This is a genomic window from Sorangium aterium, from assembly GCF_028368935.1.
Classification (GTDB): domain Bacteria; phylum Myxococcota_A; class Polyangia; order Polyangiales; family Polyangiaceae; genus Sorangium; species Sorangium atrum.
In genome coordinates this window covers 230,687-288,357 of the sequence record NZ_JAQNDK010000004.1, presented here as the reverse complement: position 1 = coordinate 288,357, position 57,671 = coordinate 230,687, and the positions used below count along the sequence as shown (strand labels likewise).

Here is a 57,671-nt window from a genome sequence, read left to right as displayed (position 1 = left end):
CGGAGGACACTTTCTGGTGCTGCAACGGAACCGGCATGGAGAACTACACCAAGCTCAATGACAGCTTGTACTTCCATGACGACACGGATCTGTACGTCAACATGTTCCTCAGCTCGACGTTGTCCTGGTCCGCGCGGGGTCTGTCGTTGAAACAGACCTCGAATTTCCCGCTCTCCGACAAGGCGGTTTTCGAGATTACCGCTGCCCCGGCCGATGCGGTCACGATCAACTTCAGAAAGCCCTCCTGGGTTGCTCGGTGCCAGCCCGTGACGATCACGGTCAACGGTCAGGCATGCGACGCGACGGAGGCGAACGGCTACCTCACGGTAGGTCGCACCTGGAAGCCCGGAGACAAGGTGGAGCTCACGCTGCCAATGGAGGTGAAGGTGTCGAGGCTCCCCGACAACCCCAACGCGGTGGCGTTCGTCTACGGACCGGTCGTCTTGAGCGCCGGCCTCGGGACGGAGAGGATGCTGTCGGAGCCCCAGTGGGCATCCGAGAAGGCTACCATTCCGGCTGGTGTCGTCATCAAAGACACCATCGGCATCAACAACGGCATCACGATCAACGAGTGGATCGCCGACATCGAGAACAACTTGGTTCAAACCCCGGGCAAGGCGGAATTCACGCTGCGGAACACAGATTCCAATAGCACGTTGACGTTCACTCCGCACTATCAGCGGTACGCAGACAGGTACGGCATCTACTTCCGTCTCACGGGGACGGCGGGCCAAAACATCCCGGACACCGGCGAATGCTCGCCCCCTCCTGGAGCTGGCACGCTGTGCGATAGCGTCTCGTCTTCGGATAGCGTCGGATCGGCTGGCAGCGGTTCGACCGCCAGCAGCTCGACCGCCAGCAGCTCGACCGGCAGCAGCTCGACCGGCAGCGGCTCGACCGGCAGCGGCTCGACCGGCAGCGGTGCGACTGGCGGCCCGTCCGAGGGCAGCTCCGGTGGATCGGGGGGCGCGGATGGTGGCACCACGGACCAGGGCAGTTCGGGTTGTTCCTGCAGTGTCGGTCGTGATTCGTCGGAACGCTGGGACTTCGCCGCGCTGCTCGGCCTTGGCCTGGTCGCGTGGCGCCGGGGGAGACGTCGTGAGGCGCCGCAGGGGTCGCGGAGCTCTGGTGCGCGATAAGCCTCCACATCTGGCCGCGCCGCGGCGAGAGCCGCATGTGGGGCCTGGGGCGCCTGAGGGGCAGTCCCGTCGTCCGTGTCCCTCGTGGGCGCCTAGGTAAAAGAAGCCGGAGCGCAGCGCGAAGAAGTGTCGCGCAGCAAACCGAACGGGTGGGACCGCGAGCGTCGTGATGGCTCGGTCCTGGGTCGAAAGAGCGTGGTCCGGGCGGCGCCGAGCGCGCTACGGGGCGCATCGGCGTGCCGTGCGCACACGTGTCCGTCCGGGCGTTGGTCTGGCCCGGGAGGCGGTGAGGGCGCGTTTTCGCCGCGAATTTCGACAACCCGCCGGGCTATCGCCCATGGCGGAGCGGCGGGCCGGGGGGCGGCGGGCCGCGGCGCTCGCTGCCGCGGCGGCGGAGGCGCTCGCCGAGCACCCGGCTCGCGCTCGATATGTCGGCGCGCGAGAACGCAGAGCCGCGCAGCGTTGCAGGAGGAGATCATCCGGGTGGAGCAGACGGCTAGCGGAGCTGTCCACACCGATGATCCCGATCACCGAGCAGGTGATGGTCAAGCCTCTCATCGGGACCATGGATGAGCTCGGCACGCGACCGCAGCGCGCGGGCGATCCCAGGAGAGCCTGCGGGCACTGGCGAGCGGCAAGGCTCCGGCAGCGAGTCGACGCGAGCGGCGGGCTCGACGTTCGGCCCAAGCTTGCTCACCCCTCCGGCGCCACCGGCAGCCCGAGCAGCCGGCCGATCGCTTCGTGAACGATCCGGGCAGCCACCTCATCCCCGAGGGCGACGGCGTGGCTCAGGGTGCTGGCGAGCGAGGCGATCACGGCCGCCCGAAGCGACGGCTCGGTCACGGCGAGCTCCCCAAGCCCAGAGCTTGCGCAGGCCCGCGTGCCCGGCCCGCTGGACGAGCTTTGGAGGCGCCGACGCGGCGCCTGCGCGCTCTCGTCCGTGTGGCCGCGGATCGAGCCGGTGATCATCGCCGGGTAGCGGTCGAGGTCGCCACGCGCCGAGGCGGGAGCCATGAACGCGGCGGGCAGAGGATTTCAGATCTGCCGCACCTGGCGCCGCGCCCAACGGGGTGGGCTTCTGGTAGCCTCCGCCGCGCCGCCGACCGACCGGCGGAAACGAACGGAGAAAGAGACACCACCATGGCCATCGTTCTTTACCACCACCCGTTTTCGCGCGCCGCCAACACTGTGTGGATGCTCGAGGAAGTCGGCGTCGAGTACGAGCTCAAGTTCGTCGACATCATGGCCGGCGACCAGAAGAAGGAGGACGTCACGAAGCTCAATCCGATGGGCAAGCTGCCCTTGCTCGTCGACGGCGGCACCGTCGTCACCGAATCCGCGGCGATCGGCCTCTATCTCGCGGATCGCTATGCCCCGGGCCGCCTCGCGCCGAAGCTCGACGACGCGGCGCGCGGCGCTTATTTTCGCTGGTCGCTCTTCGCCCCCTCGGTCATCGAGCCCGGCTCGATGGCCAAGGCCGGCAACTGGGAGTTCCGCGCCGGCTCCGCCGGTTGGGGCAACTACGACGACATGCTCGCGACGATGGAATCGGCCATCGCTGGCCGTGACTTCGTCCTCGGCAAGGAGTTCTCGATGGCCGACGTCATCTTCGGCGGCACCATCGCGTACATGCTCGACTTCAAGATGCTCGAGCCGCGCCCGAGCTTCACCGGATACGCCGAGCGGGTCAAAGCCCGCCCGGCGTACGCGAAGAGCGAGGCGCGCAACAAAGCCGTGATGGACGAGCGCGGCCTCAAGATGCCTGGGGCTTAGAGCGCCCTGAAGGATTGAAGCGGAGCGCCTCGGCGAGCGCCGTAGGAGCGCCGCGTCCTCTTCCTGCGCTGTGCGCTACGGCGACGTGGCAAGAGAGCCTATCCGCTGCGGCATTACCCACTTCGTCATCGATCGCGGTATAGGCATCGTAGAGCTGGCGCGCGCCCTGGAGGCGCGCGGCTTCGACTCGCTCTACCTCCCCGAGCACGCCCACATCCCGGTGAGCCGACGCACGCCTCACCGCCGGTGGCGAGCTCCCCGACGACTACAGGCGCACGCTCGATCCCTTCGTCGCGCTCTCGGCGGCGGCCGCCGTGACCTCGCGCATCCGCCTCGGCACCGGCATCTGCCTCGTCGCCCGGCGCGACCCGATCGTCACGGCGAAGGAGGTCGCCACGCTCGATCTCGTCTCGGGCGGTCGCTTCGGCTTCGGCATCGGCGTCGGCTGGAACGAGGACGAGGCGATTAACCACGGCGTCGACTTCCGCCGCCGCCGGGCGCTGTGGAGCGACGAGTTCGCCTCCTTCGAGGGCGAGCTCGTCCACCTCCCGACGCGGCGCTCGAGCTTCCCCCCTTCGTCGCGAAGGGGGAGAGGGAACCGGCGCTGCGCCGACGATCACGCTGGCGTTGATCGGGCGCTTGCGCTACGGACGGTCATGTTTCCGGCGAGCCCCTGGCCTTGCACAGGTCTGGAGAGTGATGCAGACGCAAAGCGTCGATTTGAGCCTTGCGCTATATGAAGGTGATATATGCGTTTTCGGCGACATGGAACAGATGTTACGGCTGTGACGATTCACATATCGAGCACCGAAGGGAACTCTTCGGCCAGCCTCGGGATCGCCGATGTTCCACGCCCGGATGGTGTTCCCAGAATAACGAGCAGTGATCCTGATGTAATTAGCGTCGACGGCACACCTCGCATACGCGCCGTTGGCAATTTTTCGTTTTACCTCAAAGCCCTTGCTACAACATCAGGTAGCGGCCCTGTAACGGTGACTGCGGAGACACGGTCCGGAATCCAGGCGACACTAAGGGTTGTGGTCGACGTTGCGATAGAATTGCCGGATCCTGCCACTGAAGCTGGAGCTGTCGCCAGACTGTTGATGTCGGAGGCCCGCGGTCCTTCCCACGCAGACTACCTGGCAGCAGACACATTGGACAGTATGGGGTGGATGCAACGGGTTCTGGAGAATCGATTGGCGAGCGATCCTTCTCAGTTCGGGGCGCCCGGGGCGAGAAATTTGATCGACATCATTCGCGCCGCCAATCAGTTTGATGGGTTCTCCGATTATCCGAACCACGATCAGGGGGTTCGTCGTCGGCTGCAGCAGATGGTCAATATCGCGAACAACGACAACGATCGAATGCAGTCGGATTTTCGAAATTTTATACAGAATGCAATTGATGTGGCTCGGTTGCGGGTCGCCATCCGGGACCCAAGTTCAACAGGCTTGTTCGGGTGGAGAGCCGCAGGGACTGGAAGTCCAGGGCCCAGATTCGCGAGATTTCGCACGTTGGCTGGGAACACGTTCTTTACGTTGCGGCCATGATTGAAGCCTTATGAACTGAGATTCTTGCCTGCATGCATGGGCGCACTCCGGCGGTGGCCAGTAGCGAGCCGCGCCAGGAAGCAGGGGCATGGTGCAGTTGCATGTAGCGCTGTCGAGGCATCGATGTGCCGTCTCGCATCGGATGGTGGGGCAACGGCGGCGCCGGCAACCGTGGCAGCGGCGGCGGCAACGACGTCGGCGGCCCGCGCGCGCCCCCGCGAGCGTGTACGTGGCGCCCGACGACCACGGCGACGCGTGCTCGTGCTCCGCGAGCGGTCGGCGTCGACGTGGTCGGCCGCGAGACCGCTGAGCACCACCACCCGATCGTGCGCCTCGTCGTAGGCCCCGCCCTGCATGAACAGGCAGCTGTTGGCGTCGGCCACGTGGCTCCAATCGCGGCGGGTCGAGGGCCAAGGTGAGCGAAGCGACGTCGTCTCGTAGGGTTTGCGGCCGCGTGGAGCAGCCGATGACCGCGAGGACGGCGAACGCAGCAGAAGCACGCAGTCACGCAGGAAATATTCAGTACCGATGCAACCCTGAGCGGAACCGATACCGGGAGATTCGAGCGTCTCTCACCCTGTAAGACTGGAGCTTTCCTGCAAGGTCGCCGCACCATCGGGCGCCTCGGAGCGCAAGGGCGGGCTGATCCGTGGTAGGGCGAGCCCCGGGAGGCGCGTCGCGAGACGCTATACGGCGTCACCGAGCGCCTTGCGGCGCACAACGGTGCTTTTCCAGTACGGTGGTCGCCGCGTGGACGCTGGGGGAGCGTGCTGGAACATCGGTCGGCTCGCCGAGCGCGCAGAGGAAGCGGACGATGTTCCGGGGCTCAGTGACCATGGCGGCACGGTTTCCGCATCGGCCGCGGCAACATGACACGCTGGCAGTACGATTGTGGTCGGGCAGTCCGGCGCCCACCCCTCTTAACGCGGCGCTCCGAAGGAGCCCTGCCAGCCATGTCCTGCCACGGGCCCGAAGATCCCCGAGGGCCGGTCGATTGGAATTGACACCGGCAATGTGAGCGTTCACATTCCAGTCGAGGGTCATCCTTTTGTTTCGGTCTGCTCGGGTCCTCCTGAGTACCGAGCTCTTCGTCAATCTGATCCATTTGATCGATTTTTACACCGATCCTGTTCGCTGGGTCGTCGCGGAAGCGATTGCTGATCGATGGTGATCGACGTTTTGCCAAGAGCGATCCAATCCAGGGAGGCGGATCCCGTAAGGAACGCTCTGTCACCTGAGGTGAGTGTGGCGAGTCGCCCTTGGTACGCTCGAAACGTTTTGTTTCCCTTTCACCTGATTCCGGCACGTAGGAGACCTGTGATGCAAGTTCAAACGTTCAGCCGACTCGCCTTTTGTGTCACCCTTGCGAGTTGGGTCGCGATTTCGTGCGCCCCCGCCGAGTCCGACTCGAACAACGACGGAGGGGGCGGAGCGACGGCGACCGGTTCCGTCAGTAGCACGAGCGGCAGCGGCGTTGCGACCTCTAGCGGCAGCACGAGCAGCAGCACGAGCGGCAGCGGCGTTGCGACCTCCAGCGGCACCACCGCGGCCGGGACTGGCGGTGACAACAGCGGCGGGAGTGGCGGGGCTGAGCCGACCGGCAGCGGCGGTACCGGCACGGGCGGCTGGCCCGAAGGAGCCATTCCCCTGGGGAACGCGCCTGTGCGGAGCGCGGGGTGCGGCAAGGCAACCACGCTGACGAGCAAGGAGTATACGATCTCGAGTTCGGGCCAAAATCGCGTGTACTACGTCGATATGCCCCGCAACTACGACATGAACAAGCCCTACCGGCTGTTCTACACCTCGCATTGGATCGGCAGCCGCTACCAAGACGTCAAGGGGCAAGACTTCTACTTTCTCAAACCGCAGCTGGAGGCCGACGGCGAGCAAGCCATCTTCGTGGCCCCCTCCTCGGACGGTGCAACGTGGCAAGAGAAGGACCACGCGCTGTTCGACGACATCATGGCGCTCATGAATGAAAGTGTCTGCTACGACACGACGCGCGTGTTCGCGACCGGCTTCAGCTTCGGAGGGATGATCACCTATTCGCTGTCGACGAACCATCAAGCGGAGATCCGTGCGGCCGTGGGCATCGCCCCGGCCAACTACAACATCTGGTTGCCTGAAAAGACACATAAGCCCATTGCTTGGATGCACACGACGGGCATGAGCGACGGGACTTGCCCCTGGGTGAACAACGAAGGTCAAAAGAAAGGGTCCAAGTTCATCGCCCTCGAAAAAGCCGAAGACAACGGCTGCACGATCCCGAACAACATCCCGACTTCAAACGGCGCGTACAGCTGCTTCGATTTCCAGGATTGCGATCCGGAACATCCGACGCGGGTGTGCACCTTCGGCGGCGGGCACACGAACATCGACGGCAATCCCAACTGGATTCCCATCGAGTCGTGGAAGTTCTTCAAGCAGTTCTGACCGACGTCCTCGGCGCGGACGGGACCCTCGCCCGCGCGTAGCGCCGCGCTCGCGGCGCCGACATGGCGCCCTTCCCCCTTGGGTTTCAGGGATTGAACGTCGCGACGAAGATGTCGGAGCCGCCGGCGTGGTGGATGGGGCCGGTCCCGAAGTCGACCGCCGCGCTCGCAGCCCCTGTGAGGGCGATCACGCCGCTCGGCGAGATCGTGATGCCATGTGCGCTGGCGCCGAAGCCGAGGGTCCAGAGCTCGGCGCCGCTCGGGTCGAGCTTGGCGAGCCCGTCTCCGGCGACGACGATGTTACCAGCGGAGTCGAGCGCGAGCGCGTCGCCGAAGGGGATCGAGTCGCTGAACACGTGGGCACCCGCGGCGTCCAGCTTGAGGAGCACGGGGCCGGCGGGCAGCACGCCGCCGCCGAGATCGACGGTCCCGTCCGTGGTGCCGGCCACGAAGACCTCGTCAGCCGCATTGACGGCCACCGACCAGTCCGCCTTCCACGCGCCGCCAGGGGGGATCGACGGATCCGGCGCGAACGGGCGGCTCCAGAGCACGGCGCCGGTCGGGTCGAACTTGCTGACCGTGAGATACCCTGCGTCGGCCTGCGGTGCGGTCACGGTCAGCGCGTTGCCCGCGCTGTCGATCGCGAGATCGGCGTGGTATTCCAGGGTAGTGAAATAGTGCTCCTCGTCGGGAGGGGGCGTGATCCTGTGTTTCCAGAGGACATCGCCGCCAGGGCTCAGCTTTAACAGATAGGCACCGTTCGCCCAAAGGTCGGCGTAGACCAGGTAGGTGTTGCCGAGCGCATCGACGGCGATACGCTCGGGAACGCTGTAGCTGTCGAGCGCGTCCGACGTGTAGATGGGCGCTTGACTCCAGATGGCCTTGCCATCGCGGTCGAGCTTGGCCACGAAGCCTACGGTATTGTAGTCCGGCTCGAAGGGGGGGAGGCACTGGTTCAACACCCTAGCGACGCCACCCGAGTATGTGCCGGCGAGCAGGAGGTCGCCGTCGCCATCGACGGCCATGACGAGCGGGTGGCCGCTGGGCAGGCGTTCACTCCAGAGCGGCGCGCCCGATGGATCGAGCTTGAGCAGGAAGTGGCTTCCGGGCGGGGAGGTCAGAGGGCCCGCGCCGAAGTCGACGGTTCCTGTGAAGGTGCCGGCGACATAGTAGTTGCCTGCGGCATCGCTCGCGATGTTCAGGCCCTGGTCGGCGCCGGTGCTGCCGAACCCGCGCGCCCACGACAGCATGGGACAATGGGGGTCGCCGTCGCAGTTCTCGTCCTCCGGCGTGGAGCAGAGCTCCTCGGCGGGCGTCACCTCGCCCACGCAGGCGCCGAAGCCAAGGCCGTTGGGCCGGCAGGTCTGCGTCCCCGCAGCGCAGGGTCCGACGCCCCTGGTCCCGGCAGGGCCGGAGTAGCACGCGATGACCGAGCCCGGCGCGCACGTCTCGGACGGGTCTCCGCCGCCGCCGTCGCTGCCTCCTCCCTCGCCGCTGTCGCCGCTCGCCGGCGGATTGAATGTGGCAACATAGATATCCCAGCCTTCTGTATACTCGATCGGGCCGGTCCCGAAGTCCACAGGGCCACTCACAACGCCGGTGACGGCGACCGCGCCGTTCGGGGAGATGGCTATGTTCGCTACAGAGGCCGCGAAATCGCGCGTCCAGAGCTCGGTGCCGCTCGGGTCGAGCATCGTGAGCCCACCCCCGCCGAGGAAGATGTTGTCCGCGGGGTCGATCGCGATGTTGCCGGTGTGGCGGACGGGCTGGGTGAACACCTCCTCGCCGTCCTGATCCAGCTTGATGAGAACCCCCTCGGCCAACACGAGGATCTCGCCCGCCGAGTTGACCGCCACCTTGCCACGGAAGTCGTAGTCGTCCAATCTCCGGGACCAGAGCAAATCTCCGTCCGGAGAGAGCTTTGAGACGTACGTGTAAAGGACAAGGTAGTTGCCATCGATACCTGCGTCATTCACTGTCACCACGTTGCCGGCGCTGTCGAGCGCGAGGTTCATGTGGAAGCTCGGGCTGCCCGGAGTGCTACGCCTCCAGAGGACATTGCCCATCGCGTCCAGCTTCACCACCGCTGTCGCGTCCTCCAACCCGATGGCGAGGTACGCGTCGCCGAGAGCATCGATGGCCACCTTCGTCGCCCAGGTAGGATGCGAAGGCCAGAAGCTGAATCCATCGCTCCAGATGTGATTGCCGTCGGGGTCGAGCTTGGCCACGAATTGCGCGGAACGATCGGGCGGAGCCGGCAGGGCGCACCCGCCGAAGCCGAGGTCCATGCCAATGCCAGAGAAGTCGTCCTCGTAGTTGCCGGCGAGCAGGACGTTGCCGTTTCCGTCGATGGCCAGGGCATCTCCTGTCTCGCGCAAGGGGGTGCCGAAGCGCTTGCTCCAGAGCGGCGCGCCCGAGGGGTCGAGCTTGAGGAGGAAGATGTCGCTGCCACCGGCGCTGGTCAGAGGGCCGGCGCCGAAGTCGACCGTTCCTTCGAAGGCGCCGAGGATGTAGTAATTCCCCATGGCGTCGACGGCGATTGTCGATGTGGGATCGGTGGGCTCGATGCCGAACCCGCGCGCCCAGGCGGCCGGTTGCGGGCAATGGGCGTCGCCGTCGCAGCTCTCGTCCTGGGGCGTGGCGCAGACCTCCGCAGCAGGGGTGATCTCACCCGTGCAGGGCCCGTAGCCGAAGCCGTCAGGACGACAGGTCTGCGTCCCGGCCGTACAGCGTCCGACGCCGTTGGTCCCCTCGGGGCCGGAGTAGCACGCGACGATGGATCCCGGCACGCATGTTGCCGGCGAGCCGCCGCTCCCGGTCGAGGTGCTCTCGTCGCCGCCGCCGTGGCCTGCGGAGCCGCCGCTGCCCGTGGCAGCGGAGCCGCCGCCGCCGTGGCCTGCGGAGCCGCCGCTGCCCGTGGCAGCGGAGCCGCCGTGGCCTGCGGAGCCGCCGCTGCCCGTGGCAGCGGAGCCGCCGCCGCCGTGGCTTGCGGAGCCGCCGCCGCCTCCTGTGCTTGCGGAGCTGTACCCGCCGGCGCCCGCGGCGCCGCCGCTGCTGCTGCTGCTGCCGGGCGCGCTCGGACCGCATTCATTCGTGGGGCCGAAGGCGGCGAGGAGCAGGGCGGCGGAGGCACGCCGGTGAAGCCCGGAAGTCGAACCGATGGACTCGAACGGTCTTGCCATGCCGCCTCTGATGCTCGAGGCAGACGCCGCATTCATGCCGCGAGCGAGCGACGACGCGCGTCCGGGGGGCCGAGGGATAAGGAGACGCAGCCACAGCGCCGTCTCCCGCGCGTGATTCGTGGCCACGCCACGCCTCGAACGACGCGATCATTGTTCTAGAAATGGTCGAGGACCCGATCACAAAGCAACCCCAAGTTGCTCTTTGTCCGCGCCCCGCGCCCGACCGAGCCGGCTCGTCCGGCGGACACCGATTCGGTCAATCGAAGTTCACGATGTAGTTCTCCCAGTTCTCACCGACCGAGAACAACTTGAAGGTCACCTGCCGTCTCGGGGGCTCTTTGCATTCCGGCCACCTTTCGTAATCGACGATCACGAACCGGCCTGCCTGCACGCACAGGCCGCGCATGTTGACCTGGAAGTCCCCGCCGGTGGCAGGCCAGTGCTTCGTCCCATCCGCGCGCTCGGCGAAGTAACCGTAGTCCGTGGAAGCGTAGAGCTGTTCGCTGGATACGACCTTGCACTGCCCGGGCGCGATGGACCACCACCCGCGCGTCACCCACGGATTGGGGGCGGAGCTCAGGTTGATCCGCATGGCGAACGCCGCATTGACGGGCCGGTCGGAGCGGTTGCAGAACTTGATGTTGGCGAACGCCGGCGACGCGTACGCCGTCGAGAGGCCGATGAGCGCCGCAGTGATGAAGAGCCTTTTCATGATCATCGAGTCCTTCCTCGTGGGTCGATGTCCCGAATGGGCACGAAGCCGCCCCGTTCAGGGGTGGAAGGCCACGGCGCAGAGCTCGGCGACCACACGGCATTCCGCGGCGTGCCCCGCGGCGTAGCGGCGGCACTGCTCCCGCGCGCGGCTTCGACCAACCCCGAGCGCCGCGGAGACACCGGCGCCGCCGGGCTCGCTCTGGCTCTTCCACCAGGCGCCCCAGGTGCCATGGTCGTCGATGGCCAGCGCGCCGCAGGCGTTCTGAAAGGCCGCTGCGATGAAGCAGTCCTTCGCGGGCGACCCGCGGTTGCAATCGGCGAGGGCCAGCCGGCCGGCCTCATCGCTCGACCTCCAGGACTGGGCGGTGGCGGCGCGGTTGCTGGTCGTGGAGTAGGCGATGGCGCCGAAGGAGTCGTTTGCCGCGGCCGCGGGCCAGACAGCGAGGATCACCGCGGTGGTGCAGAGAAAGTGAACACTGGGTTGAATGACGCGCACGATGGATCGGTCTCAGGCACCGTACATGCCAGCGTGGCGCAGACAATACTACACAGCCCGGTGAACTCGTTGGATCTGCTGGTCTTTGTAGGCGGATCGGTGGATCCGTACTTTTGTGGTTTGTGTCGATTGCTGGTCGTTGGCGGGGAACTCTTGACAGAAGCTCCGGTCGATGACGAGCGACGACCAGGAAAAGTAGCGATTTCGAGCGGGCGGCGGCGCCGCCGAGCGGGACACGCGCTCCGCCTGAAGGTGCTTGATTCGACTCCGAGGGCGAACCTCTCGACCCGCGATCTTCAACCGCCTGGACCTCGAGCGCGGGGAGCCCCGGCTCGAGATGCTCGGGCAACGGGCGTCGACCCCTCGCCGGTCTTGCGGGGCCGCGCATGTGCGCGGATGCGCGACCACCGCGGCGCCTGGAATGCCCGCCTCCCAGGCGGTGATCCCGGCATGATGAGGCAGTCGCCGCCTTCCCGGGCGGTCGGGGGCGCCCAAAGGGGCGCGGCGGACGCACAGCCGGAGGTGTCGCGCCGCGTCTTGCCTGGGTGACACGGCGCGGCTGCCTCATGGGGACACCGCCGGACATCCCCGGATCAAGCCGCACCCCTTCGGACCAGCGCCCGCAGGCGCGGCGAGAGGGCGCGGCCCGAGAAGAAGAGGTCGCGGAACCAGCGCTGCGCCGGGTCGTCGTCGTGGCGCTGCGACCACACGGCGACGACCTGGGCGGCGGGCAGCTCGAAGGGGGGCGCGAACACCCGAAGCCCGAAGAGCTCGCGGGCGCGCTGGGCGACGCTGCTCGCGATCGTGCAGAGGAGGTCGGAGCTGCGCACGGCGAGGGGCGCGGACATGAAGTGAGGCAGGCGCAGGGCCACCCGCCTGGTCTTGCCGAGGCGGGCCAGGGCGCGGTCGACGGCGCCGTCGCGGTGGCCCTCGACGCTGACGAGGACGTGGCCGAGGGCGACATAGGTGTCGAGATCGAGGCGGCGCTTGATCGCCGGGTGGCCTTTGCGGGCCATGACGGCGAAGGGTTCCTGGTAGAGCGGGGCGCGGCGGAGGCCGGCGGCCGGCACCGGCTGCGAGGCGCCGAACAGGGCCAGATCGATGTCGCCGCGGACCAGCGCGGGGGTGACGTCAGGGGAGAAGCGCTCGATCTCCAGGCGGACGAAGGGGGCGTGTTCGCCCAGGTGGTCGAGCACGTCGGGCAGCGTCGTGAGCTCGAAGTAGTCGACGGTGGCGACGCGGAAGGTGCGCGCCGAGGTGCGCGGATCGAAGGGCTCGGGGGAAGCGAGGGCGCGGCGGAGGTGCTCGAAGGCGGCGGGCAGGGCCGCGCGGAGCTGGAGCGCGCGCGGCGTGGGGGTGAGACCGCGGCCGAGGGGGACGAGGAGGGGATCGCCGAAGAGCTCGCGCAGGCGCGCGAGGGAATGGCTCATCGCCGACTGGCTGACGTGGGCGCGGCGCGCCGCGGCGCTGACGCTGCCCTCGACGAGCAGCGCATCGAGGGCGGGGAGGAGGTTCAGGTTGATGCTCCGTATATCGATCTCGCTCATGCCTGGCATGAGATACATCCCATTTTCCTCATGGGTCCAGCGACGCATGCTGGGCGGCCTATGAGAGCATGCGACGCCGAGGTCATGGTGACGGGGGGTACGGGATTCATCGGGCGCTGGCTGCTGGCCGAGCTGACCCGGACGAAGGCCGTGGCAGCGCCGGTGCGCCGGGCGCGGCAGCGGGCCGCCGAGCTTTCCGCGTTCGTCGACGCGCACGGCGGCGATTCGCGGCGGCTCCTGGTGGTCGAGGGCGACGTCGAGGCGGCGTCGCTCGGTCTGTCGGAGCGCTTCGAGCAGGTGCGCGACGTCTATCACCTGGCGGCGCGCTTCGCCTTCGGGCTCGGCGTGCAGGAGGCGCGACGCTGCAATGTCGAGGGCTCGCTGCGCGCGGCCGAGTGGGCGCTCGGGCGGCCCCACCTGCGGCGCTTCGTCTACCTCGGCGGCTACCGCATGATGCACGCGAGCGCCCGGCCTGGCGCGGAGAGCGTGCTGACGCAGCGAGCGTGGGACCGGCTCTACCGCCAGCACGGCGCGTACGAGGGGTCGAAGCACGAGTCGTTCCTCGCCGTGCGCCGCTTCGCGGCCGAGCGCGGGCTGCGCTGGACGGCCGTGCATCCGAGCAGCGTCATCGGCGACTCGCGCACCGGCGAGACCACGCAGCTCACGGGCGTCGGCGAGATGGTCGAGCAGCTCTGGCGGGGCCGCCTGCCGGCCCTGGTCGGCAGCGAGCGCACCTTCCTGCCGCTGGTGACGGTCGACTACCTGGCGCGCTTCCTGGCGAGCGTGCCCGAGCGCCCGGAGACCGCGGAACAGGACCTCTGCGTCCTCGACCAGGCGACTCCGCGGCTGCCCGCGCTGGTCCGCGGCATCGCCGCCCACATGAGGCGCAGCCCCCCGGCGTGGGTGCTGCCCCTCGGCCTGGTGCGCCTGTTGCCGGAGGCGCTCACCGGGGTGACGCGAGAGAGCCTGTCGTTCCTCGCCGAAGATGCGTATGACACGAGCGCGGCCGACGCCCACGCCCGCGCGGTCGGTCTGGTGATGCCGCCGATCCACACCAGCGTGGAGCGCTGGTGCGACTACCTGGTGGCGACGCGCTTCGGCGCCACACCCGGGAATGCGCCCGGCCGCCGGCCGGCGTCCTCCGTCGCCTGATCCGCGATCGGGGCCGCCCCATGGCCAGCGACGACTCAGGGCATCGGGTACACGAGCGAGAGCCCGGCGACGCACATCTCGTCGAACGTACTCCCCTCGCCGTAGGCCACGTCGATCGTCGAGATCATATTCGCCTCCTTGAGCGCCTTGACCACGTACGGGTTCTCCGTCGAGTTATTGTACGTGCACCGGATCTGGAGCACATCGCCCGGCTCGAGCGTCGGGAGCATCTCGATGGGCGCGTCGTAGGAATACGAGCGCTGCCAGGAGAACTCCCACTTCGGCGCGTGCGCCAGGCACTCCTCCTTGGGTTGATCGGGTGAGCCGTTCGCCCGCGTGACCGTCACCTTCTCGTCGAAGCCCAGGTAGTGCATGTGCAGAAAGTCGCCATAGATGCGCGTGCCCGGCGGGAACGGCATCTCTTGCGCTGCGGGCGAGTCCGGGGCCGGGATCGTGAGCTGCTCCGTCTCGACGTGGCTCTTGCTGTCCGCGGGGATCAGGAACTCGACGCCGTTCTTGTCGCCCGGACCCGGCAGCAGCCCGAAGCCAAGCTGGCCGACCGGATCATCGAAGTTGCCGATCAGGTGGTACAGGAAGCCGTACTTCGGCTTCTCCTTGGTGAGCCTGAGCTGGATGCGCGTCAGGTCCGGGTCGGCCGTCGTGCCGGCGGGGTGGTAGTGGATCTGCATCATGAGGAGCGACCCCTTCGGGATCAGCTGACCCACCCCCTCGGGCAGATCGACCGGGTCGGCGCCGGGAGCCCAGGCTGTGAGCATCTGGAGCGATCCAATCTCCACGCCATTCGGGACCTCGCCGGCGCCACACGGAAAGCTTCCGTCGGGGCCCGCCAGGCTCGCAGACTTCCCCTCCGGATCGATGGAGATTATCCCATGGTGAACGACCTTGTGGTTGCCGGGCACCATTTGTAAACCATTGAGGTACTGGTCCTCGGTGAGCCCGGGATCGATCATGAAGCAGCGGAACTCGTCCTGCTCACCGGAGGTGACGTAGGGCTCGTTCGGATGAACCTCGAGGGTCATGCCCGGCAGGCCGGGGCTCTTCGGCGCGAACGCGGCGGGCGCGTCCTTCGGATCACCCTTGGGGGTGCCGGCCTTGCTCCAGGCCTCCAGCGTGCTGATCTCCTCGTCGGAGAGGCGGATGTCGCCCTTCCACGCGTGACGGGTCGAGCACTCGTCCGTGTCACGCACGGCGAAGGGCGGCATCGTGCCCGCCTTGGTCGTCTGGACCATGAGCGCCGCGACAGCCCTGGCGTCGTCGTACGCGGTAAGGCTGAAGGGCGCGATATTGCCCGCGGAGTGGCAGCCCATGCAGCTCCTCTGCAGGATGGGCTCGACGTCTTTGTGGAAGGTGGGGCTGCTCCCGGTAACCTGGGGCTCCGTGGGCTCGTCGCCCCCGGAGCAGCCGGTGAACGAGGCGACGCCTGGCAGGGTGAGGGCGAGGGCGCACAGCGAGGCTCGGGCGACGGAGCGCGAACGTATTGAAGCAGGCATGAGACCTCCGGGCAGCCGGATCCTTCACGAGCGGAGGGTCCGGGCGCTTGGCAAGGAGTCACGTTTTGTTCGACGGCGTTTCAGATATGTGTAACATGCATATAATCGCCTTCTCCGAAGCGTCAAGGAAATTTGTGCAAAATACACGGATCACAAAAGAGAAGCTCCGCGTGCTCCACGGAGCCGCGGGCGACCTGATCGCGCTCGTGAATCAGCCGCAGCGCGATCAGGCGCTGCTCGCGGAGGCGGGCATCTCCCTGGATCGAGCCCTCTTTCCGCTGCTGGTGGGGATCGAGCGCTTCGGGCCGGCTGGCCTCCTCGGCGACCCGGGGGACCAAGGTAAGATTCAGACAGCTCGGCGCGGGGGCGGTCCGGCGCGGGCCGCGGTGGCGTCTGCGTGTCATGCTGGCCCAGACACGGCGCCAAGGCACGCTCCCTCTTGCCGGTCGTGCCCTGGCCCATGCTGCCGCGAAAGGAGCTACGAACCCTACCTCGCTTGACGACGTGCTGTTCCGGCCACCGCGTCGCGCGACGACACCGCCGGGGTGGCTCGCTTCCATCCTATCAAGGAGCGTTCATGCGACTGTCATTCTCTTCGGCACACTGCGTCCTCGCCTTGGTCACCGGGCTCACGGGCATGCTCGGGTGCTCGGACGACCCTGGTCCCGGCAGCAGCGCGCCCGACACGGGCGCGCCCAGCGAGCCCGACGCGGGCGCGCCCGACGGCAGCCCGCCCCCCTCCGCGACGTTCGGTCCACTCGGCGATCGGCCGGATCTGCCCGTCGACGGGCGGCTCACCATCGACGGCCTGCTCTCTGCGGTCGATGTCGTCCAGGACAGGGACGGTAGGCCCCATATCTATGCCGAAAACCTCGTGGACGCGATGCGCGTCGAAGGGTATCTGACGGCGCGCGACCGCGCGCTTCAGCTCGAGATCTTGCGGCGCACCGCCGAGGGGAGGCTCGCAGAGCTCTTCGGCGACCTCGATCCAACCACCATCGATCAGGACATCGCTCTCCGCCATGTCGGGCTCGGTCGGATCGCCAGGGCCCAGTACGACGCGCTCCCCGAGGGGGAGCTCCGCCAGATGCTCGACGCGTACGCGGACGGGGTGACCCAGGTGTTCAGGAAGATCCGCTCCGGGGACATCCGCCTCCCCGAAGGCGCGACGGGGATACCCGCCAAGGCGTTCACCGACTGGAGCGGCGTCGACTCGCTCGTGATCAGCCGCTTCCAGAGCTACCTCCTGTCGTTCGACGCCGAGCTGGACATCACCATGCAACAGCTCTTCGACGCCGCCCGGACGACGTTCGCGTCGAGCAGCGCCGATCCGCTCGCGCAGAAGCGCGCCGGCTTCGAGCGGGACTTTTTGAGGTTCGCCCCCTCCGAGCCCGCGGTGACCAGCAGCGGCTACCCCGCCTCCCCGGCGCGGGAGAAGGCGCAGAAGGCGGAGGACAAGGCGGCGAAGAGAGCGCCTCGCGCGCGACGACCGGGCCGCGCCGCGCCGGGCCGCGCGAAGCTCATTTCGTCGCTGACCGGCTACCTGAGCGCGGTCCAGCGCGCCAGGAGCAAGGTCGCCCCGGAGGGCTTCGGCTCGAACAACTGGGCCATCCACGCGAGCCGGAGCGCGACGGGGCACGCGCTCGTGGCCAGCGATCCCCACCTGTCGCTGAGCGCGCCGGCCGTCTGGTATGCCGTCTCGATCCATGTCACCGCGCCCGAGGGCAAGGACGCGAGCCGCGATGTTCACGTCGGGGGCGTCACCTTCCCCGGGATTCCGGGGATCATCCTGGGCCACAACGAGCACGTCGGGTGGGGAGCGACGGTCGCGATGTACGATGTCACCGATGTCTATGCCGAGAAGCTCACGCCCGACGGCAAGGCCGTGCTCTTCAAGGGCAATCCAGTGCCCCTCCAGACGGTCGAGGAGGTCATCGCGATCGCTGGCAGGGAGCCCTATACCTACCGTGTCCCGATCGTGCCCCATCACGGCCCGCTCCTGCCGACCATCGTCGACCACGCGGTGGTGGATCCGGACCCGGCCGTGGGGGCGCTCAGCGTCCGCTGGACGGGGCTCGGGCCGACGAAGGAGCTGGAGGCCATCTTCGGCCTGCTGCGCGCTCGCTCGGTCGATGACGCGCAGGAGTCGCTCTCGAAATTCAGCGTCGGCGCGCAGAACTGGGTGATGGGCGACACAGCGGGCGACATCCTCTGGACGACGCACGCGGCGATCCCGACGCGGTCTCCTGAGGCGTTCGCCTGGGACGCGGCCACCTATACGGGCGTCCTCCCCTGCATGGTGCTCCCCGGCGACGGGACCGCGGAGTGGACCGGGACGCTCCCCGAGCACCTCATCCCCCGGGCAAAGAACCCGCCGGCGGGATACATCGCCACGGCGAACAACGACCCCATCGGGGACTCCCTGGACAACGATCCATCGAACGGCGCGCTCCCCGACGGTACCCCCATGTACCTGGGTTGCAGCTTCGACATCGGGTTTCGCGAGGGCCGCATCCAGGAGCGGATCGACGCCCACGAGGGACCTCTGTCGCCGGAGGATTGCGCGGCGATCCAGGGCGACATCAAGTCGGCGCTCGGCGCGAGGCTCGTGCCTCACCTGCTCCGCGCCATGGACCGCGCCGAGGAGGAGCGCGCGACGCCCGGTACTCACCCCGATCTGAGCGCGATCGTCGCGGACGCCGCATACGGCCCGCAGCGCCTCGCCGCCCTGCGGGCGCTCCTCGACGGCTGGGGCAAGGAGGCGGACTACAAGGCGGCCGCCGGCATCGATCTCGACACCGCCATGCCGCTCGTGGACGAGGGCGATGGCCCCGGCGCGCTCGACGCCCGCGCCTCGGAGGCGACCTTGGTCTTCAACCTCTGGCTCGTCCGGGTGGTGCGCCGGGTGCTGGGCGACGAGCTCGGCCAGATGGGCTTCTCGTCGTTCTCCCGGGAGCTCTCGGCGAAGGCGCTCCTCCACCTGTTCTCCGCCGATCGGGAGCAGCTCGCCACCTTCGATCCGGCCGTGCAGGACAGCGCGCTGTGGGACGACATGGGCACGCCAGCGGTCGAGTCCAGGGATGAGCGCGTGCTGCGCGCCCTGCTCGACGCCCTCGCCTGGCTCGATCGACAGGGCGGCTCCGGGGCTGCGGCGCCCCGCTGGGGCGCCTTTCACACGGTCACCCTCGACGCGCTCGTGCCCTTCTTCAGCAGCCTCAGCATCCCTCCGCCGAGCGATCCCCTCTGGAGCGGCGGCTTTCCGCGCGGCGGCGACGAGTTCGCGGTGGACTCCTCGGATTACCGCCTCTCGTGGGCGCTCGACGAGTCACCGGATTTCCGGTACGTCCACGGCCCGTCGCAACGGCTCGTCGTGGAGCTCGACCCGGCGGGGCCGAAGGCGTGGAACGCCATTCCCGGAGGCAATGTATGGGACGCCGAGAGCCCACATTTCCGCGATCAGGCGGAGCTCTGGCGAAAGAACCAGACGCACCTGGTGCCGTTCCTGCTCCCCGACGTGATCCAGGCGAAGGAGTCGCGCACGGTGGTCGAGGCGCCGTAGCGGGTGCGTCCTCCGGGGCCCACCCCGGAAGTCCGGGCTGCTCTCAGGGCAGCGCTTCGAGGCGAGGGGCACGAAGTCCATGCAGCTGGTCAAGACGCCCGCCGGCTGGAAGATCAGCGCGGTTGCCTGGGACGACGAGCGGGAAGGGCTGAGCGTCCCTCCGGCGCAGGACGTCACACGACGCAGCCTGTAGCCGATAGGCGCTCGCTCCTCGGAAGGCTGTCGCGAGGTCAGGAGCGCGTCGCTGGAATGCCGAAGCCATGCCCTTGCGCCAGCAGAGACCGCCCGGCGGAGACCGGCGCCGTTGGGCATCGGTGCGCTTCATGGAGTGAACGCCGGCCGCGACCTCTCTCTCCCCTCCGGTGCTGGCGCCAGACCGAGCAGCCCACCGACGAAGGTCACGGCGAGCGGCGCTCCAGCGGCCCTGGCCAGCCGCGACCCGGGTAGCTACCCCTCGGCGCAGCGCTCGATCAGGACTGCGAGCGGCTCCTTGCTTGCGGCGTAGCGGTGCCGCCAACGTAGCGCGCGACTTCCATCGCGTCGCGGGAGCCGCCGCCCAGCCAGCCAATGCGGGGTCAGGCCAATAAAGATCGTTCGCTGGCATGGATAACCAAGTCACGCTGGGTGCTCACCAACATTTCTGCGGATTTCGTCTACATCCATACATCCAAGCGAGCGAACGACCGCTTCTCTACACCTTACTTCACATCGGCGGGCGAGCTGATCACGTCAGCTCTGCATCGAAATTTGCAACCTTGATGTGAAGAACGACCGAAGTATGCGACCTAATTGGGCGGTCGTTTGATCTTCGAAAGTGTTTCGTCTTGACCGGACGTATCGATCCGAGAATAAGTCGTTGTACGAGAGCGCCGGTATCCGCACCCTCTGGTGCTGGATGGTCTGCACCGATGGTTCGCGGCGCGAAGGCATGCAGCGGGAGGCTCCTCTTCTGCCCCCTGGTGCCTTCGCCCGTCACGGTCCTGTCCACCACAGCGGTTCGACGACGCCGGGGGAGAAAAAGCCATGCATTCGATTTCTCGAGGCTTCGGGTCGCGGTCGTTTGCCGCCGGGAAGCTCATCGCCGCGCTCGTGGCGATGTCGATCGTCGAGCGCCGCTCGATAAGGACGTGACTGCGGAGGGGCCGCCCAGGCCCCGATTCGAAGTCAGTCGCTGAACGGGTAACCCCACAGACGAAGCAAGTCTGCGACGGGGCACGTGTGTGCCTTCAGTCAAAGGAGACTCAATGCGTAAAATCAGCCGCTTCCTTGCCTTGACCTTCTTGGCCGGAATCTCCGGCGTGCTCGGCTGCCTGGGCGGCCCCGATTCGGACGAACCGGCTGAACTGGCCGAAGAAGACGTGGGCGCGAGCGAGGAAATGCTGGTAGCGCGCCCCGCCGCGCGGCTCATCTTGACCGACCCCGTCATCGCGCGCCTGAAGGCGCGCGCCGCGGCTGGCGACGCCGCTTGGACGGCGTTGAAGAAGCGCTGCGACGATTACACGACCGGCACGATGCACCCGCCGAGCGGCAGTACCTACCCGGGCTACCCGAACGTCGGGCAAGGCTATCAAGGTGACGAGTATCCGCCGGTCGTGCGCGCGCTGGGCATCTGCTATCGCGTGACGACCGACACGGCCGCGCAGGCTCGCTACGGCGAGGCCGGCGTTCGCCTGCTGGAGGCCATGAGCACCCCGGTCGCGTCCGGGGGGCAGAAGCCGTCGACGGACCAGGGTTACGGCATCCGAAACTACGTGGTCGGTATGGCGTTCGGCTACGACTGGCTCTACCCGGCGCTGCCGGCCGCGACCAAGACGCGCCTGGTCGCTTCGATGAACGCGTGGATCGATTGGTACGACGAGAGCGGGTTGATCAAGAACGACCCGATCGGCAACTACTTCGCCGGCTACTACCTGGCCAAGACCGCGGCGGCGCTGGCGACCGAGGGCGAGAACGCCAAGGCCAGCGTGTACTGGAGCGACGTCGCAACGCGCATGTGGGGACAGCTCGTGAAGCCGAAGTTCACGAGCATGATGGGCGGCGGAGGCTGGCCGGAGGGCTGGGGCTACGGCAGCAGGGCCGTCTTGTACATGGTCGAGGCGCTGTGGGCGACCAAGACGGCGACCGGCCTCGACTGGTGGAAGGAGCTGCCGCTGGCCCGCGAGGAGGCGACCTATGCCCGGTACTTCACGTGGCCCTCGCTCAAGCACATGGACGACCAGGGCACGATTCGCGCGGGCATCGACATGCGTCCTTCTGCGGCGCTGTTCCTCGGTCTGGCGACCATGCTCGAGCAGCAGGGTGACACCTCGGCGGCCGTCGCGCGCGGCTTCGCCGCCGACGTGATCGCGGCGGCAGGCGACGACTCGGCGCCGTGGTCCAAGTTCTTGTATGGCGATACGGGCGCCGCCAGGAGCGGGTACCAGTCGAGCGCCTTGTCGCACTTCGCGGCCGGCCCTGGCCACGTCGGCATGCGCTCGTCCTGGGACAAGACGGCCGTGTGGGGGGCGCTGTCCGGCGGCGCGTACATCAACGCCGCCTACTCCGGTGAGCAGATGTTCAACGCCGGCGGTCTGAGCGTGGTGGTCGGCGATCAGCCGGTACTGATGAACGCGACCGGCTGGTTGCCCCAAAACTGCGGCAACGCCTGCGAGAACCTGGTGAACGACGACAGCTACGGCACGAGCCAGCGCCGGCTGCACAACACCTTCTTCGTCGACGACGCCACGAACCGGTACAACCCCGGACAAAATTCGCTCTCACCGGTCGATTCGAACGCCCATGTAGAGCGGTACGAGGACCGCGGCGCGTTCGTGCGCGCGCGCGCCACGGGCCTCGGAGACCAGTATGGCAGCGCCACGGTCAAGCCGGTCTCGCAGTTCACGCGCGACGTGGTGTTCTTCCGTCCAGGCAGCTTCGTGCTGTTCGACCGCACGACGGTGGCGAAGGCCAGCGCCGACCAGTGGATGAGCTTTCACACGCCCGTAGCGCCGCGTCAGGTGACCACCGCCGATGCGACACAGAAGCGCTTCGACGTCGTGGTGGGTGCGACGCTGGTCGGAAGCGTGCGCACGCTGCTGCCGAGGAGCGCGAGCACGACGACGACGACTCTGCCGGCTTCGACGGCGCGGCTCGAGGTGCACGCTCCGGTGCGCGCGGCGGCGCAGCAGTGGCTGACCGTCGTCTCGGCGGGCGCGGCGCTCGGCGAGCAAACGCGGCTGTCGTCCGCGGACGGCAACGTCATCGCCGGCAACGTGGTGGGCGTCGAGCTCTCGGCGCCGCAGAATCAGGTCGTGCTGTTCTCGGCCGATCAGGCCGCGACCGGCGCCGTGTCGAGCGCGGAGTACCTGGTCTCGCAAACGGCAGCCGAGCACGTGCTGGTCGACGTTGCGCCCTCCAGCTCCGGATATGCGGTCACGGCCGTCGCCTCCGGCGGAAAATGGCGCATCCGCGTGAGCGCGGGCGGCGCGCTGCAGGTGTCGGGCGCCAGCAAGACCTTGAGCTTCAAGGTCAGCGCCACCGGCGCTGTCACGGCGGGCTCCTCGACGCCTCCGACGTCGACGCCGACCACACCGCCGCCGCCCACCGAGCCGACGCCGCCGACGCCGTCGACGCCGACCGAGCCGACGCAGCCGACGACGCCCAGCGGTACAGCGCAGACGTTGACCTTCACGCAGGGCGTCAATGGCTACACCGGCGTGCAAGATCTGAGCATCTCCAGTTTGAATTACTCGTCCAGCAACCCTGTCGGCACGCTCTACAAGACCAACGACGTGCTCCTCGCCGACACGCGCAGCTACACCACCAAGGCGCTCATTCGCTTCGACGTCTCGCAGATCCCCACAACCGCCACGGTGACGGCCGCCACGCTCGACGTGACCTTCGAGAGCTGGGTCGGGCCGCAAGCCCTGAACGGCAACTTCATGAAGACGCCGTGGAGCTACAGCTCCGCGACGCTCGGCTTCACCAGCGGGGGCGCGGGCAGCAACTGGACCGCGCCGGGCATCGGCTCGGGAGACGTGCAGGGGCCGACCTTTCAGTTCCTGAACATCGACGCCAGCGGCTATCAGCGCAAATCGATCGCGCTCGACCCCGGCAGCGTGCAGAGGTGGGTCCGGAGCAGCGCCGCCAATCAAGGCCTCGTGCTCGCCAACGCCGCGACCGGCAAGGATCTGCGCATCTGCTCGAGCGAGGTGGCCAATGCCGCGAGGCGTCCGACGCTCTCGGTGACCTTCCAGTAGCACCGCGCAGCCGAGCGCAGGGGTGAGTCGTGCGAGGATCGCATTTCGGCTCCCCCGCCCTGCGCCGGACTCCCGCGCGTCATCAATTATCCATACATCGACGATGAGGCAGCCCTGAGGTCAAGGCTGGGGGACGACCTCGTTGGTGGGGTTGCCGTCGATGTCACCGACCACGTTGTTGGACCAATCAGCGTACGTACACGTCGCGCACGACGTCGTGTAGCCCCAGTGGCTCGGGCCGAAGACGTTGTTGCGCAGGATCATGTCCTTGCCGTTCTCGGGGTAGAAGTCGTAGGCGCCGAGCGAGACGAAGTTGTCGTGGACCTCGTAGTTCTGCAGCGTCGAGCCATCGACGCCCTGGGTGAAGAGCACGGCCGTGATGGCTTGCCAATAGTTCGGCACTTCGTTGCCAGTGGCGGCGTCGACGCCGGGCTCGAGTCGGTTGTGGCTGATCTCGAGCGGCCCGCTGCCCCCGTACGGGAAGATACCGCCCGTATGCGCGAGAGAGGGATCCGCCAGGTGCGCGATGTAGTTGTCGTGCAACCAGCTCTGCTCGACGATCGTGTTCTGGCTGCAAAGGCACATGCCGCCGGTATTGGCCACGTCCACCCGGGTCAAGCGGATGGTGCACGTCGCGCAGGCGTTCACGGCATGCTCGGTGAGGGCGGCGTTCGTACCTCCGAGGCCGACCGGCTCGGGGCGAATGGTCGTATCGCTGATGTTCAAGGTGAGCGGCGCGGACTCGTCGGCGTTGACCAGGATGCTGCGGTTCGTGGAGCCGGGCGGCGGCGCGATGATCGAGTTGGTGATGTTGACCGTGCCGTGGCAGCCGGTGCCGATGTAAATGAACGCGTGGAAATACATGTGGTCCAGATTGACAGTGCCGTCGCAATCGTACAGATCCCACTCTTTGCTCTGGTCGTCGCTGGGCCACACTTCCGTGTACCCGGGCGGCACCGGGAGCTGGGGATCGGATTGGGCGTAGGTGCCCACGCCGGGCGCGCCGACGGTGAAGCGATCGGGGTAGCCCTTGGCGCTTGGCGCGTCGCCGCCTCCTGCTCCGCCACCGCTTCCGCCGCTCGTGCCTCCGCCGCCGCTGCCTCCGGTGCCTGAAGACATGGATGAGGAGCTCGACTTCATCTCGTCGTCACCGCACCCTGCGAGGAGGGCGCACAGCAAGACCACCCCCGGCAAGCTCGGTCCGAGGCCCGCTGCAGGACGATTGGTCGCTCTCTTCATGAGATCTCCTTCGCTTTCGGGGACGTCGCGTCGCTCGTGATCGGAGTTGCAGCCGAGCAGTCTACGGCCTGCTGCACGCCGGTCCTCAGCCTCATAAGCCACTCGTTTTCGGGGTCATGGGATCCGGAGGACGGGCCGAAACGACGGTCGGTGAACGTGCCGCGTATCGAGGGCGGCGTCGATCGAATTCATCAACGCCCGGCGCCTTGAGGCGACGTGAAAGGGGATCCCCATCGGCCGTGGACGGCGCTGACCGAGTCGGCGCGCCCAGCATAAAAATGCAATTCGGCGCGAACAGCGGGATGCCGCCTCGTTCCACGCCTCGAACGCGGCTGTTCCAGATCGTCGCCTGGCGCCGCTCGGAGTAGCGCAGCATACTCTGGACGTGATTTTTGAGCCGTCGCGGGCGGATTTCGTACGCCCGCCTTCGGGCCTGCCGCTCCGGCCGTCCCTTCACCGGTTTCAGCCAGGTGCCCCATGGGTCTGCTCGGAGACGCCGTCGCCGAGCCTGGCGCGCCGCAATCACAGGCCCCGTCACGTTGATTGCTGACGAACGCTGGCTCCTGGCGGAGGCGGACTCCGTCGGCGCGAACGATCGTCTGAACAGAATCATGATGTGGAGGCAGAATGAAGAAGAGAGAACTTGGTCATAAGCTTGGTCTCGCGGTGTGCGCGGGCGCCGCGCTCGGCCTCTCCACGGGCTGCTCGATTGAAGGCGCGTCAGACGAGCCGCTCGAGGCGTTCGAGTCGCATTCGTCCGCGATCATCGGCGGCCAGGTCGCCGAGGCGAGCCCCTGGGCCGTCCAGGTCTTCGACGTGCGCGGGAGCACCGGCGACTTCTACCAGTGCACCGGCACCCTCGTCGCGGCGCGCTGGGTGCTCACCGCGCAGCACTGCATCGCGGACGAGGGCGAGACGTCGGCGGTGCGCGTCGGCAGCAACACGTACCGCGAGGGCCGGCGCATCGCTGTCGACGCCGTCGAGGTGCACTCGGCCGACGCCGACATCGCGCTGCTCCACCTGACCGAGAACGCCGATGGACCGTTCGTCCAGCTGGCCCAGGCGACGTCGGTCGCGACCGGCAGGGACGCCACGGCCTACGGCTGGGGGAGCGAGGGCACGCCGCTGGTGATGGCGCCGTCGCTCAAGAAGGCGACCATCCACATCGACGGCTGGTACTCCGCCGAGGAGCTCATTGCGACGGGCGTGACGGGCGCGGGCTGGAGCGGCGACTCCGGTGGCCCATGGTTCGTCGACGGACGTCAGGTCGCCGTGTTCACGGCCTCGAACGGGCAGGACGGCACGAACCTGCACGCGAGGCAGCTCGGCGTCGACGTCGCGCGCCACCGCGCTTGGATCGACGCCACGATCGCCGGCGGCCCCACCGTCCACCCCAGCGGCCAGGTGGTGCTCCACGATCTCTCGAACTTCTCCGGCGTCTCGCAGGGCTTCGGGATCGGTCGCTACGACCTGCCGAACATGACGATCATCGGAGACAACCGCGTGAGCGCCATCAGGGTCCCCGCCGGGCTCCGGGTCACGGCCTTCATGCACGGCGACTTCGGGGGCGAGGCGCGCGTCTTCACCTCGGACACAAATCTCGTGGCCGCGGGCTTCGACAACACCATCTCGAGCATCGTCGTCGCGCACGCCTCGGACCCGCAGCCGGACGTGGTCACCTTCTACGAGAACGCCAATTTCTCGGGCGCCTCGGTCGTGTACGGCGTCGGCTCCTCCCTCTTTTACAGCACCCCATGGGACCAGAGGGCCAGCTCCGTCCGCGTCCCCTCGGGCTTCAGGCTGACGCTCTACAACGGGCTCTGGCGCTACTCGGCCGAGTGGCGCGTCCTCACGGCAGACGCGAACCTCGCCCCCCAGAACTTCGACAACCAGACCCGGAGCTTCCTCATCGAGCGCTTGTAGGAGCGAGCGCGCGGCGCGGCCAGCGCTCCTCGCGCCGCGAGCCGAGCGCCGAATCGTCCCCGCGCCGGCCGCGCGAGGCATGAATACGCCACCATCGCCGTAGCGATCCCGAGACTACCTGTCCATGGTCAATTCGACAGCTGTCCGCCTGGGTTGCGCGCGTTTGCCGAAACGCCCTAACAGGACGGGGATGCCTTGCGGCTGGATCCCGTCCTTCGAGGCTCGAGCTCAAGATGATTCTCGCCGGCGTTGCGCCGATGCCAGCGCTCGATCACGCTGACGAGGGCCGCGTGGATCCGGCCCAGCGCTGCCCCGAGTCCGGGTGAAGGCTCGTCGCACAGCGTCGGCGCGGCCGAGAGTCCCAGCCGATCCTGGATGATCTCCTGAGCGCGGCGAATGGATCGTGGATCCCGGCGGTCGAACCAGATGGCTTCGCCAAGCGACTCGCTGGCCTCGGGGCCTTCGTCCTCCGCGGGCCCGAGGTACAGGGTCACGGTGTGTCGTCCCACTGTGGCTGGTGGATCGATCAGCATGTTCCTGCAGCGTGCCCCGCGCTCGTGACAGAACGGTGGCGCAGGCGAAGACTCTCCGTTGCAGCGCGGCGCTCGCCCCGCAGGCCGTGGAGTGAACGTTGCCCCCGATGCACGGATAAGTTGCGGATACAGCGTCACTTTTCCGGGAGGGATGCAGATCGCGCAGGGTTCTCCGGCTCAACCAGCGCGTCCAGCATGGCTGTACGGTGGACGGCAACGACGAGGAGATTGACGTTCGGAGCCGCGCGCGGCGTCGTTCCACGCGCAGCGGGAGCCGTCGGGCATCGCGCGTCCAGGGCGGCGATCCGCCTGCGCACTGTTGGCTGTAGAGGGGGTTGACCACGGAACGGCCAGAACGGCCCTGGGGATCGAGGCGAGCCTGGAGAGGGGGGAGGGGCCAGCGCAGGTCGCGCTTGAGGCGGTTCGCTCTGGGCGGGCGCTGGCCTCGGGGAGCTCTCGTCTCGCTGGCCGATTACCGGTTATCGGCCGATCATCGGTCAGTCACGGTGCGGCGCGCAGAGGAGGCCGTTGTTGTAGTCGTCGAGCTTCGTGGCGAGCGGCTCGCCGACCGACCAGGGCGAGTTCTTGCCTCCCTCCTTCACGTTGCTGCCGAGCGGGTTCTTCTTGAGCCAGGCGTCGGCCGCGGCGATGGTGTCCTCGATGCAGCTCGACTGGTTGCCGATACCGACGTTGAGCTTGGCGACGATGAGGTGCTTCGCGATGATGTAGGTGACGTCGCCCTTCGTCGGACGGCTGATGATGTCGAGGAGCTGGGCCTTCGTGTACGTCTTGCCGCCGATGGTCAGCTGCGAGACCTTCCACGCGCTCTCGTGGTTCTTCCAGTAACCGGGGGTGCCCGTGCCGGGAGAGGCGCTCTGGCAGACGCCGCAGTCGGCCGCGCAGCTCGAGCAGTCCTCGGAGCCGGCCTTGCAGACGCCATCGCCGCAGACCGGCGGGCACTCGCCGCAGTCGGCCGCGCAGCTCGAGCAGGTCTCACCCACCGCGCAGACCTTATCGCCGCAGACCGGCGGGCAGATGCCGCAGTCGCTCGGGACCTCGAAGCAGTTCTCGCCAGCCTCGCAGACGCCGTTGCCGGGGACCGCGGGGCAAGCGCCGCAGTCGCCGGTGCAGGTCGCGCAGTCCTCGCCGTTCTCGCAGACGTTGTTGCCGCAGACCGCGGGGCAGGCGCCGCAGTCGTCCGAGCAGCTGCCGCAGTCCTCGCCGGCCTCGCAGGTGCCGTTGCCGCAGACCGGCGGGCAGGTGCCGCAGTCGGCCGCGCAGGTGCTGCAGCTCTCGCTGCCGTTGCAGGTGCCGTCGCCGCAGGCGGGCGGGCACACGTCGCAGTCGGCGCTGCAGCTGCCGCAGTCCTCGCCGGCTTCGCAGGTGCCGTTGCCGCACTGGGGCGGGCAGACGCCGCAGTCGACGGCACAGGTGGAACAGCTCTCGTCGCCGCCGCAGACGCCGTTGCCGCAGGAGAGCTGGTAGCCGAAGTCCGCGTCGAGGAGGTCTTGTGCCCAGCCGAGCGAGACGACACCCACGTTGTCGAGCCCGCCGTCGGGGTCGGCCGTCGGCTCCTGTCCGGCGAGCGGGCCGCTCGCCATGAAGTTGTCGGGCGTGATGACCACCGAGTAGGTGCCCGCCGGGAGCGTGTCGAAGAGGTAGAAGCCGGGCTGGCCGGTGTAGGGGCTGGTGCCGGTGATGGTGAAGTCGATCAGCTGGGTCCCCTGGAACAGCTCGACACGGACGCCGTTGACGCCGAGCTCGCCGGTCTCCGGCTCGTAGAGCCCGTCGGCGTCGCTGTCGAGCCAGACCGTGTCGCCGATCGACGAGTAGGTCACGTAGCCGAAGTCGGCGTCGGCGACGTTCTCACCCACGCCGAGGGACACGCCGATCGGCTCGTCGTCGCTCGTCAGGAGGTGGCCGAGCGGGAGCGTCGTGTCGTCGACGTCGACGACGTAACAGCCCGCGTTGAGCTCGGAGAACCGGTAGATGCCGTTTGCGCCGGTCACGGTCGTCTGGAGCGCGGCGCCCTCGGCGACACCGTCGCAGTTCGTGTCGCCGAAGAGGTCGACGACGACGCCGGAGATGCCGAGCTCGGAGGCGTCCTCGATGCCGTCCGCGTTCGCGTCGAACCACACCTTGTCGCCGATCGAGCCCTTCGGCACCGTGTAACAGACCTCGAGGAGAGGCCGGTAACTCAGGTCGGTGTGGGCGCTGCCCTTGTACGACGTCTTCCCGCTGGCGCCCTCCTCGAGGAGGATCCCGTAGCTCGGCGCCGTCCCGCTCACCCAGCTCTGCACCATCCCGGTGAGGTCGACGGTGGTCCACCCCGTGACGTTGGGCACGAACGAGGTGAACGCGGCGGGATCCATGCCGCCGAAGTTGTTCCACGTGACGAGCGCCTCGCTCCAGGGGGCGAGCACCTGGTGGACGTACACGGTCTTCGCGGTGCTCGTGTACGACAGGGCGTAAAATTTGGCCGACGTGACGAGAGAGCCGGCGGGGATGGGGCTCAGATCGAAGCGGAACAGGGCGCGCTTCTCTCCGACCGAGCTGGAGTACCCGGTGTTGACCTCGAAGGGGGACGGGACGTGGTAGCTCGGGGCGAGGCTCCAGATCTCCGCGTTGTAGATGTCACCCAGGACACCCCGCTTGATCACGGTGCACGTGGGAGACGGAGCGGTGGTGTTGGCGAGGCTGGTGGCGGTGATGAACAGCGTGGCGAGCGCGGCAGAAGATGCGATTACGATCTGCTTCATTGGTAGCTCCTTGAGGTCCTCACGGGTGAACCATTGCTGGAGCGTCATCCGAATAGCAGGCACCATGACACACGGGTCAGGCGAGGTCGGTTTCGCGGGCTCCGGTCGGAATGAGCCCCCGCAGGCTGATCAGGATCGGATCAAGTACGCGGGTGCTTTTGCTTCGATCGGAGAGCGGATGCGCAAGGTGACAGTGTTTAAGTTAGCAACTCAGAGATGAAGATGTCCAGATCTTTTTGAAGGCGGACGAGAAAAATGCATCGAGTTGCGAAGTGACAATTTTGGGTCGTGCGGTGACGTTTTTCGGCGTCTCACGTCGTCGCGCGTCGTCTCGCGTCTTCTCGCGCCCCGTGGGGAGGAACGCAGAGAAGAGCGCGGTCTGCCGCGTCGATGTCGCGTCGAGTTCGATGGCCAGTGCGCGGCGCGCGGTCCGCGGATTCTCGCGTGCCTCGCGCCGCGCGTTCGGCGGTGGCGCGCCACGACGCCCAGCGGCCCCAGCGGCCCTCTCCGACCCTTCGCAGGGGCCGAGGGATGAACAGGATCGGATCAGGTACGCGGGAGTGCCTGACGAGATTTGATGCAGAATGCGCACGGGACCATTTTTCAAGATAACGAGTCTTCGCGTCGCCTGTCTAGATCCTTTTTTTGCGGCGTGAGCTTTTTGTGCGGCTCTTGATCTCACATCTCGCGTGCGGCTGGGTGTTGGGTGCCGGGCGCAGCTCATCGCACATCGTTCGTCTCGCACGTCTCCCACGTCTCGCACGTCTCCCACGCTCATCGGCCACCGCGGCCGGGGACGGGCGCCTCGGGCCGTCCGCCGGCGCCCGGGCTTTGCTGAGATCGCCTGCACGCTGCGGAGCTGTGAGGTGGCCTACCGGATGAAGTACCCGACGGAGTCGCGGTCCGGGCATCACGTCCACGGGCACGTGGGGCAGGATGGTACTGGACCGCCGAAGGGCGTTTTGACGCGCTACCCTCCTACCCTCTACCCTCTTTCCCCGACAGCGTTCGGCGCGCGCTCGAGGGTCGACCGGCGCTAAGGTCGCGCTCATGACGTCCACCGTGACCCGCAACACCGGCTCCACCGTCAAGTACGCCGTCATCACGGCGGTGCTCGCCGGCCTCTCGTTCCTCTGTTTCAACGCGATGATCGGCCGCTCCGGTCCGCTGTGGCTGCTCTGTCTCGTCGGCGGCCTCGGGCTCGCGGTGTTCGCGCTCGGGTCGCTCCTGGCCGCCAAGGACCTGGCCGGCACGGCGACGTGCCCGCGCTGCCAGGCGACGCTCACGGAGATCGAGCTCAACCATACCGACGACCCGGCGTTCTGCGACAAGTGCCAGGCCGCGTACCTCGTCGACAAGCGCGTCCTCACCGTGCTCGCCGACGACTACGTCCATCCGGAGCCGGGCTTTCCAGTGCCGGTGACGAGCGAGACGATCCGCTGGCCGGAAGGCTGCTGCGTGTGCGCGAAGCCGGCGACCCGCGGCATCGAGGCGAAGGCGCATGACGGTGAGACAGGGACCAACGCGGCCGTCGCCGCGGCCGGGCTCGCGCTCGGGAGCATCGCTGTGCGCACCGGCGGCGGCACGACCTACACGCTGCGCATCCCGCACTGCGCCGAGCACGACGATGGCGCGAAGGTCGAGATCGAGAGCAACAACAAGCCGCCGCTGAAGATTCGCTTTCGCTCGTACGCCTACCAGCGCCGCTTCCTCGAGCTGAACCCGAAGCCGGCGAAAGCCGCGTAGAACCGCTTCAGCGCTTCACGCGACTCCGTCGTTTGGATCGAGCGCGCCGACCTCCTCGAGGCCTTCGACCGCGCCCGCTTCGTCGTGGAGCAACTCACGCATGTGCATCGGGATAGGCGCTCACCCCGCGGGCCCCGCCGCCGGGATGGGCGCGCGGCCGATCGCGTAAGGCAGGATTCGTGCGATGTTGCGGGCGTCGTCGATCCCGCGGTGGTGTGTCCCGTGGAGCGGGAGTCCGAGCCGCTCGAGCGCGCTCGCCATGCCGTAGCGCTGGGTCACCCCGAGCGCCGCGGAGAAGCGCTTCTTGATGTTCATGTGCCCCTGCAGCGGCAGGGGCACGCCCCAGCGGGCCGCGTCGATCTCGAACTGCTTGCGGTCGTAATCGCCCCACGAGCAGAAGAGCGCCTCTCGCTGGCCGACGAAGCGCCCGAGCGCCGCGATGGCTTCGGGGAACGTGGGCGCGGAATCGACGTCTGCTTGCGTGATCGTGGTGAGCTTCGTGCAGAACTCGGTGAGCTTCGGCCGGATGACCGGGCGCACGAAGGTGGCGAGCTCGCTCACGGGCTCGAGCGTCGCGCCGTCCACGAGGACCGCGCCGATCTCGATGATCTCCATGATGCGCTCGGGGATGCGGCCCTCCTCGTCACATGTCGCCTCCAGATCGATCACCAGGAAAAATGCAGGATCCTTTCCCATGTCCGTCCTCCTTTCTGCTGAACCTTGATACGATCCGCCCTCAGAAAATGCCCGGACACGAAACCGGACAGGCCGCTCCCGCAGGCTTTTCCTGGGAGGATTACGTCGCCTGGCTCGTCGCGCAGCACGGCTCGTTGACCGCGGTCGCCGAGCGGCTCTCCTCCCTGCGTGGCTACGAGGACGACGTCACCTCGATCGAGCGCGCCCTGCGCCGGCTGCGGACGCGTGGCCAGCGGGACGGCGGGACGTGGGGGGCGCGCGCGCTCGCGGCCTTCGGCTTGCCGGACGCGCTCACCGAGCGCGCCCGCTGGATGGGCGCCTATCACTCGCGGTTCACCGACCTGCCCCTGCCCCTCGCCCAGGACCTCTTGCGCCTCTGGGATCGACCGCCGGTGAGCGAGGATCCGACCTCCCACGTCTTCCTCGCCCTCACCCACGCCACCTGCGCGCTGCGCGGCGACGACCGCGAGGCCGGAAAGGCGCACCTCGCCCGCATCCGGCCGCTGCTCGGAAAGGCCCCGCCCGAGGCGCGGGTGGAGGCTCTGCTCACGGAGGCCTTCCTGGCGAGCCGTGATGACGTCGCGCGCGTGGCCGGCCTGCTCGACGAGATCGAGCCGCTCTTCGAGCTGCCGATGCCCGCCCACGACCGAGCCTGCCTGTTCGCCCGGTGGATCGATCAACGCGCCTTCGAGCGGAACCGCTCCTGGGGCGGCAAGCAGCCGGATCCGGCGGCTGCCGAGGCGCTTTACCGGCGCATCCCGGAGGACGGTCCGGCCTTCGCGCGGGCGCGGCGGGCGAACGGGCTGGCGTATGCGCGGTGGAAGCAGGGTTTCCCCGAGGAAGGCGCGGAGCTCGCGCGCGAGGCGTGCCGGCACGCGGGGGACGGCGGGCTCATGCGGATGCGCGCGATGGCGCTGAACATGCTGGCGCGAATCGTGGCCGGCGAGGAGGGCGCGGAGGCGAGGCGGCGGGCGATGGCGATCGCGAACGAGCTCGAGGACGAGGTGCTCAGGCTGCGGTTCGAGCGGCGAGCGGGAAACAAGGGGTGAGACGGATCATGACGCCTGCTCGACCTTCTGCATATTCTTATTCCTTCTCGGCACCGGCGGCCCCCGGGGAGAAGCTTCTGGTCGTCGCGCAGCTTCCCCTCGATCCCCTGGAGCGCGCAGGAAAAAGAAGCCGGATCGCTGCGCGAGAAAGTGTGACGCGGCGAACCGAAGCGGCGGGATCGCGAGCGTCGGAGTAGCGGCATGGGCTTGACGACCATCCCCCCGGCGGAAGGACAATCCTCCACGATGATAACGGCCCGTCCTCCTCCGATGACGGCCGAGCTGCCTCCGATGACGGCCGAGCTGCTCGAACGCACGGACGGGTACGTGGTGGCGGTGTGGCGGCGGCTCATGCTGCTGGTCTGGCGGGGCAATGCCAGCGCGGCCGGGATCGATCGCTCGCGGGAGCTCTTCGCTCGCTGGTCGGCGAGCCAGCCGGGCGGCGCGGTCTTCGTCGTCGTCCTCCCCCTTCAGCACACCCTACCGCCGGACGAGGCGAGCCGGGCCGCGATGCGGCGGGCGGCGAGCTCCCCTTCCCGGAACCTCAGGGGCACGGCCACGCTCGTCGAGTCGGAGGGGTTCATCGCCTCCTCGGTCCGCTCCATCATGATGGCGCTGACCACGGGGCGGGCGCCGAACGTCTTCCGGACGACCGGCGAGCTCGCGACCTGGGCGGCGACGCTCCTGAAGGACCCCGAGCTCACCGCCGCCGGCCTCGCGGAGGCGATCCGCGCGGCGCGCGAGGGTTGAGTCAGCCCGCGCGGCTATGCAGCGTCCCGAGCGCCTTGCGGCGCAGGACCGGTGCTCTTCCAGCGCGGCGGCCCTCGGGTGGGTGAGCACGCTGGAACATCGGTGGGCGCGCCGGCTCAGTCCTCGTCGACGGCCTGACGCCCCTTGGGAAAGACAGGCCATCGTCAACGGGACCGTCGCCGGCGCGCGCGTGAAGGGGTGATGAGGGAAGACGGCGCGCGAAGGAGCTCGACGAAGCGCGCGAGCGGAAAGCGCGCAGCCGCGTCGCGCCTGTAGACGGCCGCCCACTGCTCCGGGAGGCCCTCGCGGGTGAGGCGGCGCGCAGCGACCTCGCCGCGCGCGATGTCCGGCGCGACGGCCCACCGGGAGACGAGCCCGACGCCGAGGCCGGCCTTGACCAGATCCACGAGCGCGTCGGTGAGCGGGATGCGCGCGGCGAGCGGCATCGGCGCGCGCTCGCTGGCGATGAGCTCGCGAAGTCGCTCGACGTCGCTCCGCGGGGCGTCGTGGGTGAGGAGCTTCTCCTGACCGAGCTCGATCGCGGTGACGTACGGACGCGCGGCGAGCGGGTGCGACGGTGAGACGATGACCGTCCACTCGTCCTCGAAGAGCGGCTCGACGACGAGCGCGCGATCACGCACCGGCGAGCTCACGACGGCGAGCTCGATCTCGCCGCGGAGGAGCGCGGCGACGGGCTCGCGCCGCGCCTCGAGCACGATGCGCACGTCGACGTGCGGATGGTCCTTCGCGAGCGCCGAGAGGACCGGCGGGAGCCAGTAGTACGTGGTGAAGCACTCGACGGCGATGCGGAATACCTCGTGCCTGCGCGATCCGGCGTACTGCAGGTCCCGCTCGATACGCGCCAGATCGACGAGCATCGTGCGCGCGGCGTCGAGCAGCCGCGCGCCGGCCGGGGTGAGCTTGAGCTGGCGCCGGACGCGCGTGAACAGGACGACCCCGAGGCGGCCTTCGAGCTCGGCGAGCTGATGGCTCACGGCGGACTGCGTCAGGTGAAGGCGCGCCGCGGCGCGCGTGGGCCCGCCCTCTTCGGCGATGGCGCGGACGAGGCGGAGGTGGCGGATCTCGAGCATCTGGGACATGAGCTGCCCTCATGAAGCCATGCGAAACATGAGTTTCTCACATGCCGAGACGACGATCATAGTGGATTCATGAACACGACGACCTTCCGCCCTCAGCAAGATCAGTCCTTCGAGACCGTCGCGCCCGGCATCCAGTTCAGCTTCCTGCGCCGCCACGACGGCGGCAACGGGCTCACGGTGCTCGTTCGCATGGAGAAGGGGGCGCACGCGCGGCGCCACGACCACCCCGGCGGCGAAGAGACGTACCTCGTCTCGGGGAGGCTTCGGATCGGCGAGCGGGTGCTCTCGCCAGGCGACTACCTATGGACCGCGCCGGGCGAGCGCCACGACGGATACGCCGAGGAGGAGAGCGTCTTTTTCGTCGTCCTCCCAGGCGGCCTCGACGTCATCGACGCGCGCTGAGCGGCGGCCCTCGGGGGAAGTGCTGCGGTGAGCGCGTCCACGCCGAGGTGTCTCACGCGCGCGTCAGCACCTCGAGGAGGTCACGCCGGGTACGCGGGGAGCACGAGGTCGCTGGCGGCGCTCGTGACCATCTTCTCGAACCAGCGGGAGAGCGGGCGCGAGGTGAGCGCCCGGTACATCGTGTTGCGCAGCGCGAGCTGCACGCGGGTCGGCGGTGCGTAGAACGAGCCGACGTGCTTCGCCCCCTGCTGGCAGCGCCGGGCATACCGACGGATCCGCGCCTCGTAGCGCTGGAACGCGGCGCGATGATCTCCCTTCGCGACGGCGAGCTCACCCGCGAGCACGTACGCGCAGACCACGGCGAGGCCGGTCCCCTGTCCGCCGAGGGTGCCGCCGTAGCCGGCGTCGCCCAGGAGCACGACGCGACCGCGGGAATAGCTATCCATGTCGATCCGCCCCACGGCGTCGAAATACAGACTCGGACTCTGCCTCATCGCCTCGAGCAGACGCGGCACCTCCCACCCCATCCCCGCAAACCGCTCGGCCAGGATCGCCTTGTGCTGCGCGACCTCGCGCGGATCGTGGTCGAGCGGCCTGGAGGCGAACATCAGGAGCGCCGTTGCCTCGTCGGGGCGGCGGGCGCTCGTGATGCTGGCGGCCCGCCCCGGCTCGCTGAAGATGAGGCCCTGGTGATCGAGGCCGAGGTGGTTCGGCGCGGCGAACGTCGCCACGTAATGGCCGTGGAAGCGCAGGAACCTCGACTCGTCGCCGAACGCGAGCGCGCGCACGCGGGAGTGCAGCCCGTCGGCGCCCACGACCAGGTCGAAGCGCCGCGGCCGGCCGCGCTCGAACGTGACGTCGACGCCGCCGGGCGTCTCGGTGAGCGAGGCGATGCTGTCGTCGAACACGAACTCGGCCGCGTCCTTCGCGGCGTCGTGGAGGATGCGGCTGAGATCGCCGCGCTCGATCTCGACGTCGCCGCTCGCGAACGCCGCGGGGAGCGTGACGATTCGCCGGCCGGCCTCGTCCACCATGGCGAGATCCCGCATGTGGGTCTGATGCTGTCGAATCGCGTCGAGCACCCCCATCTCGCCGAGGACGCGCAGGTGCGTCGGCCCGCGGAAGTCCACGGCGTTGCCTCCTGCCCGCAGGGCGGGGGCGCGCTCCACCACGGTGGGGGTGAACCCGCGACGCGAGAGCCAGTAGGCGAGCGCGGGGCCTGCGATGCCTGCGCCGGAGACGAGGACGGTGCCGTTCGACATGGGGACCTCGGGGGGAAGGTTGCGTACGACGTACGCAACCTGTCGCGTACGACGTACGCACGAGCATGGCGACGACGGCGGCGCCCGGCACCCCCCCTAGGGCGCCATGGCCGAAGATTCTAGGCTAGAACAGCTGCGGCTGCGCGCTCTATCCCGGCGCCATCGCGCGCTCTTTCAACGGAACATCTGTGCTAGTACAGTCACCATGCCTCCGGTGAAGCGCGGTGCGTCGACGAACCGTCGCAAGTCGGGCGACGGACCGCCCTACGTGCAGATCGTGAACGAATTGCGCGCGCGCATCGCGTCCGGGCGCCTCCGTGCGGGCGATCGCATCCCATCGACGCGCCAGATCGTCCGCTCCTTCGGCGTCGCGCACGCCACCGCCACCAAGGCGCTGTCGACCCTGCGCCACGAGGGGCTCATCCGATCGATCCCGCGCTCGGGCCACGTGGTGGCCGAGGGCGATCGCGCGGCACGCGAGCCGTCCGAACGAGGCGGCGCCCTGACGCGCGAGCGGATCGTGCAGATCGCCATCCTGCTCGCCGACGACGAGGGGCTCGACGCCCTCTCCATGCGCGGTGTCGCCGCGAAGCTCGGCGTGCCGACGATGTCGCTCTACCGGTATGTGGAGGGGAAAGACGCGCTCGTGCTCCTCATGATCGATGAGGTGTTCGGCGAACACCCGCTGCCGAGATCGCCTCCTCGCGATCTGCGCGAGGCCCTGATCCGCGCGGCCCGCGCGCAGTGGGCGCTGTACCGGCGGCACGGGTGGCTCGCGCACGTGATGCCGCTCGCGCGGCCGGTCGCGCTGCGCAACGTGATCGCGCACGCCGAGTGGATCCTGCGAGCCATGGAAGCCCCCGGGCTCGACGCGGTGACCCGGATCGAGGCGCACATGACGCTCTACAGCTACGTTCGCGGCGTCGCCGTGAACCTAGAGTCGGAGCGCGAGGCCGAGGCGACCACGGGGATGACCGAAGCGCAGTGGAACGAATCGCAGGGGGCCGCGTTCCTGGCGATCGCGACGTCGGGGCCGTATCCGAGCTTCGCAAGGCTGCTGAACGAGCTCTCGGGCGGGTACGATTTCAACCTCGATCGCGTGTTCGAGTTCGGCCTCCAGCCGATGATCGACGGCCTCATGAAGACGCTGCGGCCGCGCGAATGAGCGGGCCCGCGACGCGAAGCCGAGCTCACGCGCGCGTCAGCACCTCGAGGATGTGCCCGTCGAGATCGCGGAAGTAGAAGCCGCGGCCGCCCTTCCGGTGGTTGATCCGGCCCATCTCCTTCGCGTGCGGATCGGCGCTGAAGGGGATGCCGGCGCGCTGGACGCGCTCGAAGATCCGGTCGAACTCCGCGTCGTCCACGAAGAACGCGTAGTGGTGCGGCTCGAACGTCTCCCGGTCGGCGAAGTCGAGCGTGAGCCCGCCGTTGATGCGCACGGGGGAGAACGGCCCGAACGGGGTGTCCACCGCGAGTCCGAACATGCGCGCGAAGAACTGCGCGGCAGCCTCCTTGTCGTGCGCGGGGACGATGGTGTGGTTGAGCTCGATCGACATCGGTGATCCCCTCCCCTCTTGCCATTCGATCCGGAGCGTGGATCGTCAAGCGGCGCGCGCGTCCTCTTCCATGCTTGACTCCCCCTGCGCGCTCCAGCCGGACAAGGCCGGGGGCGATGGGCGGCGCCCGGCCATCTCGCCGGCTCAGACCTGCGCGAGCAGCAGAGCGCCGCGCTCACGCCCGATACCGAGGGCCAGCGGAGCTCCGGCGAGACGTCCCGCGGCCCTCGGCCGCGGCGGGTGATCCATGGTTGCGATGGCAGCCCGCACGAGGCACCCTGTTTCGAGCTTGCCGCTGTGCTGATGAGGCGGCGGGGTATGGGCTGGAGGTGCACCTCATGCTGCTCGACCGATCCTTTCGACGAACGCTCCTTGCCGGTCTCCTGCTGAGCGCCGGTCCGTCAACCGCAGCCGCGCCCCTCATCGCGGCGCCGGGCTGCGCCGGGAACGACATCCGCTGCTTCGAGTGGCCCGAGGAGCTCGGGGCGTGCCTGGACCGCGACCAGGCGCGGGAGGAGCTCAACCTGATCAAGGAACGTTGCTCTGACTTGATCCTGTCGGTAGAGAGCGACGCGAAGCAGCGAGATGGCGCGTGCTGCTATGAGGTGATCTCCACGAAAGTGCCCGCTCGCTGCCACATCGCGGGCGGTGGTGGCGGCCGTGGTGGCCCGTCGGAAGGCACTGGTGGTCGGTTGGAGGGCGGTGGTGGCCAGTCGGAGGGTGGCGGCGGCCAGTCGGAGGGTGGCGGCGGCCAGTCGGAGGGTGGCGGCGGCCAGTCGGAGGGTGGCGGCGGCCAGTCGGAGGGTGGCGGCGGCCAGTCGGCGGGTGGCGGCGGCCAGTCGGCGGGTGGCGGTGGCCGGTTTTGACTGAAACTGGCTGGATCCGGCCAGTCTGACGATCCGCTCGCGTCGGCTCGCTCTTACAGCCGCTTCAGAAAGGCCACCAGGTCGCTCTTCTGATCGGCGGTCATGGCCTCGGGAGGGCCGATATCACCATCATCGTCCGGCTCCTTCTCCCCAGGTAGCGTGAGAGATGGGAATCTGGAGAGCAGGTGGTCGCTGTAGACGTCAACAACCCTTTCCAGGGTGTCCGCGGCATTGCTGTGGAAGTAGGGGGCCGTTCTCCCTATTCCACGCAGTGTCGGTACGTCGAACGCCTCAAAGTCGTTGGGGCTTCCGGTGATCATGGATCGACCCGGATCGGCAGAAAAGAGTTGTAGCCCGAAGTTCGGCCCCGCGACGGGGTTGCCGTCGCTGTCCAGATCGTCATTGAAGCCCGCGGGGCCGCCATCGCCGTCCAGGTCGTCATCGAAGCCCGGCGGGGGAGCCGGAGGCAGGTCCGCGGCGATCTCTCTTCGAGAATCGTCCGTGTAGAAGCGATACCGGTAACGTGGAAAGCTCACATCCCTTGTAAAGACATGCGAATCAGGGTCCAGCTGACCCATGAATGTTTCGTATGCTGACCCAATGTTCAGAAATTCGTTCCTGGGTTGAGCGACGAGCACCGGGGTCGGAGGATCTGTAGCTGGCACTTCATAAAGCACGGTTCCGTCGGGCTTGATGGCCGGGAAGGCCAGATCGTGAATCTCTCGATCCACGATGGTCGCCCGGTTGCCGCCCCCATGGCATGCCGCGCATATGGCATTGTAAACCTCTCGTCCCCGCTCCTCCGTCGGAGTGAGCTCGAGCCCGTCCTCCACGTCGGGCGCGCTCTCCGGGTCGCCGCCGCCGGCGAGATACTCCGCGACGCTGCGCGCCCGGTCCGAGGAGAAGACATCGCGCTCGAACGCGGCGATGCGCTCGAGCCCGCCCCGGGGAGCTTTACCGCTCTCGCTGTGCCCGGTGATGGCTCCCTGGGCTTGATCTTCGAGCGTCTCCACGCGTCCATCCAGTTGGAAAGGCGCAGTCAACGCGGAGTCAGCGATGGAGGGCACCCCCCGCCACACGAAGAGCTTGCGATCGCTGGGGGTGATCACGTCGCCATCATCGTCTATCAGGTCCACGTTGTCGGGCAACGTGAGCCACACGCGCACGAGTCCCTTTTTCAGGTGTTCGAACGTGAGCTCTTCGGCCGTGGGGTCGTCGGCGTCGATCGCGCTGAACAGCGGGTCGTCCGGGTTCGTCTCCAGCAGCCGCGCCACGTGGGCGGGTGTGAGCGTGAAGTTGTCCTCCGGTACGTGGCATGTGGCGCACGAGCGGCCGTTGGATCGCGGGAAGGGCGTGCTGAAGAGCTGCTCTCCCGTGAGGTCCTCTCTGCTCGTGCTGCTCGTGCCACAGGCGCTCGTCGCCATCAGCACGACTGCGGCCCAGCACCAAGGGCGGGTCACGAGCCGGCCTGGACGCGAGCCGCCGGACGGCTCGCGCTCTCTGCGGAATGTGTGTTGGGTCATGGTTCGTCCGTCTGAGCGAGTGGGATTGATGAGCTGGCTAGGTTTCTCAGCTCTCCCATCTGGCGCGCGGCTCTGCCGTACACTTCCGACGAGCCGGGTGTTGGTTCCGACGAGCCGTCGCTCCGCGCGCACGAGCCGGTGAGCGCTCGATTGCGGTTCTTCTTCCCGTCGTCGCGCGAGCGGCGAACGTTGTAGACCATGTCCCCGAATGGTAGCTTTCCTTCATGGAAGGCTCTGCTTCGGGTGCGCCGCTGACGCTCCACACCCGACGACGCTGGCTCCTCGGCATGGCCTCGGCCATCGGCGTCGGGGTGCTCCAGACCGCCCCTGATCTCGGCGGCGGAGAGGACCTCGTGAGCATCGTCATCAGCTTCTCGCTCTGGCTGGTCGCGGCGCCGGTGGTGCTGCTCGCCCTCGCCGTCGCCTTCGAGCGCGGCGTCGAGCGCGGTTTGAGCCCGACGAGGTTGCTCGTCGTGAGCCTCCTCGGGGCGGTCGTCGTCGGGGCCCTGTTCGCGCTCGCGTTCGTGCTCGTCTTCGAGGGGCTCCTCGGCTTCGAGCTCGACGAGAAGGGGCCGCTCTCCCCGCCGCTCGTCGCGGGCTTCGGCGCCATGATGGGCCTCGTGCTCGCCGGCGTCTGGGGGCTCGTCTTCGTGTCCCCGCACGTGACCGAACGAGCCCAGCGCCGCGCGCTCGAGACGGAGAAGCTCCGCCTCGAGGCGGAGCAACTCCGGGTCTCGGCGGAGCTCGCGCGCTTGCGCTCACAGCTCGAGCCGCACTTCCTCCTCAACACGCTCAACACCATCGCGGGGCTCGTGGTGCAGGATCCGCGCGAGGCGCGGCGCTTGATCGGGTCACTCGGAGACCTGCTCCGGGGCTCGCTGCAAGGGGAGGACGAGATGCAGCCGCTCGACCAGGAGATCACGTGGCTCAGGCGCTATGCGGAGCTCCTCGAGTCACGCCACCGTGACGCCCTGCGCTTCGACTGGGACATTCCGGCCGACGTCGGCGGCGTGCTGCTGCCGCGGCTCTTGCTGCAACCCCTGGTGGAGAACGCGGTCCAGCACGGCGCGCTGTGTCGCGCGGGCGGCGGACGGGTGACCGTGCGGGCGGCGCTCCATGAGGCTGGCGCTTCATCGAAGCTCGTATGCACCGTGACGGACAACGGGCCCGGTCTCCCGGCGAACGAGCCGCGCTCTGGCGCGCTCGGCCTCCACACCGTGCGTCGACGACTCGAGCTGAGGTGCCCTGGATCAGCGCTGCGCCTCTCGTCGTCCAGCGAAGGAACCGCTGCAGTCGTCGAGGTGCTGATGACTCGAGGAGCAACGGCGTGAGCACGGAGAGCGACGCGAAGCTGCGCACGCTCGTCGTCGAGGACGAGTGGGCAGCGCGCGACTACCTCGTCGAGCTCCTCGATGGCTCGAACCTCGCGCAGGTCGCCGGCGCCGTATCGTCCGCGGGAGAAGCACGGGAGATCCTCCTCGGAGAGGGGCGCCGCGCGTTCGATGTGGTGTTCCTCGACGTGCGCCTCTCCGGCGGTCGCAACGAGGGGCTCGACATCGCGCGCGAGCTCGCGGCGCTGCAGGGCGCTCCGCTGCTCGTGCTCGCGACCGCGTTCCACACGCATGCGCTCGAAGCCTACGATCTCGGCGTCTCCGACTACCTCCTGAAGCCCTTCACCGAGCAGCGTGTCGAGCAGTGTCTGAAGAGGCTGCGGGCGCGTGACCCGCGGCCGGAGCGCGCGGGTCCGCTGCGGATCGCCGCGCGGCGAAACAAGGGTCTCGTGCTGTTCGACCGAGACGAGGTCTGGGCGTTCGAGGCCGCGGAGCGCTTGACGCAGGTGCACACCTCCCACGGCGTCTTCGACATCGACCTCTCGCTGGCGGCGATCGAGTCGTCCTTCGGGCGGTCCTTCGTGCGTGTGCATCGCAACTGGCTGATCAACGTGGCGCACGTCAAAGAGCTCACGCGAGAGGGCGAGACCCGCGTCTGGGTGGGCGACGGTCTCGCGGCGCACGGTCGCGGTGTCCACGTGCCGGTCGCGCGTGAGCGCGCGCAACAGGTGCTCGACTCGCTGCTCGCAAACACCGCTGGATTGCGCCGAGGAAACGAGCCCACGCGATCGAGGCGGCGCGGAGATGCGTGAGCACCGCGGCCTGCCAGGGTACGACCCGGTGCCGACCGCCCTCGAACGCCGGGGCCTTTCTGCCTGGGACGCCGGAGCCACCCCGGATCGCCCGGCGTGTGGCGGCGCCCGCTGAGCCGTTGTAAACGCGGGGCGTGACCCAGGTGCGCTCGATCTTCGCCCCAGGACTCTTCGGACACCAGGTAGCGATCGTCACCGGCGGGGGCAGCGGCATCGGCCTCGCGTGCGCGCGTGAGCTCGCTTACCTCGGCGCGAAGGTCGCCCTCTGCGGCCGCCGGGCCGACAAGCTCGAGGCCGCGGCGAAGACGCTCGCGGGCGACGGCGTCTCCGGCGACGACGTGCTCGCCGCGCCGTGCGATATCCGCGAGCCGGAGCAGATCGCCGCCTTCGTGGGCCAGGTCCTCGGGAAATTCGGCCGCGTCGACGTCCTCGTGAACAATGCCGGCGGCCAGTTCCCGAGTCCGGCCATGGACATGACGCCGAAGGGCTGGGAGGCGGTCGTGCGCAACAACCTGAACGGCACCTTCTACATGACGCGCGAGGTCGCGAGGCGCGCGATGCTCCCGGCGCGCCGCGGCCGGATCGTGAACGTCACCGCGTCGGTGAGCCGCGGCTTCCCGGGCATGGCGCACACGGGCGCCGCGCGCGCCGGCGTGGAGAACCTGACCCGCTCGCTCGCCGTCGAGTGGGCGGCGCTCGGGATCCGCGTCAACGCAGTCGCGCCCGGCAGCAACATCCGGTCGAGCGGCACGTCGCAGTACGGCGACGAGCTGCTCGAGCTCGCGCGGCGCGCCACCCCGCTCAAGCGCCTCGCCGCCCCCGAGGAGGTCTCGCGGCTCATCGTCTTCCTCGCCAGCGACCAGAACGACTTCATCACGGGCGCGGTCTACGGCATCGACGGCGGGCAGCCGCTCTGGGGCGACATCTGGTCCGTCCCCGAGCCGGACGGCGCGCCGAGCGCTCCACCGGACGCGAAGGGCTGAGAGGGCGCGGCGTGACCTATCCGCCCCCGTCCCCTTCCGCCGAGCACGACGTGCCGGAGCTCATGCCCGACGCGCTCGACGACGACACGACGACGCCTTACGGGCCGCCGTCCTCCGGGATGCCGCCGTCGGCAGGGCCGCCGCCCTCCTCCGGGATGCCGCCGTCCGCAGGGCCGCCCGCCGAGCCGTCCTTCCTCGGGGACGCCGCGCGGCGCGTGCGCGACTACTTCCTCGCGCTCGACCCGACCTTCCTGTCCGCGATCGCGCCGCTCGCGCTGATCGCCGTCATCCTCTTCACGCGCGCCCCGTCGACGAACTACATCTTCGACGAGCAGGAGGCGCTCCTCGCCAACCCGTACGTGAACGCGAAGGGCGGGATCGGCTTCCTCGACGCGATCCACCGCGATTTCTGGGGGCTGCCGCCCGACCGGAGCGTCGGCTCCTACCGCCCGCTGCCGAACTTCCTCTGGCGCACGATCTGGGCTGTCACGAAGCAGCCGTTCTTCCACCACTTCTACAACGTCCTCTTCCACGCCGTGAACGGCGCGCTGCTCACGTGCGTCACGTTCTGGCTGACGCGGCGGCGCGGGCTCGCCTACCTCACCGGGCTCCTCTTCGTCGGCTGCGCGGTGCTCACCGAGGCGGTGAGCGGCATCGTGGGCATCGCCGACGTGCTCGGGGGCATGGGGGCGATCGCCGCCCTCGCCGCCCTCGCGCTGCCCGCGTGGGCGATGCCGTTCGGCGTGTTCGCGGCCGTGCTCTTCGGCCTCTTCTCCAAGGAGAGCGCGCTCGTCTGCGTGCCGCTCGTCCCGTTCGCCGCGCTGATCGCCGCGCCGCTCACCCACCCCACGCGGCCGGCGCGGTTCGTCCGGGCGCTGCTCGCGCTGCTCGCCGCGGGCGCGGCGTTCGTGCTCTACGTCGAGCTCCGGCGGCGCTGGTTCCCCGCGCCCATGCCGGCCGAGCTCGCCGCGCCGCTCCCCGAGGGCGCGCCGCTCGTGAAGCGCGCGCTCCACGAGGCGCTCGTCTGGTTCCACCAGGCGCCCCTGCCGCGCGATCCGCTCAACAACCCGCTCGGCGCCGCGGACATGCCGCACAGGATCGCCGGCGCGCTGCGCGTCTACTGGCGGGGCCTCACCCAGATCGTGTTCCCGTGGACGCTGAGCGGCGACTACTCGTACCCGCAGGAGCCGGTGCCGGACAGGCTCGTCTTCTTCGGCAGCGTCGCCGGCGCAGCGATGATGGTGCTGCCCCCGCTCGGCTCGCTCGCGCTCTGGATCGCGGCCCTCCGCCGCGAGCACCTGGAGCGGCGCGAGCGGCGCTCGGTGCGCGCCGCCTTCCTCGTCGACGGCGGCCAGGCGACGTCGCGGAGGTGGCCGCTGCTCCTCGCGGGGGCGCTCCTCGCGATCGCGGCGGCGGCGCTCGCCGCGTACGACTGGCACGTGCTCCGCCCGGCGGGGCGCGTGCCGCTGCTCCGGGCGCTGCCGCTCGTGCTCTGGCCGCTGCCGTTCCTGCCCGCGTTCCTCCTCGGGCTCGGGCTGCTTGTCGAGGGCGCGCGCCCCCTGCCCTGCCCTGCGACGGCGGACCGGAGCGCCTGGGTGCCGCTGCGCCGCGGCTACGCGGGGCTGTGCATCGCGGCGATCGGGCTGACCTGGGTCGTGGTCAGCTACTTCCCCCACTCGAACATCCCGGTCGTCCTGCCGACGGTGCGCGCCGAGCGCTTCTGGTACTTCCCGGCCATCGGCTCGTCGCTCGTCCTCGCCGTCGCCTTCTCGTGGCTCCACGAGGCGCTCGCGGGCTCGACCCTCACGCCGCGCGCGCGCTGGTCGTGGAGGGCGTGGGTGACGCCGGCGCTGTTCGTGCTCTTCTTCGGCTTCCAGTGCGCGCAGGCCTACCGGCACGCGATGGACTACCGCAACGACCTCGATTTCTGGGCGGCGACGAAGGAGGCGGTCCCGAACAGCGCCAAGGCGCACCTCAACTACTCGGTGATGAAGGGCGCCCGCGGCGACCTGGAGACCCGCCTCTCCGAGAGCAAGATCGCGATGGATCTCGCCCCGACGTGGCCGATGGCGCACGTGTACACGGGCGACACGCTCTGCCGGATGCACCGCCCCGACGAGGCCTTCCCGCATTACCAGCGCGGCATGGAGCTCGGCCCGAACGAGCTGAGCCTGATCGCGCTCGCGCTGCAGTGCCTGCACGACGAGCAGCGGCTCACGGCGCACGACGCGGAGCTCCGGCGGCTCGCGGAGGAGCACCCCGGGACGTGGCTCGCGTACCTCGCGATCGACACGCTCGACAACGGCGCGACGCACGGCGGAGTGGACCCGAAGTACCGGCCGCGCGGCTACAACGAGGGGCCGAAGGAGTGACCGCGGCCTGGCACGTCTACATCCTGCGCTGCGGCGACGGGTCGTTCTACACGGGGATCGCCCGCGACGTGGAGGCGCGCGTGGCGCAGCACGCGGCGGGGCGCGGGGCGCGGTACACTCGCGGCCGGGGGCCGCTCGCGGTGGTCCACGTCGAGGCGGCGGCCGACAGGGGCGAGGCGCAGCGGCGGGAGGCCGCGATCCGGAGGCTGGGGCGCGCGGGCAAGGCGGCTCTCGCCGCCGGGGGCCGGGAGGCAACGTGAACGTTTACGTGGTCGTCAACGGTAGCCCGTGAACGTGGTCGTGGTCGTGGTCGTCAACGGTAGGCCGTGAACGTGGTCGTGGTCGTGGTCGTGGTCGTGGTCGTCAACGGTAGGCCGTGAACGTGGTCGTGGTCGTGGTCGTGGTCGTCAACGGTAGGCCGTGAACGACCACGACCACGACCACGACCACGACCACGACCACGACCACGTAAATGTTCGGATGTAGGAGAACGCGGCGCGAGGCTTGATGGTTGCCGTGGATCTCACGCCCGGGATGTAGACTACAATCGTCGGGGTGAAGCCCTGCCCCTTCTGCGCGGAGCAGATCCAGGACGCCGCGATCAAGTGCCGATTCTGCGGCAGCATGCTCGACGAGCGAGCGCCCGTGGCTGCGGCCCCCACCGCGCCGCTCGCCCACGCTGGCAGCGCGCCCGCCCACGCCGGCGGCGCGCTCGCCCCCGCGCCAGGCGCGGCGCGCGTCCTCTTCGAGGGGACTCCGAGCTGGAAGGCGTGGTTCTGGTCCTACCTGGCGGCGGGCGTGCTCTCGCTCGTGCTGGTGGGCCTCATCTGGCTCGGCATCCTGCACTGGAAGCGCAAGAGCCTCCGCTACAAGATCACCGATCGCACGATCGACTACGAGGCCGGCCTGCTCACGCGCCGGATCGAGACCCTGCAGCTCTGGCGGGTCCTCGACATCGACCTCCGGCAGACGTTCATGCAGCGGCTGCTCGACGTCGCAGAGATCCGCGTGTTCACGAAGGACGCGAGCGACCCGGAGCTCGTCATCCGGGGGCTGCCGGCGTCGCGCGAGCTGTTCGAGGCGCTCAAGAACGCGGCGGAGCTCGCGCGCCAGCAGCGCGTGCTCGGCGTCGTGCAGTGAGCCCGCCCCACGAAGCCTAGATCGGAGCCCGACCATGCCCCCGAGGCGATCCCCTCTCGACGAGCTCCCGGACGTGCGCGACGGCCTGACCCGCGCCGAGCGCATCATCCTCTGGAAGCTCTCCGAGCTCGAGAAGGAGTTCAACGGCCGCAACGTGCCCACGGCCACGCTCTACGGCCGCGTCGTCGAGCACATCGACCTCTCGGTCCCCGAGTTCCAGCGGCTCATGCAGCGCCTCGTCGGCGTGCGCTGAGGGCGCCACGGCGCGTCGCGCCCCTCGGCGAGCTCGCAGCGCGCCCCCCGTCCTGTGACGGACGACCGCGGAGAACTCGCCGGGCGCTGCCGCCGGGCGACCCCGAGCGCCGCGCGGCGGACCTGGCGGTCGCCCACGCCGGGACGCCGGCCGTGAGCCGGCTGGACGTGCGGTGGCGCGCGCTCCTCGATCCCGGCGCAGCGCGACGGCGCGGCGGAGCAAGCTGCGCGAGGCCGCGGTGGAGCGCGACGCGCGCGGGCGCCGGGTCATCGGAGGCTGCATGGCCACGCAACCTCCGAACGCGCGGCGAGAATCCCCGATCGGCCTCTATCGCCGCCCCTCGCCGCTGCACCTCGCAGCCCCGCTCCTCTTCCGGTTCCGGGCCGGGCGAGCTGCAGCCCCGCAGGCTGACGGCGGCATGGAGGCGGGCCTCTTCGATGCGTGGATAAACGATAGAGGACGTCGGCCGTGAATGGCTCCTCGTTCCGAGGACCATCGAAGATGGTCGTGACCGACGCCTGACCCGTGGAGATTCTCCTTCTTCGTCGTCGATCTCCCACGTCGGCGGCCGGTGGACGGCAAGAGCGCGAGCGCGGAGGCCGCGCGGATCAGCGCTACGCCTTTGACGCCGGCGCCTGTGACGATGAAGACAAGATTGATGAAGCCGCGCTCAGAGCTTGCCCGTCCCGGGCTGCCACGCAGGCTCATGGGAAGACGAGCACCCCTCCGCACGCCGGAGGCTGGAGAGCGGAACAATGGCGGATCCCAAGGAAAGCGACGCGAACGAGCCTCCGAGCGGCCGAAACGTGCGGCCGATCAGCCCTTCCTTCTATGGCAACTACGCGGAGAAGTGGGCCGTGATCGTGGGGATATCCAGGTACAAAGATGCGGGCCTCAACTTGAGATACGCGGCTCGCGACGCGGAGGACCTGGACAAGCTCCTCAGGACGAGCTGCGGCTTCAAGAGCGCCAATGTCCAGCTCCTGCTCGATGAGCAGGCGACGACAGGCAGGATCACCTGGGCGCTCCGGAGCTTCCTCAAGAAAACTGCCAGGGACGATATCATCGTTCTCTACTTCGCGTGCCACGGCCAGCCGGACGTAGGGGCCCGAGGCAACATCTTCTATCTGATCACATGGGACACCGACCCCAGAGACGTCGGGTCCACGGCCCTGCCGATGCGGGAGGTGCAGAACGCCCTGAACGACTACGTGCTGGCCGAGCGAGGGCTCATCCTGGTCGATACCTGCCACGGCTCGCCGATCGGCGGCTCGACGCGGGCGCGGAGCGTCAACGCGGGCGACGTGATGAACCAGCAGGCGGAGGCGCTCAGCAAGGCACAGGCGGGGATCGCGACGATCTCGTCCACGCGAGCGAACGAGACGGCGCAAGAAGGCGCGCAGTGGGACGGCGGCCACGGCGTCTTCACGTACTTTCTCCTCAAAGGGCTGCGCGGCGAGGCCGCCGAGGACGACACCGGCAAGGTGACCGTGAGCAGCCTCTACGATTACGTGAGCAAGAACGTGACGGAGGCCACGGAGCCCGCGCCTCAACACCCCTGGATCAGCGGAAACGGCTTCGACAACAGCCTGCCGCTCGCCTGGAGGTCGACGCTCGACATCGAGGAGCGGCTGGTGCTCGGCCGCCATCTCGCCGACATCGCGCGGCTCCTGGCCGATCGGGTCAGTATGGACCTGGCCAGCGCGCTCTTCGTCGAAAACACGGTGGATCTCGGCCTCGCGCGCCTCGATGCCGGGGACGTCGACCGCGCCATCCCGATCTTCCAGGCCGTGGTGAGCCAGGGCGGAGAGGGCGCCGTCGAGTCGGCGTACTACCTGGGCCTCGCGCTCGCGAAGGCGCACGGCGAGGGCGCGGGCGCGGCAAGGCAAGCTCTCGAGCTCTTCCTCGCGAAGGCCCCCGACGACCCGCGAGCGACCTTTGCGCGCGATCTCTTGACGAATCCGGAGCGCCGCGCGAGCGCGGGCACCCGGCGCGCGCTGCTGATCGGCGTCAACTACGATGCTCGGGGAACGAGCGAGGACGTGGCGGAGGAGAAAGACGCGCGCTCGCTTCGCGAGGTCTTGATCGACCGGTGGGGCTTCGCCGCCGGCGACGCGACCTTGCTCTGCGGGCCCCAGGCGACGCGAGACGGCATCCTGAGCGCGCTGGAGAAGCTCGTCGAGTCAGCGTCCGAGGATGACGCGGTGGTCGTCTTCTACAGCGGCATGAGCGGCCCCTCGCCCGCCGGAGCCTCCATGCTCCTTCCCTACCGCGTCAGCAGCGGCGGCGCAGCAGCGGACGCCGGGCCCCCCGACGCGTCGATCGCGCAGGACGACGTTCATAGGAGCCTCCAGCGCATCCGCTCACGGCGCAAGACGCTCATCATGGACACGAACATATCGCCGAAGCTGATCGAGCTCGCCCGCGGTGCATCCTACGCCGCCCTGTTCGGCGCCGGCGCCGGACAGCATGCCATCACCGTGCCCATCGATGAGCGCTACGGCCGCCGCGGGCTCTTTTCATGGGCACTGGTCGAGCAGCTCAAGACGGCGCTACCTGGCACCACGCTGGAAGAGCTCAGGGACAGGATCGCGGCGACGATTCACGCCCGTCGGAGCAAGCGTCAGCAAGATCCGCACCTGAGCGGGACAGGACCTCTGTCCCACCGCCTCGATCCGGTGAGCATGGACCATCTCACCCTCTTCGAGCTGAGCCGGCGCCGACGCTTCGACGGGTTCGCGCGCCACGAGCTCGAGGCGCGCTCCGCTGCGGTCCTCCGCACGTTCCCCGCGCCGCCGCCCGAGCTGCACTACGCCGCCGGTCGCGGCTTCCTCGAGCAAGGAGCGTACGTTCGGGCAGCGGAGGCGCTGGCCGCGTCGGCGAGCGCGCGCGCGCCCACCGAGCCGGAGGCGCTCATGGCGGTCGGCGTCGCCCAGATCGGCGCTGGACAGCGGGAGGCCGCGGCCGGCTCGCTCCATGGATACCTCGGCGCCTTCACCCCGACGGAGCAGGCGCCGCTGGTAAAGGACGTGACCACGCTCATCGCGCGGCTCGAGCAAGGCAACCGCTTCGCTGTCATCGTCGGAATCGACGCGTATGGCCATCCGGGCGTGCCCCGCCCGCGGGGCGCGGTCAACGACGCGCACGCGCTGGTTCAGGTGCTCATCGATCGGTACGGGTTCCTGTCGGAGAACGTGCGCTTGCTCCTCGACGGCGCCGCGAGCCGCGCCGCGATCGTCGCGGCGTTCAAGGACCTCGCCGCGAGGCCGGAGGACTCTGCCGCGCTCTTCTATTTTGCCGGCAACGGCTCCTTCAACGCGAAAGGTGATCCGACGATCGTGAGCGCGGACGGGCGAAGCGAAGGCGTGCTCGACATCGCGCTGCGCGAGCTCGACGAGCTCGCCGGTCGGGGCTCGGCGCGGCTCGTCACCATCATGGACGCCGGCTGGACGAGCAGGACAATCGCTGAAGGGGCGAGGTACGTCGAGGCGGATCCGCGGCCGGTCCCGCTTCGGCGCGTCCTGATCGGGCCCCGGAGCTTCGAGGTTCCCCCCCGCGTCGGCAGGCTGACCGCGCTCAATGGATCCATCAACATGGCAAGCACGAGCGACGACTGGCCGATGGTCGAGAAGCGCATGCCCCTGTCGCCGCCCGGCTCCGGCGACGCGGTTCACGGTCTCTTGACCTACGAGATGGTCAAGGTGCTGAGAGCAGCCCAGCCGACCGCGCTGACGTGGCGAGAGCTGTTCGGGATGATCCCGGCGACCCTTAACGTGGACATCACCGGAGAGGGAATGGAGGAGATCGCGTTCGACGACAGGCTCCTGGACAGCGCCCGCGCGTGCCTCACGAACCTCGATCGCGAGCCGGCCCGCCGTGCGCTCGCCGTGCTCGAGCGCGCTGACATACCCAACCGACTCCTGTGGCGTGGGATCGCCTACTCCGTGCTTGAGAACCACAAGGACAGCATCGAGGCGCTCGAAGCGTTCATCCAGGAAAAGGAGGGGAAGCTATCGACCGCGGCGCACTATCACCTTGGCCGCGTGCTCTTCAGGAGCGGGCGTGACCTGGACCGCGCCGTGAGCGAGCTGCGCTGGGTGACGCAGCAGGATCCCAGGAACCCCGCCGCGTTTCTTTATCTGGGCAGGGCGCTCCGTGCCCGCGCCAAGAGCGACATCCGAGGGGAGGCGGCGATGGCCTACATCAAATACCTCGAGTCCGGCGCGCCTCCCGGCTACGAGGACGAGGCATGGAGTTTCCTGACAGCGAGAGGAGAGTAGCGCGCCTAGATCTAAATGGTCGAAGCGCGATCATCTCGCCAAGCTCGACGGCGATAACGAGATTGGCGACGAGCCTCCCTTGACCCGTGCCGTACGCGGTCCGAAATGATGGTCCGAAGGGTGTCGCGCTGTGCGACCGCCACGCGCCCGCCCTCCAAGAAGGGTAGACGAACGCCCATGGAAACGAGAGAAGAACCGATCCACATCTGCCACGATCGAATACTGCCGCTCGCGCTGGAGGAGACCGCGAGGCGGATCGCCGTGCAGGAGAATCCGGCGAACGACGTCGACCTGAACATCGACGTGAACGATCCGAACCTCCCGCCGGCGGAGCGCATCGCGCTCATCGCGCAAAAGCGGTGGCGCCCCGGCAAGCGCCTGAGGATCCGCTTCCTCGACGGTACGCCCACGATGCAGGCAAAGCTCGCTCAATACGCGATGGAGTGGACGCAGCACGCGAACATCCAATTCGACTTCGGCGAGTCGGAGTTCGCGGAGGTCCGGATCTCCTTTTATGCCGACTCGGGCTCATGGTCGGCGATCGGGACGGACGCGCTGGTGCAGGAGTATTTTCCGCTCCACCAGCCGACGATGAACTTCGGGTGGCTGCGCGACGACACCGACGACGAGGAGTACTCGCGCGTCACGCTCCACGAGTTCGGCCACGCGCTCGGCGCCATCCACGAGCACCAGAACCCGCAGGGCGGCATCCAGTGGAACGAGGAGGCCGTCTACAGGTACTTCTCCGGCCCGCCGAACTATTGGCCCCGGGCAACGACCTACCGCAACGTCATCGCCAAATACTCGGCAAACCAGCTGATCGGGACGCGGTTCGATCCGGACTCGATCATGCTCTACGCCTTCCCCGCGACCCTCACTCGCAACGGCGTGGGAACCAGGTCGAACACCGGGCTGTCGCAGCAGGACATCGACTTCATCAAGATCGCCTATCCCAGGTGATCTGCGCCGAAGCCCGACATCGATAACCCACACGTTCGAGAAACCTCATGAACGACCAACGCAGCTCCGGCCCCCACGACGCGAGGATGAGCGAACCGCGGACGTCGAGCCCGACGTTCCGGGCGTTGCTCATCGGCATCGACTTCTATTTTCGGAACTCTCTCCCGAACGGCGCGACGTACTTGTCGCTGCGCGGCTGCGTGAGCGACGTCGACCGCGTCGAGAAGGCGCTGCGCGCGCGGGTGACCATGCCGCACGACATCAGGACGCTCCTTTCGCCGAACGTCGGGGACGAGGTGCCCGGTGGGCCGGAGAGCGCTTGGCCTACCTACAAGAACATGAAGGCGGCGCTGGATGGGCTGCTCGCCCGTACGCAGCCGGGCGACCACGTGTACATTCACTACTCCGGCCACGGCGGCCGCGTGCTCACGAAGTTCACCGACCTGAAGCCCGGCGGGTTTGACGAGACGCTCGTGCCGACGGACATCGGCGACGGCTCGCGCTACCTGCGCGACCTCGACCTCGCGTATTACCTCGACCAGCTCACGAGGAACAACCAGGCGACCGTGACCATCGTGCTCGACAGCTGCCACTCCGGCGGCGCGACGCGTGGAGTCAGCATCGCGACGCGCTGCGCGACGGGCGCCCGCGAGGGCACGGATCCCACGCTCGACACCGCGGAGCGCCCGACGGACGGCGTGGCCCCCGACGACGAGCTGTTCGCCGCGTGGACGCGGCTCGCAGCGACGGGCAGCGGGCGGCGCGCGGCGATCGCCACGACCTGGCTCCCCGAGGCCAGGGACTACGTGCTCCTCGCGGCGTGCCGCGACGTGGAGACCGCGCTCGAGGTGCGCTCGGAAGGTGGCCAGTCGACGGGCGTGCTGACCGCGGCGTTCCTCGAGGCGCTCGAGGGGCTCGGCAAGGACCAGACCTGGAAGACGCTCTACGAGGGCGTGCTCGCGAGCGTGCACAGCAAGTATCCGTCGCAGACTCCCCAGCTCCTGGGTCAGGAGGAGCGGCAGGTCCTCGGGGCCGAGCTGCGGCCGGTCGTGCACACGGCGAGGGTCGACGAGATCGACGCTCCGAACCGGAACCTGAAGCTGAGCGCCGGTCTCGTGACGGGCACCCCCGTGGGCGCGAAATTCGGGATCTACCCCCCGGGGACCACGGACTTCACGCAGGTCAACCTGCGCGCGGGAGTCGCCACCGTCTTCAAGGTGATGGCCGTGGAGAGCTGGGCGTCGCTGGAGGAGGGCGCCGCGATCGATGCTGTAGCGCTTGGCGCGCCCGCGCTCCTCGAGGACCTGGGATCCATCGAGCTGCGGCGGGCGGTCAACCTCTTTCACCGGAACGACCTGCCGCCGGAGATCGATCAGGATCAGGCGCTCGACGCCGTGGGCGCGGAGATCAAGACGAGAGGGCGAGGGTTCCTCGAGCTCGTCTCCGGCGGGACACCGCACTACCAGGTCGCTCTCGACAAGGATCGTCGCTACGAGATCTGGGACCCGTCGGGCGAGCCCATCCGGAATGTGGGGACGGTGGCGATCGGCGCACAGGATGCCGCCAAGGTCGTCGTCGATCGGCTGATCCATCTCCTCCGGTATCAGGCCATCCTGAAGGTCGCCGATCCGACCTCGGGGCTCAAGGACCGTATCCGCATCGAGCTCCTCGCCCCGCCGCAGGGGTGGTCGGAGAGCAGGCCGCCCGAGGGCGGGACCGTGATCGAGCCGGACGGCGACGCGTGCGTCATCGAGCCTGACAACTGGCTGTTCGTCCACGTCGTGAACGAGAGCGACAGCCCTGTCAACGTCGCCGTCGTCGATCTCGGCGATGACTGGGGGATCCGTGCCCTCGAACCTCCGCCGCCTGAGGGGCACATCCTCCCCACGCGGCGATATTCCACCGTGGACGCCAGGAGCGAGGCCCGTTTTGCGTTGCAGTTCTTCCTTTCCCAGGGGCGCGCCTCGTCGCTCGACGTCATCAAGATCTTCGCGACCCTCGACGATGCGGATTTCTGGTGGCTCCTGCACACGTCGATCGACAGCCCCGTGACCCGGTCGCTGACCACGAGGGACACGGCCGCATTCGACGCGCTGTTCCGGCTACGCGAGGCGCTCGACGCGGAGGAGAACGCGCTGCGCAGCGTGCGCCCCAGGTCCGCGCCGGGTGAGGCGTGGACCGCGAGACAGCTCCGCGTCGACACGCGGCGGAAGTGAGCCTCGATGGAGCGGGTGCGTGACACGGAGTGCCTGCTCGTCCCGGCGCGCGACGCCCCTCGTCAGGCGGCCCGCTGCTCGAGCGCGGCCCGCAGCGCCGAGACGGAGGCGCTGCGCAGGTACACGACGGGAGCCCCGTCCGCCGCGAGGGTCTGCATCTGATCGCGCAGCGCGTGCGAGACCATCGTCACCATGATCACGATGAGCGCGATCCTCCCCACGCCGTGGCGCGAGCCCGGCGGCACGCGGTTCTCGTAATGGCGCAGCGACCAGCCGTGCTTCTCGACCACATCGCGGTAGCGGCTCGACATGCCGCCGCTGCCCCCGATGACGAGCACCGTCTGATCCTCGCGCTTCCTGTCGACCGCCTGGGAACGCCGCTCCGCCTTCATGCCGTGTCTCAGAGCAAGGCGTAAGCCACGCTTCTCGAGCGATCATCTCGGCGCAAAACTCGTCGTTCTGGTCTATTCCCGGGGATTTCCGGGCAAATTGTCGGTGAGGCGCCGGGACCTTTGTCATCGTGACAGGGCGACCGCGCGGGCTCCGCGGCGCTGGCCACGAGGGCGCGCGGGCGCGCCGGCGCTGTGGTACGAGAGCGGCCCGCCCTCTCCTGCCGCCATGCCGTCTCCCCCCGCACCGCCCAGCGACGCGCCCCCGCCCGGCACCGTCGAGCGCTGGGCCTGGGATTACGTCCTCTCGACGGACCTCGAGCACAAGCTCGCTCCGCCGCCCGTGCCCTCCCTCTGGGAGTCGGATGCCAAGCTGTCGGCGCCTGGCGCCGCGCCGGCCCCGCCGCGGCGCCTCGAGCGACCTGGACGGCCCGCCGCGCTGCGCATCTCGGAGCGCGCGCAGAAGAGCCCGGGGCCCGAGGCGCTGCGCAACCCGGCGCGCCGCGCGCAGCTCTTCCATGCGTTCCTGCACCACGAGCTCCAGGCGGCGGAGCTCATGGCCTGGGCGCTGCTCGCCTTCCCCGAGACGCCGCGCGCCTTCCGCGGCGGCCTCGTCCGGATCGCCCTCGACGAGGTGCGCCACATGCGGCTCTACGCCGCGTACCTCGCCGCGATCGGCCACCGCTTCGGCGACTTCCCTGTGCGCGACTGGTTCTGGACGCGGGTGCCCGCCGCCGCGTCGCCCGCGCAGTTCGTGGCCGTGATGGGCATGGGCCTCGAGGGGGGCAACCTCGACCACACGGCGCGCTTCGCCGAGCGCTTCCGCGCCATCGGCGACCTCGAGGGCGCCGCGCTCACGGAGCAGGTCGGCGCGGAGGAGATCCCGCACGTGCGCTTCGGGGTCCGCTGGTTCCGCCGCTTCACGCAGGCGAGCGGGACCGCTGGCCAGGCGGCGCCTTCCACGTCTGCCGCAGGCCATCCGGCCGCCGCGGGTGAAGCCGCGCCGCGCGGGCCGGATGATGCCGCGCCGCCGCCTGGTGCGAGCGATTTCGAGGCCTGGGTCCGCCACATCCCGCCGCCCCTCTCGCCGCTGCTGATGCGGGGCGAGCCGATGAACCGCCGCGACCGCAGCCGCTCCGGCCTCTCCGAGCCGTTCCTCGACGCGCTGGCCTCATGGACCGAGCGAGCGCCTGGGTCCTGAACTTCGACGCCGACGAGGAGCTGGCGCGCCCCGCGGGGTACACCCCTCGCGCCGCGGTCGCCGGCCGGGCGCCCGAGCTCGCCGTCCGGGTCTCGGCCCTGCTGCGCCCCGGCGACGTCGTGCTGAGCCCCGAGCTCCCCTCGCCCCTCGTGCCGCCGGCGCCTCCTGGAACGCCGCTCGTCGGCCGCGCGTGGTGCCCAACGCCCCGCGCCCTTCGCCTCCTCGGCCGCGCCGGCGTCGCCCTCGCGGAGGCGCCGCCGCTCGACGTGCTCCGGCGCGTCAACCACCGGAGGTTCTGCGCGGACCTCGGCCAGACGCTGCCCGGCGCGCGCTACGTCGCCTCGCTGGCCGAGCTCGAGGCCGCGATCGCGGAGCCCACGCCGACGGGCCACTGGCTGCTCAAGCGGCCGTTCGGGTTCGCCGGGCGCGGCCGGCGCCGGGTCGCCCGCGGCGCCCTGCTGCCCGACGCGCGGCCCTGGGCCGTCGCGTCGCTCGACCCTGCGTCGCCGGACAGCGGCCTGCAGGTCGAGCCCTGGGTCGAGCGCCGCGGCGACTTCTCGCTGCACGGGCACGTCGCCCGCGGCGGCGCGGTGCGCCTCGGAGACCCGTGCATCCAGCGCTGCGACGCGAACGGGGCGTACCTCGGGGCCGCCCTGGCCGACGAGGGCGACCTCGGCGACGGCGAGCGCCGGGGGCTCGTCGAGGCCGCGCTCGAGGCGGGGCAAGCGCTCGCCGGCGCGGGCTATTTCGGGCCGTTCGGGATCGACGCCTTCCGCTGGGAGGACGAGCGCGGCGCGCTGCGCTGGAACCCGCGGTGCGAGATCAACGCGCGTTACACGATGGCGTGGGCCATCGGCATGGGCAGCGCGCGGCCTGATCTGGAGTGACCGAGGCCGTCCCCCAGGGCAGCGAGCACGAATTCTGGCAGCGGCGCCCTGCGGTCGAGCGCAGCGTCCTCCGGAGCTGCTCTCTTCCGCGCGCCAGACGCTCCTGGATCGTGCTGGGGTCCTGACCGAGCTCGGCCGTTATCTCCTCCA

Annotated in this window: 42 protein-coding genes (2 of these 42 running past the window's edge); 26 read left to right on the top strand and 16 right to left on the bottom strand. The window is 68.9% G+C overall.

All coding sequences use genetic code 11. The annotated features are described in order from the left end of the window. Positions 1-1,139 carry the final stretch of a beta-L-arabinofuranosidase domain-containing protein gene (locus tag POL72_RS32420; RefSeq protein ID WP_272100441.1) on the top strand. It extends 1,240 nt beyond the left edge of the window, so the window shows 1,139 of its 2,379 coding nt (coding positions 1,241-2,379); the start codon falls outside the window, past its left edge; it ends in the stop codon at positions 1,137-1,139. Between the two features lie 693 nt (positions 1,140-1,832). On the opposite strand, the gene POL72_RS32415 is transcribed toward POL72_RS32420, so the two are convergent. Next, on the bottom strand, positions 1,833-1,982 hold the full coding sequence (locus tag POL72_RS32415) for a hypothetical protein (RefSeq protein WP_272100439.1): 150 nt from the start codon (positions 1,980-1,982) through the stop codon (positions 1,833-1,835). 297 nt (positions 1,983-2,279) lie between these two features. Between POL72_RS32415 and POL72_RS32410 the strand changes: the two genes are divergently transcribed. The 3 genes from POL72_RS32410 to POL72_RS32400 all read left to right on the top strand — a co-directional run bounded on the left by POL72_RS32410 (position 2,280) and on the right by POL72_RS32400 (position 6,895). Next, positions 2,280-2,912, top strand: a complete 633-nt coding sequence (locus POL72_RS32410; RefSeq protein ID WP_272100437.1) for a glutathione S-transferase family protein — start codon at positions 2,280-2,282, stop codon at positions 2,910-2,912. A gap of 314 nt (positions 2,913-3,226) precedes the next feature. Then, a complete protein-coding gene (locus tag POL72_RS52340) occupies positions 3,227-3,652 on the top strand; it encodes an LLM class flavin-dependent oxidoreductase (protein WP_506377477.1) in 426 nt (141 codons plus the stop codon). A 2,130-nt stretch (positions 3,653-5,782) separates the two neighbouring features. Then, the gene (locus POL72_RS32400) at positions 5,783-6,895 is read left to right on the top strand and encodes a CE1 family esterase (protein WP_272100433.1); all 1,113 of its coding nucleotides are present in this window, start codon (positions 5,783-5,785) and stop codon (positions 6,893-6,895) included. Between the two features lie 85 nt (positions 6,896-6,980). Here POL72_RS32400 and POL72_RS32395 read toward each other — a convergent pair whose 3' ends face one another. From POL72_RS32395 to POL72_RS32380, 4 genes are all read right to left on the bottom strand, one after another. Then, positions 6,981-10,076 (bottom strand): outer membrane protein assembly factor BamB family protein, encoded by a 3,096-nt coding sequence (locus POL72_RS32395; protein WP_272100431.1) that lies wholly within the window; start codon positions 10,074-10,076, stop codon positions 6,981-6,983. Between the two features lie 256 nt (positions 10,077-10,332). After that, positions 10,333-10,788 carry a DUF1036 domain-containing protein gene (locus POL72_RS32390; protein WP_272100429.1) on the bottom strand — a complete coding sequence of 152 codons (456 nt, stop codon included), beginning with the start codon at positions 10,786-10,788 and terminating at the stop codon, positions 10,333-10,335. Between the two features lie 57 nt (positions 10,789-10,845). Further along, entirely contained in the window at positions 10,846-11,286 is a 441-nt protein-coding gene (locus POL72_RS32385; RefSeq protein ID WP_272100427.1) for a DUF4189 domain-containing protein, read from the bottom strand. A 593-nt stretch (positions 11,287-11,879) separates the two neighbouring features. Further along, entirely contained in the window at positions 11,880-12,851 is a 972-nt protein-coding gene (locus POL72_RS32380) for a LysR family transcriptional regulator (protein WP_272100425.1), read from the bottom strand. A gap of 42 nt (positions 12,852-12,893) precedes the next feature. Here POL72_RS32380 and POL72_RS32375 point away from each other — a divergent pair, with 42 nt between their 5' ends. Then, the gene (locus tag POL72_RS32375; RefSeq protein ID WP_272100422.1) at positions 12,894-13,985 is read left to right on the top strand and encodes an SDR family oxidoreductase; all 1,092 of its coding nucleotides are present in this window, start codon (positions 12,894-12,896) and stop codon (positions 13,983-13,985) included. 35 nt (positions 13,986-14,020) lie between these two features. Here the strand turns inward: POL72_RS32375 and POL72_RS32370 are convergent, their stop codons facing one another. Further along, positions 14,021-15,496, bottom strand: coding sequence for a hypothetical protein (locus tag POL72_RS32370; RefSeq protein WP_272100420.1), 1,476 nt, complete (start codon positions 15,494-15,496; stop codon positions 14,021-14,023). Between the two features lie 577 nt (positions 15,497-16,073). Between POL72_RS32370 and POL72_RS32365 the strand changes: the two genes are divergently transcribed. Together POL72_RS32365 and POL72_RS32360 are read left to right on the top strand one after the other, a co-directional pair. Beyond that, entirely contained in the window at positions 16,074-19,055 is a 2,982-nt protein-coding gene (locus tag POL72_RS32365) for a penicillin acylase family protein (protein WP_272100418.1), read from the top strand. 1,244 nt (positions 19,056-20,299) lie between these two features. Beyond that, positions 20,300-23,293 carry a DNRLRE domain-containing protein gene (locus tag POL72_RS32360; RefSeq protein ID WP_272100416.1) on the top strand — a complete coding sequence of 998 codons (2,994 nt, stop codon included), beginning with the start codon at positions 20,300-20,302 and terminating at the stop codon, positions 23,291-23,293. A 120-nt stretch (positions 23,294-23,413) separates the two neighbouring features. On the opposite strand, the gene POL72_RS32355 is transcribed toward POL72_RS32360, so the two are convergent. Next, positions 23,414-24,532 carry a hypothetical protein gene (locus POL72_RS32355; RefSeq protein WP_272100414.1) on the bottom strand — a complete coding sequence of 373 codons (1,119 nt, stop codon included), beginning with the start codon at positions 24,530-24,532 and terminating at the stop codon, positions 23,414-23,416. Between the two features lie 627 nt (positions 24,533-25,159). On the opposite strand from POL72_RS32355, the gene POL72_RS32350 reads away from it, so the two are divergent. Beyond that, positions 25,160-26,455, top strand: coding sequence for a trypsin-like serine protease (locus POL72_RS32350; protein WP_272100412.1), 1,296 nt, complete (start codon positions 25,160-25,162; stop codon positions 26,453-26,455). A 176-nt stretch (positions 26,456-26,631) separates the two neighbouring features. Here POL72_RS32350 and POL72_RS32345 read toward each other — a convergent pair whose 3' ends face one another. Together POL72_RS32345 and POL72_RS32340 are read right to left on the bottom strand one after the other, a co-directional pair. Then, entirely contained in the window at positions 26,632-26,988 is a 357-nt protein-coding gene (locus POL72_RS32345; protein WP_272100410.1) for a hypothetical protein, read from the bottom strand. A 497-nt stretch (positions 26,989-27,485) separates the two neighbouring features. Continuing rightward, positions 27,486-29,747, bottom strand: a complete 2,262-nt coding sequence (locus POL72_RS32340) for an SdrD B-like domain-containing protein (protein WP_272100408.1) — start codon at positions 29,745-29,747, stop codon at positions 27,486-27,488. A gap of 1,050 nt (positions 29,748-30,797) precedes the next feature. Here POL72_RS32340 and POL72_RS32335 point away from each other — a divergent pair. Next, on the top strand, positions 30,798-31,493 hold the full coding sequence (locus POL72_RS32335; protein ID WP_272100406.1) for a hypothetical protein: 696 nt from the start codon (positions 30,798-30,800) through the stop codon (positions 31,491-31,493). Positions 31,494-31,613: 120 nt separating this feature from the next. Here the strand turns inward: POL72_RS32335 and POL72_RS32330 are convergent, their stop codons facing one another. Further along, positions 31,614-32,189 (bottom strand): 3'-5' exonuclease, encoded by a 576-nt coding sequence (locus POL72_RS32330; RefSeq protein ID WP_272100404.1) that lies wholly within the window; start codon positions 32,187-32,189, stop codon positions 31,614-31,616. Positions 32,190-32,236: 47 nt separating this feature from the next. On the opposite strand from POL72_RS32330, the gene POL72_RS32325 reads away from it, so the two are divergent. Together POL72_RS32325 and POL72_RS32320 are read left to right on the top strand one after the other, a co-directional pair. Further along, positions 32,237-33,238 carry a hypothetical protein gene (locus POL72_RS32325; RefSeq protein ID WP_272100402.1) on the top strand — a complete coding sequence of 334 codons (1,002 nt, stop codon included), beginning with the start codon at positions 32,237-32,239 and terminating at the stop codon, positions 33,236-33,238. A 246-nt stretch (positions 33,239-33,484) separates the two neighbouring features. Continuing rightward, complete coding sequence (locus tag POL72_RS32320; protein ID WP_272100400.1) at positions 33,485-33,988, top strand: hypothetical protein; 504 nt, start codon at positions 33,485-33,487, stop codon at positions 33,986-33,988. A 164-nt stretch (positions 33,989-34,152) separates the two neighbouring features. Here the strand turns inward: POL72_RS32320 and POL72_RS32315 are convergent, their stop codons facing one another. Next, positions 34,153-35,088, bottom strand: a complete 936-nt coding sequence (locus POL72_RS32315; protein ID WP_272100398.1) for a LysR family transcriptional regulator — start codon at positions 35,086-35,088, stop codon at positions 34,153-34,155. 69 nt (positions 35,089-35,157) lie between these two features. Between POL72_RS32315 and POL72_RS32310 the strand changes: the two genes are divergently transcribed. Further along, positions 35,158-35,490: a cupin domain-containing protein gene (locus POL72_RS32310; protein ID WP_272100396.1), complete on the top strand. Its 333-nt coding sequence runs from the start codon at positions 35,158-35,160 to the stop codon at positions 35,488-35,490. 80 nt (positions 35,491-35,570) lie between these two features. On the opposite strand, the gene POL72_RS32305 is transcribed toward POL72_RS32310, so the two are convergent. After that, positions 35,571-36,752, bottom strand: coding sequence for an FAD-dependent monooxygenase (locus POL72_RS32305; protein ID WP_272100394.1), 1,182 nt, complete (start codon positions 36,750-36,752; stop codon positions 35,571-35,573). A 277-nt stretch (positions 36,753-37,029) separates the two neighbouring features. Here POL72_RS32305 and POL72_RS32300 point away from each other — a divergent pair, with 277 nt between their 5' ends. Beyond that, positions 37,030-37,917, top strand: a complete 888-nt coding sequence (locus POL72_RS32300; RefSeq protein ID WP_272100392.1) for a TetR/AcrR family transcriptional regulator C-terminal domain-containing protein — start codon at positions 37,030-37,032, stop codon at positions 37,915-37,917. Between the two features lie 25 nt (positions 37,918-37,942). Here the strand turns inward: POL72_RS32300 and POL72_RS32295 are convergent, their stop codons facing one another. After that, positions 37,943-38,308 carry a VOC family protein gene (locus tag POL72_RS32295; protein WP_272100390.1) on the bottom strand — a complete coding sequence of 122 codons (366 nt, stop codon included), beginning with the start codon at positions 38,306-38,308 and terminating at the stop codon, positions 37,943-37,945. A gap of 338 nt (positions 38,309-38,646) precedes the next feature. Between POL72_RS32295 and POL72_RS32290 the strand changes: the two genes are divergently transcribed. Beyond that, positions 38,647-39,174: a hypothetical protein gene (locus POL72_RS32290; protein WP_272100388.1), complete on the top strand. Its 528-nt coding sequence runs from the start codon at positions 38,647-38,649 to the stop codon at positions 39,172-39,174. Between the two features lie 53 nt (positions 39,175-39,227). On the opposite strand, the gene POL72_RS32285 is transcribed toward POL72_RS32290, so the two are convergent. Continuing rightward, positions 39,228-40,598, bottom strand: a complete 1,371-nt coding sequence (locus tag POL72_RS32285; protein WP_272101786.1) for a cytochrome c peroxidase — start codon at positions 40,596-40,598, stop codon at positions 39,228-39,230. 323 nt (positions 40,599-40,921) lie between these two features. Here POL72_RS32285 and POL72_RS32280 point away from each other — a divergent pair, with 323 nt between their 5' ends. The 10 genes from POL72_RS32280 to POL72_RS32235 all read left to right on the top strand — a co-directional run bounded on the left by POL72_RS32280 (position 40,922) and on the right by POL72_RS32235 (position 55,044). Further along, on the top strand, positions 40,922-42,028 hold the full coding sequence (locus POL72_RS32280; RefSeq protein ID WP_272100386.1) for a sensor histidine kinase: 1,107 nt from the start codon (positions 40,922-40,924) through the stop codon (positions 42,026-42,028). Next, positions 42,025-42,840, top strand: a complete 816-nt coding sequence (locus tag POL72_RS32275; RefSeq protein ID WP_272100384.1) for a LytR/AlgR family response regulator transcription factor — start codon at positions 42,025-42,027, stop codon at positions 42,838-42,840. Before POL72_RS32280 ends, POL72_RS32275 begins: the two co-directional genes overlap by 4 nt. A 134-nt stretch (positions 42,841-42,974) precedes the next feature. Continuing rightward, positions 42,975-43,823: an SDR family oxidoreductase gene (locus tag POL72_RS32270; RefSeq protein ID WP_272100382.1), complete on the top strand. Its 849-nt coding sequence runs from the start codon at positions 42,975-42,977 to the stop codon at positions 43,821-43,823. 11 nt (positions 43,824-43,834) lie between these two features. Then, the gene (locus tag POL72_RS32265) at positions 43,835-46,195 is read left to right on the top strand and encodes a tetratricopeptide repeat protein (protein ID WP_272100380.1); all 2,361 of its coding nucleotides are present in this window, start codon (positions 43,835-43,837) and stop codon (positions 46,193-46,195) included. Next, a complete protein-coding gene (locus tag POL72_RS32260; RefSeq protein WP_272100378.1) occupies positions 46,192-46,455 on the top strand; it encodes a GIY-YIG nuclease family protein in 264 nt (87 codons plus the stop codon). Before POL72_RS32265 ends, POL72_RS32260 begins: the two co-directional genes overlap by 4 nt. Before the next feature lie 295 nt (positions 46,456-46,750). Next, positions 46,751-47,335, top strand: a complete 585-nt coding sequence (locus POL72_RS32255; protein WP_272100376.1) for a PH domain-containing protein — start codon at positions 46,751-46,753, stop codon at positions 47,333-47,335. Positions 47,336-47,369: 34 nt separating this feature from the next. Beyond that, positions 47,370-47,588 (top strand): hypothetical protein, encoded by a 219-nt coding sequence (locus POL72_RS32250; protein ID WP_012233609.1) that lies wholly within the window; start codon positions 47,370-47,372, stop codon positions 47,586-47,588. Between the two features lie 755 nt (positions 47,589-48,343). Continuing rightward, on the top strand, positions 48,344-51,868 hold the full coding sequence (locus tag POL72_RS32245; RefSeq protein WP_272100372.1) for a caspase family protein: 3,525 nt from the start codon (positions 48,344-48,346) through the stop codon (positions 51,866-51,868). 177 nt (positions 51,869-52,045) lie between these two features. After that, the gene (locus POL72_RS32240; RefSeq protein ID WP_272100370.1) at positions 52,046-52,828 is read left to right on the top strand and encodes a M12 family metallopeptidase; all 783 of its coding nucleotides are present in this window, start codon (positions 52,046-52,048) and stop codon (positions 52,826-52,828) included. A gap of 47 nt (positions 52,829-52,875) precedes the next feature. Next, positions 52,876-55,044, top strand: coding sequence for a caspase family protein (locus POL72_RS32235; RefSeq protein ID WP_272100368.1), 2,169 nt, complete (start codon positions 52,876-52,878; stop codon positions 55,042-55,044). Between the two features lie 62 nt (positions 55,045-55,106). Here POL72_RS32235 and POL72_RS32230 read toward each other — a convergent pair whose 3' ends face one another. Then, entirely contained in the window at positions 55,107-55,436 is a 330-nt protein-coding gene (locus POL72_RS32230) for a DUF2325 domain-containing protein (protein ID WP_272100366.1), read from the bottom strand. 226 nt (positions 55,437-55,662) lie between these two features. On the opposite strand from POL72_RS32230, the gene POL72_RS32225 reads away from it, so the two are divergent. Continuing rightward, positions 55,663-56,634, top strand: a complete 972-nt coding sequence (locus POL72_RS32225) for a ferritin-like domain-containing protein (protein WP_272100364.1) — start codon at positions 55,663-55,665, stop codon at positions 56,632-56,634. Continuing rightward, positions 56,607-57,521, top strand: coding sequence for a hypothetical protein (locus POL72_RS32220; RefSeq protein ID WP_272100362.1), 915 nt, complete (start codon positions 56,607-56,609; stop codon positions 57,519-57,521). The genes POL72_RS32225 and POL72_RS32220 overlap by 28 nt, the downstream gene beginning before the upstream one ends. Here the strand turns inward: POL72_RS32220 and POL72_RS32215 are convergent. Continuing rightward, on the bottom strand, positions 57,457-57,671 hold the end of the coding sequence (locus POL72_RS32215; protein ID WP_272100360.1) for an RNA polymerase sigma factor. Its footprint extends 457 nt past the window's final position; the window shows 215 of its 672 coding nt (coding positions 458-672); the start codon falls outside the window, past its right edge — the gene reads right to left on this strand; the stop codon is at positions 57,457-57,459. The genes POL72_RS32220 and POL72_RS32215 overlap by 65 nt on opposite strands.

Excerpts from the sequence above, each read along its gene's own strand:
- POL72_RS32335 (WP_272100406.1), top strand. The coding sequence starts at position 30,798 with ATGACGTCCACCGTGACCCGCAACACCGGCTCCACCGTCAAGTACGCC.
- POL72_RS32365 (WP_272100418.1), top strand. The coding sequence starts at position 16,074 with ATGCGACTGTCATTCTCTTCGGCACACTGCGTCCTCGCCTTGGTCACC.
- POL72_RS32315 (WP_272100398.1), bottom strand. The coding sequence starts at position 35,088 with ATGTCCCAGATGCTCGAGATCCGCCACCTCCGCCTCGTCCGCGCCATC.
- POL72_RS32340 (WP_272100408.1), bottom strand. The coding sequence starts at position 29,747 with ATGAAGCAGATCGTAATCGCATCTTCTGCCGCGCTCGCCACGCTGTTC.
- POL72_RS32220 (WP_272100362.1), top strand. The coding sequence starts at position 56,607 with ATGGACCGAGCGAGCGCCTGGGTCCTGAACTTCGACGCCGACGAGGAG.
- POL72_RS32280 (WP_272100386.1), top strand. The coding sequence starts at position 40,922 with ATGGAAGGCTCTGCTTCGGGTGCGCCGCTGACGCTCCACACCCGACGA.
- POL72_RS32350 (WP_272100412.1), top strand. The coding sequence starts at position 25,160 with ATGAAGAAGAGAGAACTTGGTCATAAGCTTGGTCTCGCGGTGTGCGCG.
- POL72_RS32400 (WP_272100433.1), top strand. The coding sequence starts at position 5,783 with ATGCAAGTTCAAACGTTCAGCCGACTCGCCTTTTGTGTCACCCTTGCG.
- POL72_RS32360 (WP_272100416.1), top strand. The coding sequence starts at position 20,300 with ATGCGTAAAATCAGCCGCTTCCTTGCCTTGACCTTCTTGGCCGGAATC.
- POL72_RS32230 (WP_272100366.1), bottom strand. The coding sequence starts at position 55,436 with ATGAAGGCGGAGCGGCGTTCCCAGGCGGTCGACAGGAAGCGCGAGGAT.
- POL72_RS32305 (WP_272100394.1), bottom strand. The coding sequence starts at position 36,752 with ATGTCGAACGGCACCGTCCTCGTCTCCGGCGCAGGCATCGCAGGCCCC.
- POL72_RS32390 (WP_272100429.1), bottom strand. The coding sequence starts at position 10,788 with ATGAAAAGGCTCTTCATCACTGCGGCGCTCATCGGCCTCTCGACGGCG.
- POL72_RS32310 (WP_272100396.1), top strand. The coding sequence starts at position 35,158 with ATGAACACGACGACCTTCCGCCCTCAGCAAGATCAGTCCTTCGAGACC.
- POL72_RS32355 (WP_272100414.1), bottom strand. The coding sequence starts at position 24,532 with ATGAAGAGAGCGACCAATCGTCCTGCAGCGGGCCTCGGACCGAGCTTG.
- POL72_RS32395 (WP_272100431.1), bottom strand. The coding sequence starts at position 10,076 with ATGGCAAGACCGTTCGAGTCCATCGGTTCGACTTCCGGGCTTCACCGG.
- POL72_RS32345 (WP_272100410.1), bottom strand. The coding sequence starts at position 26,988 with ATGCTGATCGATCCACCAGCCACAGTGGGACGACACACCGTGACCCTG.
- POL72_RS32295 (WP_272100390.1), bottom strand. The coding sequence starts at position 38,308 with ATGTCGATCGAGCTCAACCACACCATCGTCCCCGCGCACGACAAGGAG.
- POL72_RS32235 (WP_272100368.1), top strand. The coding sequence starts at position 52,876 with ATGAACGACCAACGCAGCTCCGGCCCCCACGACGCGAGGATGAGCGAA.
- POL72_RS32250 (WP_012233609.1), top strand. The coding sequence starts at position 47,370 with ATGCCCCCGAGGCGATCCCCTCTCGACGAGCTCCCGGACGTGCGCGAC.
- POL72_RS32320 (WP_272100400.1), top strand. The coding sequence starts at position 33,485 with ATGATAACGGCCCGTCCTCCTCCGATGACGGCCGAGCTGCCTCCGATG.
- POL72_RS32370 (WP_272100420.1), bottom strand. The coding sequence starts at position 15,496 with ATGCCTGCTTCAATACGTTCGCGCTCCGTCGCCCGAGCCTCGCTGTGC.
- POL72_RS32290 (WP_272100388.1), top strand. The coding sequence starts at position 38,647 with ATGCTGCTCGACCGATCCTTTCGACGAACGCTCCTTGCCGGTCTCCTG.
- POL72_RS32330 (WP_272100404.1), bottom strand. The coding sequence starts at position 32,189 with ATGGGAAAGGATCCTGCATTTTTCCTGGTGATCGATCTGGAGGCGACA.
- POL72_RS32325 (WP_272100402.1), top strand. The coding sequence starts at position 32,237 with ATGCCCGGACACGAAACCGGACAGGCCGCTCCCGCAGGCTTTTCCTGG.
- POL72_RS32225 (WP_272100364.1), top strand. The coding sequence starts at position 55,663 with ATGCCGTCTCCCCCCGCACCGCCCAGCGACGCGCCCCCGCCCGGCACC.
- POL72_RS32375 (WP_272100422.1), top strand. The coding sequence starts at position 12,894 with ATGAGAGCATGCGACGCCGAGGTCATGGTGACGGGGGGTACGGGATTC.
- POL72_RS32240 (WP_272100370.1), top strand. The coding sequence starts at position 52,046 with ATGGAAACGAGAGAAGAACCGATCCACATCTGCCACGATCGAATACTG.
- POL72_RS32410 (WP_272100437.1), top strand. The coding sequence starts at position 2,280 with ATGGCCATCGTTCTTTACCACCACCCGTTTTCGCGCGCCGCCAACACT.
- POL72_RS32380 (WP_272100425.1), bottom strand. The coding sequence starts at position 12,851 with ATGTATCTCATGCCAGGCATGAGCGAGATCGATATACGGAGCATCAAC.
- POL72_RS32245 (WP_272100372.1), top strand. The coding sequence starts at position 48,344 with ATGGCGGATCCCAAGGAAAGCGACGCGAACGAGCCTCCGAGCGGCCGA.
- POL72_RS32285 (WP_272101786.1), bottom strand. The coding sequence starts at position 40,598 with ATGGCGACGAGCGCCTGTGGCACGAGCAGCACGAGCAGAGAGGACCTC.